Source organism: Streptomyces sp. NPDC050085 (genome assembly GCF_044460595.1).
Taxonomy (GTDB): Bacteria; Actinomycetota; Actinomycetes; order Streptomycetales; family Streptomycetaceae; genus Streptomyces.
Genome location: NZ_JBITJZ010000002.1, coordinates 802,970 through 857,153, shown reverse-complemented (window position 1 = coordinate 857,153; position 54,184 = coordinate 802,970). Strand labels below are relative to the sequence as shown.

Here is a 54,184-nt window from a genome sequence, read left to right as displayed (position 1 = left end):
GGTCGGCCTGGAGAAGATCCGCGAGTTCGCCGAGGCGGTGGGCGACGCGAACCCCGCCTACGCCGACCGCGAGGCCGCCCGGGCGCTCGGCCACCCCGATGTGATCGCCCCGCCGACCTTTGTGTTCGCGATCACGTTCAAGGCCGCCGGTGACGTCGTCCACGACCCGGAGCTCGGGCTCGACTACAGCCGCGTCGTGCACGGCGACCAGAAGTTCGCCTACACGCGCCCCGTGCACGCGGGCGACCGGCTGAGCGTCACCTCGACGATCGAGGCCATCAAGTCCCTTGCGGGCAACGACATCATCGACGTCCGCGGCGAGGTCCACGACGAGGCCGGCGAGCACGTCGTGACCGCCTGGACGAAGCTCGTCTCGCGCGCCGCAGAGGAGGCCTGATCGCCATGGCGACGACCATCAAGTACGACGAGGTCGAGGTCGGCACCGAGCTGCCGCCGCAGACTTTCTCTGTGACGCGCGCCACGCTCGTGCAGTACGCGGGTGCCTCCGGGGACTTCAACCCGATCCACTGGAACGAGAAGTTCGCGGTCGAGGTCGGTCTGCCGGACGTGATCGCGCACGGCATGTTCACCATGGCCGAGGCGATCCGCGTCGTCACCGACTGGACCGGCGACCCGGCCGCCGTCGTCGAGTACGGCGTGCGCTTCACCAAGCCGGTCGTCGTCCCGAACGACGACAAGGGCGCCGAGATCGAGGTCTCCGCCAAGGTCGCGGTCAAGCTCGACGACCACCGCGTCCGGGTCGACCTGGTCGCCATGAGTGCCGGCCAGAAGGTGCTCGGGATGTCGCGCGCTGTCGTTCAGCTGGTCTGACCGCGGCTCGACCGCCGTCTATGTAGCTGTGAGTAAGGGGCGTCCTCCTGGGAGGGCGCCCCTTACCGTGTCTCTGCTCACAGTGGGGGTTGACTTAGGTAGTGATTGGCCACTAACTTACTCGCATGGTCAGGATGAGTGCGGAGGAGCGACGCGAGAGCGTCATTCGTGCGGCGATGATCGAATTCGCCCGCGGCGGCTACCGGGGCACGTCCACCGAGGCGATCGCCAAGCGGGTGGGTGTCTCGCAGCCGTACCTGTTCCGGCTCTTCCCGGGCAAGCAGGCCATCTTCCTCGCGGCGGCCCGGCACTGCTGCGAGCGCACCACCGAGGTGTTCCGGAAGGCGGCCGAGGGGCTGGAGGGCGCCAAGGTCGAAGAGGCCCTCGGCGGCGCCTACTTGTCGCTGATCGCGGACGAGCCCGACATGCTGCTCATGCAGATGCAGATCTACGTGGCGGTGGCCGCCGCGGAAGCGTCCGGGGAAGCGGAGTTCGGCGAAGAGATCCGGCGCCTGTGGATGGAGATGTACGACGCGGTCCTGCTGGCGATGGGGGCGGACGTCGAGCAGACGACCGGCTTCCTCGCCGACGGGATGCTGATCAACGTCCTGGTGTCGTTGGGATTCCCGCCCGGTCACCGGGTGTGGGCCGGCTGCTTCAAGCCGCAGCTGTTCGAGTAGCGACGAGTGGCCGCAAGTGGCACCGAGTGGCCGCAAGTAGCAACGAGTAGCTGCAAGTGGCAACGAGGGCGAGAGCGCAACAACTGCTGAACAGCAGCACGTAGCAAGCAGTAGTAACCGGTAATCGGTAAGCGCCATGCATGTGGCACGGGGGTGCGCACTTTTGTCCCCGCAAAAGTTAGTCATCAATAACTAACCTCAGGGATCTCAAGGGGAAGCAATGTCACAGCCGACAGCAACATCCGGGCGCGGGAGCGCCGTCTGGGCCCTCGTCATCACCAGCATCGCCGGATTCATGGCGGCCCTCGACAACCTCGTCGTCACCACCGCCCTGCCGTCCATCCGCCAGGACCTCGGCGGCGCCCTCGACGACCTCGAGTGGACGGTCAGCGCCTACACGCTCACCTTCGCCGTCCTGCTGATGTTCGGTGCGGCGCTCGGCGACCGCTTCGGGCGCAGGCGCCTCTTCCTGGTCGGCATCACGATCTTCACCGGGGCCTCGGCCGCCGCGGCCATGTCCACCGGGATCGGCGCCCTGATCGCCGCCCGCGCGGTGCAGGGCGTCGGCGGCGCGATCATGATGCCCCTGACGCTCACCCTGCTCAGCGCCGCCGTCCCGGCAGCCAAGCGCGGCATGGCGTTCGGCATCTGGGGTGCTGCCAACGGACTCGCGGTCGCCTCCGGACCCCTCATCGGCGGCACCCTCACCGAGCACGTCTCCTGGCACTGGATCTTCTGGCTGAACGTCCCTGTCGGCCTCCTCCTGCTGCCGCTCGCCCGGCTGCGCCTCAAGGAGTCCCGCGGCACCGGAGCCCCGCTCGACATCACCGGCACCCTGCTCGCCAGCGGCGGCCTCTTCGGGATCGTGTACGGCCTGGTCCGCGCGCCCATCGTCGGCTGGACCGACGCCGTCGTGCTGACCGGACTGTTCGCCGGTACGGCGCTGCTCGCCGGATTCGTTTACCACGGCATCCGCAGCAAGAACCCCATGCTCCCCATGCGCCTCTTCCGCTCCCGCGCCTTCGCCGGGGTCAACGCCGCGAGCCTGCTGATGTTCCTCGGGATGTTCGGCTCGATCTTCCTGCTCAGCCAGTTCCTGCAGGGCGTACTCGGCTACTCGCCCACCGAGGCGGGCCTCAGGATGCTGCCCTGGACCGGCATGCCGATGATCGTCGCGCCGATCGCCGGATATCTGTCCGACCGGATCAGCGGCCGCACGATCGCCGCCACCGGCCTGTTCCTGCAGGCGATCGGGCTCGGCTGGTTCGCCACCGTGATCTCCGCCGACGTCTCGTACGCGGCCCAGCTGCCGGCCCTGATCGTCAGCGGCATCGGCATGGCCCTGTACTTCGCCCCGGCCTCCAACCTGGTCATGTCCAGCGTCAGGCCCGAGGAACAGGGCATCGCCTCCGGCTCCAACAACGCCCTGCGCGAGGTCGGCGGCGCGCTCGGCATCGCCGTCATGTCGTCGATCTTCTCGGCGCAGGGCGGCTACGACAGCGCACAGCACTTCGTGAACGGCATCGAGCCCGCGCTGTGGGTGGGCGCCGCGGTGGTCGCCGTGGGCGGCGCGGCCGCGCTGTTCATCCCGGGGAAGGGCCGCACCGCGACCGTGGTCCGGGACACCGACTCCGAGCCCGCCCCGGTCCTGGAGAGCGTCTGACACCTGCGGATACGCACACGGGCACGGGCGTAGGTGCAGACGCAGCACAGGCACCGGACGCGGACACAGACGCAGACACGAAATCGGACCCGTACCCGTACCCGGACTCGGACACCAAGGGAGCACGTCATGCCGACCCTGCCCTGGACCACCCCGAACATCCCGCCCACGCGCGCGGAGGCCACCGTCTTCGCCTCCCGCTTCGAGACCCGCACCCTGTGGGGCGCCCTGAAGTTCTTCCTCCGTACGCCCACGATCTGGCGCCAGGTGGGCAGGGCCCCCGGCGCGTACGGCGCCACCTTGAAGGCCAAGCCCTTCCGGCGCACCTTCTGGACGCTCTCCGTCTGGGAGTCGCCCCGGGCCCTCAAGGACTTCGCGGCGTCCGCGCCGCACGGGCCGATCGCGGCGAGCCTGCGCGGACAGATGAAGGACGCGGAGTTCCTCACCTGGAAGACGACGACCGACGAGCTGCCCCTCGACTGGAAGGACGTCATGCGGCGCTTCGTATGACGCCCGCCACGGTCACCCCGTCGCCGACACCCGCTACGAGAACGGCCCCGCCCGAGCGGCGGGGCCGTTCTCGTACCCTGGTGCGCGTGCAGGAACTCCACGACGCCCCCCTCGCCCCCCTGACCACCTTCCGGCTCGGCGGCCCCGCCACCCGGCTGCTCACCGCGACGACCGACGCAGAGGTGGTCGACGCGGTGCGCGCGGCCGACGCCGCCGGCACGCCGCTGCTGATCATCGGTGGCGGCAGCAACCTCGTGATCGGCGACAAGGGCTTCGCGGGCACCGCCCTGCGCATCGCCACCAAGGGCTTCGAACTCGACGGTACGAAGCTGGAGTTGGCGGCCGGTGAGGTGTGGACGGGCGCCGTCGGGCGCACCGTGGAGGCCGGTCTCGCGGGCATCGAGTGCCTCGCCGGAATCCCCGGCTCCGCCGGCGCGACGCCGATCCAGAACGTGGGGGCGTACGGCCAGGAGGTCTCCTCCACGATCACCGAGGTGATCGCGTACGACCGCACGGCCGGTGAGACGGTCGCGATCCCGAACGCCGAGTGCGCCTTCTCGTACCGCCACAGCCGCTTCAAGGCCGAACCCGATCGCTACGTAGTGCTGCGCGTGCGCTTCGAGCTCGAGGACGCCGGTGGGCTGAGCGCGCCGATCAAGTACGCCGAGACGGCCCGCGCCCTGGGTGTCGAGGCGGGCGACCGCGTGCCCGCCGCGGCGGCGCGCGAGACCGTCCTGAAGCTGCGCGCGGGCAAGGGCATGGTGCTCGACCCGGAAGACCACGACACGTGGTCGGCGGGGTCGTTCTTCACCAACCCGATCCTCACGGAGGCGGAGTTCTCGGCCTTCCACGCGCGCGTGGCCGAGCGCATGGGCCCCGACGTGCAGGCGCCCGCGTTCCCGGCGGGGGAGGGGCTGACGAAGACCTCCGCGGCCTGGCTCATCGACAAGGCGGGCTTCACCAAGGGGTACGGCACGGGCCCGGCCCGCATCTCCACCAAGCACACCCTCGCCCTCACCAACCGCGGCGAGGCCACGACGGAGGACCTGCTCGCGCTCGCCCGCGAGGTCGTCGCGGGGGTCCGCGAGGCCTTCGGCGTCACCCTGGTCAATGAGCCGGTGACCGTCGGCGTAAGTCTCTGAGCTGCAATTTCTCATTGACCGCAGGGGGTTTCGCCCCTGATAGTGGCGGCGTCGAGACGATCGACGTGCACATCAGGGGTGGGAACCACACATGCAGGAGAACGACGGGCAGTCCGTGCTGCCCGCATACGAGCGTGCCCAAGTGCTGCTGCGCGCCGGGGAGTTGGGGCAGGCGCGCGCCGAGGCGCGGACGGGCCTCGACGAGCACGGGCCGCACGCGGGGCTCTACGCGGTCCTGGGCCGCGCCCACGCGGCGGAGGACGAGGACGACCACGACAGCGCCGCGGAGCGCGCCTACCGGGCCGGGCTCGAGGCCTTCCCGGACGATCTGGACCTGCTCGCCGCGTACGCCGAGTTCGGACTCGCCGGTGACGTGATGGAACAGCCGGGGCGTGTGGCACGCGGCCGTAAGGCGGCGGACCGGCTGAGAGAGCTCGCCCCGGACTCGCCGCAGGCGCGGCAGGCCGGCTCCGGCCCCGGGCCCAAGCCGCCCTCCGAGGCCCGGGTGCAGCGCCATGACGTCCGTACCGCGCTGGCGCCGGGGGTCACCGCGAGCGCTGCCGCCGAAGCAGCCGCCGAGGCCGCTGCGGCGTGGCCGTACGACCGGCGCCTGGCCGTGCGTGCCGCGACGCTGGCCGAGCTGGCCCGGCCAGTGGCGGCACCCGCGCGCGTGGTGGTGCGCAGCCCGTACCTGACGGCTCTGCTCCTGGCCGTGGCGGTCTCCGCGCTGCTGCTCACGGTGACCGCGCTGGAGCTTCCGTCGTGGACCCTGCTCGCCGTCCTCCTGCTGACCGCCCCCGTACGGCACGAACAGATGCTGCTGCGCCGGGCGCGCCGCCGGGCGCAGGCCGGGCTGCCGGTCGAGCACCGCGAGCCCGCGCCGGGCGCACCGGAGATTCCGGGAGTGAGTCCTCGGCAGAAGCTGATGGCGGCGGGCGCGGCACTGATCCTGGTGGCGTCGGCGGGCGGCTCGGCCGCCTGGGGCCATGCGCGGAGCACCGCGTATCCGCACTACGAGGCGTCCGTTCCGCGGTCCTTCCACGGGATGCAGCTGAGTCAGGACGACCCCTTGGGCGACTACTTGGAGTCCTCCATGGAGGAGACCACGCTGCCGCCAGGAGCCCATCCGTTCTCGGGCCTCTACAGGGACGAGGATTCCGGCGACTCGATCACCCTTGTAGGGGCGACGGGTGACCTGCACGCCGAAGATCCCGACGACTTGTTCCTCGCCGCGGAGGACGGCCTGGGCGAGGGGACGGTGGACTTCTGGAGCATCGACCCGGGGCCGCTCGGCGGCCGGGCGGAGTGCACGAGTCTGCGCACCGGCTCGGGCACGCAGGGCATGTGCACCTGGCTCGACAAGGGCAGCGTGGGCACGGTGATCACCCGGATCACCGGTTCCGACGACCGTGCGGCCCTGGCCCGGCTCACCCGCGAACTGCGCCGGGCCACCCTCAGGCCCACCGAGCGGGGCGCGGCCTAGTACGCCACCCCCACCCCCTGCTTCACCGTCCCCGCGTCGTCGATCATGGCCAGCATCGCGTGGGCCACGTCCGCGCGGGCGATGAAGCGGCCCGAGCGCGGGAAGCCGCCCACGACCTGCCGGTACGAGCCGGTCAGCGGCTTGTCCTGGAGGCGGGGCGGGCGTACCGACGTCCAGTCCGTCGCGCTGGCCGCCAACTCGGCCTCCATGGCGGCCAGATCGACGTACACGTCCTTCAGGATGCGGGTGATCATCCCGTACATGGCGCGGTCGAGGAGCGGCGAGTCCGCGGGCTGCGGGCCGACCGGGCCCGCGCTCACCACGAGCAGCCGGCGCGTGCCCTCCGCCTCCATGGCCCGCAGGACGCTGCGCGTCAACCGGGTCGTGATCCCCGCGTCGGCCTTCTTGCGGGCCCCGAGCCCGGACAGCACCGCGTCACGGCCGGCGACCGCGGGGCGCAGCGAGGCGGGGTCCGACAGATCGCCCCGGAACACCTCGAGGCGCTCACCGGTCACGGTGAACGCGGCCGGGTCCCGCACCACCGCGGTGACCTCGTGCCCGGCCGCCAGGGCCTGTTTGACGATCTCCTGTCCGATGCCGCCGGTCGCACCGAAAACCGTGAGCTTCATGGCGTACCTCCAGGTGCGCGCGAAGAGAGTGAGCGAGAGAAGAGAGTGTGCGAGAGAAGCAGTGGGTGAGTATTCACTCACCCCTGTTCACCCTTAGAGTGAGTGAGTACTCACCTCACGTCAAGCTTGGTTGGAGACCCCATGGACCAGAAGTCGGACCTGAAGCCGGCCCGTGTCCGCATCGTCGACGCGGCCCACGACCTGATGCTGAACATCGGTCTCGCCCGCACCACGACCAAGCAGATCGCCAAGGCGGCCGGCTGTTCCGAAGCAGCGCTCTACAAGTACTTCGCCAACAAGGAGGAGCTCTTCGTGACGGTGCTCAACGAGCGCCTCCCGAGACTGGGTTCGCTCCTGGGCCGCCTCCTTACGGAGGCCGTGGGGAACACGGACCGTACGGTCGAGGAGAACCTCACCGACATCGCCCACGAAGCAGCGCTCTTCTACGAGCAGACGTTCCCGATGGCCGCGTCCCTGTATGCGGAGCCCCAGCTCAAGCTCCGCCACGAAGAGGTCATGCGCGAACTGGGCACCGGGCCGCACAAGCCGATCCAGGGACTCGACGCCTACTTGAGCGCCGAGCAGCAGGCGGGCCGCATCAGCGCCGAAGCCGACACGTATGCGGCCGCCTCCCTCCTCCTGGGCGCCTGCGCCCAGCGCGCCTTCGCCTACGAGATGTCCCCGGACCGCAAACCACCGCAGTCGCTGGACGAGTTCGCGGCGGGCATCGCCCGCACCCTGCTCAGGGGGATCGCCTAGAGCGGGCCGGAGCGGCTCAGGCCGCCAGCCACTCCTCGACCCCGCTCAGCAGCTTCTCCTTGACGTCCACGGGCGCCGCGGAGCCCCGTACCGACTGCCGGGCCAGCTCGGCCAGTTCGGCGTCGGAGAAGCCGTGGTGACGGCGGGCGATGTCGTACTGGGCGGCCAGGCGCGAACCGAACAGGAGCGGGTCGTCGGCGCCCAGCGCCATCGGCACCCCGGCCTCGAAGAGCGTGCGCAGCGGCACGTCCTCGGGCTTCTCGTACACGCCGAGCGCGACGTTCGAGGCCGGGCACACCTCGCAGGTCACGCCCTTGTCCGCGAGCCGCTTGAGCAGGCGCGGGTCCTCGGCGGCCCGCACCCCGTGCCCGATCCGCCCGGCGCCCAGGTCGTCGAGGCAGTCCCGCACCGAAGAGGGCCCGGTCAGCTCGCCCCCGTGCGGCGCCGCGAGGAGACCGCCCTCCCGCGCGATGGCGAAGGCCCGGTCGAAGTCCCGCGCCATGCCCCGCCGTTCGTCGTTCGAGAGCCCGAACCCGACGATGCCCCGGTCCGCGTACCGCACCGCGAGCCGCGCCAGCGTACGGGCGTCCAGCGGGTGCTTCATCCGGTTCGCGGCGACGAGCACCCGCATCCCGAGCCCGGTCTCGCGCGAAGCGCTGTCGACGGCGTCGAGGATGATCTCCAGGGCCGGGATCAGCCCGCCCAGCCTCGGCGCGTACGACGTCGGATCGACCTGGATCTCCAGCCACCCGGACCCGTCGGCGATGTCCTCCTCGGCGGCCTCGCGCACCAGGCGCCGAATGTCCTCGGGCTCCCGCAGGCAGGAACGCGCCGCATCGTAGAGCCGCTGGAACCGGAACCACCCGCGCTCGTCCGTGGCCCGCAGCTTCGGCGGCTCCGCGCTGGTCAACGCCTCCGGCAGCCGCACGCCGTACTTGTCGGCGAGCTCGAGCAGGGTCGTGGGCCGCATCGACCCGGTGAAATGCAGATGCAGATGGGCCTTCGGCAACTGACGTACATCACGTGCTACACGCTCCATCCCAAGATCCTGCCGTACGCACCCGCAGTCCCGGTAGCGCCTTTCCACCATCGGGACACCGCCCGAACGAAGAAACGGGCCGCCTCCTTAAGGAGGCGGCCCGTTCACGCAGTGCTCGCGACTCAGTCGCGCGCCTCGGCCAGCAGCTTCTGGATGCGCGAGACACCCTCGACGAGGTCCTCGTCACCCAGCGCGTACGAGAGGCGCAGGTACCCCGGCGTACCGAAGGCCTCGCCCGGAACCACGGCGACCTCGGCCTCCTCCAGGATGAGCGCCGCCAGCTCGACGGAGTCCTGCGGCCGCTTGCCGCGGATCTCCTTGCCGAGCAGCCCCTTCACCGAGGGGTACGCGTAGAAGGCACCCTCGGGCTCCGGGCAGACGACGCCGTCGATCTCGTTCAGCATCCGCACGATCGTCTGACGACGCCGGTCGAAGGCCTCGCGCATCTTCTCCACGGCGGTCAGATCGCCGGACACGGCGGCGAGAGCGGCGGCCTGCGCCACGTTCGAGACGTTCGACGTGGCGTGCGACTGCAGGTTCGTCGCCGCCTTCACGACGTCCTTCGGGCCGATGATCCACCCCACGCGCCAGCCGGTCATCGCGTACGTCTTCGCGACACCGTTGACCACGATGCACTTGTCGCGCAGCTCCGGAAGGATCGCGGGCAGCGACGTGAACGTGGCGTCCCCGTAGACGAGGTGCTCGTAGATCTCGTCCGTCATGACCCACAGACCGTGCTCCACGGCCCAGCGGCCGATCGCCTCGGCGTCGGCCTCGCTGTACACGGCGCCCGTCGGGTTCGACGGCGAGACGAACAGCACGACCTTCGTGCGCTCCGTGCGCGCGGCCTCCAACTGCTCGACGGAGACGCGGTATCCGGTCGTCTCGTCGGCCACGACGTCCACCGGGACACCGCCCGCGAGACGGATCGACTCCGGGTACGTCGTCCAGTACGGCGCCGGGACGATGACCTCGTCGCCCGGGTCGAGGATCGCGGCGAACGCCTCGTAGATGGCCTGCTTGCCGCCGTTGGTCACCAGGACCTGCGAGGCGTCGACCTCGTAACCGGAGTCGCGCAGCGTCTTCGCGGCGATCGCGGACTTCAGCTCGGGCAGACCGCCGGCCGGCGTGTAGCGGTGGAACTTCGGGTTCTTGCAGGCCTCGATGGCCGCCTCGACCACGTAGTCGGGCGTCGGGAAGTCGGGCTCACCGGCACCGAAGCCGATCACCGGACGCCCGGCGGCCTTGAGGGCCTTGGCCTTGGCGTCGACGGCGAGGGTCGCCGACTCGGAGATGGAGCCGATGCGCGCGGAGACCCGGCGCTCGGTGGGGGACGAACCAGCGGACGGAGAAGGAGTTGCAGCGCTCATAACCCCATCGTTCCAGACCGGAAACCCGCCCGGCACACGGGTTTCCAAGACCATCGGATCCACTGTTGATCCCGCTGTTGATCCACTTCCCGTCGCCATTCGTTCGACGGGGCGCCGCAGAGCACGTACACTCACTGCTCGTTGGCCTTCACCGGCCGCTCCCACTCATCGCACTCCGTGCGTCCGGGCGGATGCGGTACGTTGGGGGAAACAAAGGGTCGTAGCTCAATTGGTAGAGCACTGGTCTCCAAAACCAGCGGTTGGGGGTTCAAGTCCCTCCGGCCCTGCTACACACACCTTCGCCAGGATGTGTGCGCATGTACGTACTGCAATGCACCGCCGTGCGGCTCATACCGGGCGCGGCACGGCCACGACCCGGAATCAGGTGAGGACGCGTGACGGACGCCGTGGGCTCCATCGACATGCCTGATGCCCAGGATGAGGCGCCGGAGTCCAAGAAGAAGGCCCGCAAGGGCGGCAAGCGCGGCAAGAAGGGTCCCTTCGGCCGCCTCGCACTCTTCTACCGCCAGATCGTCGCGGAGCTCCGCAAGGTCGTCTGGCCGACTCGCAATCAGCTTTCGACGTACACCACCGTGGTGATCGTGTTCGTCGTCATCATGATCGGTCTGGTGACCGTGATTGACTATGGCTTCAGCCATCTCATCAAGTACGTCTTCGGCTAAACCGCCGAAAGCGGAGGGCGCCCTCACCGGCGCCCCTTTCGCGCGTTCCACCCCTATGTATCCAGGAAGAAGCAGCCACCGTGTCTGACCCGAACCTGAACGACGCCATCGAGTCGGCGGAGTCCGTGGAGGACCAGCTCGACATCGTCGAGGCGGCGGATGCCGAGGACCCGGACCAGGCCGAGGCTGCCGACATCGCCGCCGGTGAGCCCGCCGAGGAAGCCGCTCTCGAGGTCGAGGCCGACGGTGGCAACGACGACGCCGAGGACGCCGAGGACGAGGCCGTCGAGGCCGAGATCGAGGCCGAGGAAGCCGTCCAGGAGCAGGTCGACCCCGTCACGGCCCTGCGCGACGAGCTGCGCGGCCTGCCCGGCGAGTGGTACGTGATCCACACCTACGCGGGCTACGAGAAGCGCGTGAAGGCGAACCTGGAGCAGCGTGCCGTCTCGCTGAACGTCGAGGACTTCATCTACCAGGCCGAGGTCCCCGAGGAAGAGATCGTCCAGATCAAGAACGGCGAGCGCAAGAACGTCCGGCAGAACAAGCTGCCCGGTTACGTTCTCGTCCGCATGGATCTGACGAACGAGTCCTGGGGCGTCGTCCGCAACACTCCTGGCGTCACCGGCTTCGTGGGCAACGCCTACGACCCGTACCCGCTGACCCTGGACGAGATCGTCAAGATGCTCGCCCCGGAGGCCGAGGAGAAGGCCGCTCGCGAGGCCGCCGAGGCCGAGGGCAAGCCGGCTCCGGCCCGCAAGGTCACCGTCGAGGTCCTGGACTTCGAGGTCGGCGACTCGGTCACCGTCACCGACGGCCCGTTCGCGACGCTGCAGGCCACGATCAACGAGATCAACGCCGACTCGAAGAAGGTCAAGGGCCTCGTCGAGATCTTCGGTCGCGAGACCCCGGTCGAGCTCAGCTTCGACCAGATCCAGAAGAACTAGTACGTACTAGCAGCTTCAGGGCACACCGCTTCCGAACAGGTCAGATGGGCTCTCAAAAGCCTGTCTGACCTGCTCGGTTTTTAGCCGCGCATGGATACCCGTTATCGTTGTGCGGTATGCCTCCATCCGGATGATCCGGACGATCATTCACAGTGATGGCGGCTGAACACTCTCACTAAGACCCGGAGAGAGAGCACATGCCTCCCAAGAAGAAGAAGGTCACGGGGCTCATCAAGCTCCAGATCCAGGCCGGCGCCGCCAACCCGGCTCCGCCGGTCGGCCCCGCGCTGGGCCAGCACGGCGTCAACATCATGGAGTTCTGCAAGGCCTACAACGCCGCGACCGAGTCGCAGCGCGGTTGGGTCATCCCGGTGGAGATCACGGTCTACGAAGACCGCTCCTTCACCTTCATCACCAAGACCCCGCCGGCCGCGAAGATGATCCTCAAGGCCGCTGGTGTCGAGAAGGGCTCGGGCGAGCCGCACAAGACCAAGGTCGCCAAGATCACCGAGGCGCAGGTCCGCGAGATCGCCACGACCAAGATGCCCGACCTCAACGCCAACGACCTGGACGCCGCGTCCAAGATCATCGCTGGCACCGCCCGCTCCATGGGCATCACGGTCGAGGGCTGACCACCAACTCGTAGGTACATCCGTGGAAGGGCCTGCTCGGCCCGGACCACGACTCCTCAGAACACACAGGAGAAGCAGTGAGCAAGCGCAGCAAGTCTCTCCGCGCTGCGGACGCCAAGATCGAAGCGGACAAGCTCTACGCCCCGCTCGAGGCCGTCCGTCTCGCCAAGGAGACCTCCACGTCGAAGTTCGACGGCACCGTCGAGGTCGCCTTCCGCCTGGGCGTTGACCCGCGCAAGGCCGACCAGATGGTCCGTGGCACCGTGAACCTTCCGCACGGCACCGGCAAGACCGCCCGGGTCCTGGTCTTCGCGACCGGTGACCGTGCTGCGGCCGCGGAGGCCGCCGGCGCCGACATCGTCGGCTCCGACGAGCTCATCGACGAGATCTCCAAGGGCAACCGCCTGAACGAGTTCGACGCCGTTGTCGCCACCCCGGACCTCATGGGCAAGGTCGGCCGCCTCGGCCGCGTGCTCGGTCCCCGTGGCCTGATGCCGAACCCGAAGACCGGCACCGTGACCCCGGACGTGGCCAAGGCCGTGAACGAGATCAAGGGCGGCAAGATCGAGTTCCGCGTCGACAAGCACTCGAACCTGCACTTCATCATCGGCAAGGCGTCCTTCGACGACACCAAGCTGGTGGAGAACTACGGCGCGGCCCTGGACGAGATCCTTCGTCTGAAGCCGTCGGCCGCCAAGGGCCGCTACATCAAGAAGGCCGCCATCAGCACCACGATGGGCCCCGGCATTCCGGTCGACTCGAACCGCACCCGCAACCTCCTCGTCGAGGAGGACCCGGCCGCGGTCTGAGCTGCATAGCTCGCTGAAGTCGGCGACGGGCCCCGCACCTTCCGAGGTGCGGGGCCCGTTCCTCTTTTCCGCTCCGGCAGGGGCCGGGGCTGCGCTAGCGTCGCGGGGGAGCGACCGGGGGAGCGGATGGCGTACGTACGACGGGTCCTGGGCGTCGCGGCCGCGTGCGGGCTGCTCGCGGCCTGCGGGGGACAGCCGGATGACCACAGGGACCGGGCGGCCGTGGACGCGCTGCGCACGGCTCGGCAGAAGGTCGCCGCGGCGGGTTCGGCCCGCATCGAGGCGACGATGGACACCGGCAAGAAGCTCGCCTCGCGCAGCGCCGGCACCCTCAGCTGGGCCGACGGCATCGAGGGCACGCTCACCGTGCGCGTGACCGGTGGTGAACTGGCCGCGTCCACGCGCGCGTGGGGCGGCGACCCGTCCCAGACGCGCTATCTCCCGGACGCGTACTACACGCGGATGACCGATGCCTTCGCCGCACGCCAGAAGGGCAGGCACTGGATCCGTCATCCGTACGACGAGGACGCCGACCTCACCCCCGCCGCCTCCCTCGAGGAGCTCGCGGCGGCCGGGGACGTCCACCGGGTGGGCGAGGAGACCGTCGGCTCCACCCGCACCACCCACTACCGCGGTACCTCCGGCAAGCAGCGCATCGACGTCTGGATCGACGCACGGCACCTCCTGGTGCGGCGCACGCAGAGCGCCGGCGACTTCACTAGCACCGTTCACTACCGCGACTACGGGGCCCGGGCCGCGGCCGAGCGCCCGCCCGCGCGCGACACCGTCGACTTCGACGCCGTGACGGAGGACCGCTAAATCCCCGGGTCCGTTGTCCGAGGGGTCCGATATCGTGCGGAGTACACGTGTTCCAAGGGGTGGGATTGAGATGACTGTTGTCGTACGACGCACGGTCGGCGCTGCCGCCGTGACCGCACTGCTGTGTACCGGGGCCGTGGCCTGCGGGGGCGGGGACAAGGACAGTGGGGACGGCGGGACCGCCGGGAAGAAGGTCTCCTCGCAGACCCAGTCCCACTCGCAGATCACCGAAGTGCTGACGGCCGCGTACAAGAAGACCGCGCAGGCCAAGTCCGCCAAGGTCGAGATGACGATGAAGATGCCCTCCGCGCTCGACGGCGGCGGCACCATGAAGATGTCCGGCACCATGGGCTGGGACCCGACCGTCATGGATATGACGATGAGCGGCTCCGCCTTCACCGCCGGCGATCCGGACGCGCCCGAGAGCGTCCGCATGGTCTGGCAGAACAACGTGATGTACATGGACATGGGGGCCAAGGCCGCCAAGGACATGGACGGCAAGCGCTGGATGAAGATGGACCTCGGAGCCATCGCGAAGCAGGCCGGCGACGAGAAGGCGGCCCGCCAGATGACCGGCGGCCTGGACAACATGAACCAGGACCCGGCCCAGCAGATCGCGATGCTGCTCGACTCGCCGAACCTGAAGCACGTCGGCTCCGCCACGCTCGGCGGCGTGAAGACCGAGCACTACAAGGGCAAGCTGACCGTCGACGAGATGCTGGCGAAGAACGACTCGCTGAAGGTCCTCAGCAAGTCCGAGCGCAGCGAGCTCCTGAAGAACGTCAAGAAGGCCGGCATCAAGGGCTACGACACCGAGCTGTGGGTCAACGGGGACGACCTGCCGGTGCGTATGGACGTCGTCATGAACAGCTCTCAGGGCGCCGTCGAGATCTCGGAGAAGTTCTCGGACTACGGCGCCGCGGTGAAGGTCCAGACGCCGCCCGCGAGCCAGACCTTCGACCTCATGGAGATGCTGAAGAAGATCGGCGCCGCGGCGGGCTCCGGCACCGGCTCCTCCAGCTCCTCCAGCTCCTCCGTTCCGGGTCTGGACAGCGACGTCTGAGCGGATTTGCTTGACACGCGTTCCTTCACGTAACCTTCCACAGAAGCCAAAGACCGCTGGTCGTTGCCGTGCACTCGCAAGAGAGTGCGGTGGCCGAAGGATCCGCTGAAATTGCGGACGACCCGCGCAGGTGACTGTGGAAGTGCTCCTGGATCCCTCGGGATTCGGTTGAGCTCACGCCCCGTGCGCCTGCGCCGGGGCGTTTCGTTTTCCCAGTCTCCTTCTGAGCGGTCCTCATCACCCGGAAGGAGGCCGACGCTCTATGCCGACGCCCGACAAGGCTGCCGCGGTAGCCGAGCTCACGGACAAGTTCCGCAGCTCGAACGCCGCCGTGCTGACCGAGTACCGGGGTCTCACCGTGGCCCAGCTCAAGCAGCTGCGCCGTTCGCTCGGTGAGAACTCCGAGTACGCCGTGGTGAAGAACACGCTGACCAAGATCGCGGCCAACGAGGCCGGGATCACCACGCTCGACGACCTGTTCAACGGTCCGACGGCGGTTGCCTTCGTCACCGGTGACCCGGTGGAGTCGGCGAAGGGTCTTCGTGACTTCGCCAAGGAGAACCCCAACCTCGTCATCAAGGGCGGTGTCCTTGACGGCAAGGCGCTCTCCGCCGACGAGATCAAGAAGCTTGCGGACCTCGAGTCCCGCGAGGTTCTGCTCAGCAAGCTGGCCGGCGCGTTCAAGGGCAAGCAGTCCCAGACTGCTCAGCTCTTCCAGGCGCTGCCCTCGAAGTTCGTCCGCACCGCGGAGGCGCTTCGTGCCAAGCAGGCCGAGCAGGGCGGTGCCGAGTAATTCGGCTCGCACATTGACCGCCGCCTGACGCGACGGTCGAAGCGGGCCGACAGTACGCCCGCCTACATGGACAACCGGCACCAGCCGATTTAGTGGAAGGATCGCCCATCATGGCGAAGCTCAGCCAGGAAGACCTGCTCGCCCAGTTCGAGGAGATGACCCTCATCGAGCTCTCCGAGTTCGTGAAGGCCTTCGAGGAGAAGTTCGACGTCACCGCCGCCGCGGCCGTCGCCGTTGCCGCCGGTCCGGCCCAGGGTGGCGGCGACGCCGCTGCCGCCGAGGAGCAGGACGAGTTCGACGTCATCCTCACCGGCGCCGGCGAGAAGAAGATCCAGGTCATCAAGGTCGTGCGTGAGCTGACCTCCCTGGGTCTGAAGGAGGCCAAGGACCTCGTCGACGGCACCCCGAAGCCGGTCCTCGAGAAGGTCGCCAAGGACGCTGCCGCGAAGGCCAAGGAGGCCCTCGAGGGCGCCGGCGCCTCCGTCGAGGTCAAGTAAGACCTCTTCGAGTCTGCCGACTCTTCCTCGGTGAAACTGCTCCCCCGGGAGCTGTAACGCTGACGTACCGAAGGGCGATCACCCAACTGGGTGGTCGCCTTTCGGCGTTCCCTGGCTCGCCTGCGGACGGTGCCTTGCGATGTCGGTCGCGACGAGTATGGTGATCTTCGTTGTGCCTGGCGCCACCCCTGTTCGGCCAAGAGGGGGCCTTGACGAACCGCACGCAGCGCGCAATTCTCAGGACGCGTCGTCACAACGATCCGGATCCGAGGCATGGATCGACGGCGAAGAGGGCAGTAAAGATGTGCGCTCAGCGCACAAGGCATGCCGCAGACGGTGAACGGTGAGAACAACGAGGGTCTCAAAAAACCCGCACTGGACATCAGTGGGCCTTCTGGCTACACTGTCCCTTTGCGCTGCCTGTTAGCTGCTCCCTGCCCGTCACCAGGGGCATGCCCTCGCCTGAACACAGTGGACTACATCCGCCCTGACCTGGCCAAAGACCAGATCTGAGCAATCCGTCCACCTGTCCTGGCTGGGGACCGGTACGCGCGTAGTGAGTCCGAGCCCTCGGAAGGACCCCCTCTTGGCCGCCTCGCGCAACGCCTCGACCGCGAATACGAACAACGGCGCAAGCACCGCCCCGCTGCGCATCTCTTTTGCAAAGATCAAGGAGCCCCTCGAGGTTCCGAACCTGCTCGCGCTGCAGACCGAGAGCTTTGACTGGCTGCTCGGCAACACCGCCTGGCAGAGTCGGGTCGAGGCGGCTCTGGAGTCAGGCCAGGACGTCCCCACCAAGTCCGGTCTGGAGGAGATCTTCGAGGAGATCTCCCCGATCGAGGACTTCTCCGGGTCGATGTCGCTGACCTTCCGCGACCACCGTTTCGAGCCCCCGAAGAACTCGATCGACGAGTGCAAGGAGCGCGACTTCACGTACGCGGCCCCGCTCTTCGTCACCGCTGAGTTCACGAACAACGAGACCGGCGAGATCAAGTCCCAGACGGTCTTCATGGGCGACTTCCCGCTCATGACGAACAAGGGCACCTTCGTCATCAACGGCACCGAGCGTGTCGTCGTGTCGCAGCTCGTCCGTTCGCCCGGTGTCTACTTCGACTCCTCCATCGACAAGACGTCCGACAAGGACATCTTCTCGGCCAAGATCATCCCGTCCCGGGGTGCCTGGCTGGAGATGGAGATCGACAAGCGCGACATGGTCGGTGTGCGCATCGACCGCAAGCGCAAGCAGTCCGTCACCGTCCTGCTCAAGGCTCTCGGTTGGACGACCGAGCAGATCCTCGAGGAGTTCGGCGAGTACGAGTCCATGCGCGCCACCCTGGAGAAGGACCACACCCAGGGCCAGGACGACGCGCTGCTCGACATCTACCGCAAGCTGCGCCCGGGCGAGCCGCCCACGCGCGAGGCCGCTCAGACGCTGCTCGAGAACCTCTACTTCAACCCGAAGCGCTACGACCTCGCGAAGGTCGGCCGCTACAAGGTGAACAAGAAGCTCGGCGCGGACGAGCCGCTGGACGCCGGCGTGCTCACCACCGACGACGTCATCGCGACCATCAAGTACCTGGTCAAGCTGCACGCCGGTGAGACCGAGACGGTCGGCGAGAACGGCCGGGAGATCGTCATCGAGGCCGATGACATCGACCACTTCGGCAACCGTCGTATCCGTAACGTCGGCGAGCTGATCCAGAACCAGGTCCGTACGGGTCTCGCCCGTATGGAGCGCGTCGTGCGCGAGCGCATGACGACTCAGGACGTCGAGGCGATCACGCCGCAGACCCTGATCAACATCCGGCCGGTCGTCGCCTCCATCAAGGAGTTCTTCGGCACCAGCCAGCTGTCGCAGTTCATGGACCAGAACAACCCGCTGTCGGGGCTGACGCACAAGCGTCGTCTGAACGCCCTCGGCCCGGGTGGTCTCTCCCGTGAGCGGGCCGGCTTCGAGGTCCGAGACGTGCACCCGTCCCACTACGGACGCATGTGCCCGATCGAGACCCCCGAAGGCCCGAACATCGGTCTGATCGGTTCGCTCGCCTCGTACGGCCGGATCAACCCCTTCGGCTTCATCGAGACGCCGTACCGCAAGGTCGTCGACGGCGTCGTCTCCGACGAGGTCGACTACCTCACGGCCGACGAGGAGGACCGGTTCGTCATCGCGCAGGCCAACGCGCCGCTCAATGACGAGTTCCAGTTCGTCGAGGCCCGTGTGCTGGTCCGCCGCCGTGGTGGCGAGGTCGACTACGTGCCGCCGGCCGACGTGGACTACATGGACGTCTCGCCGCGCCAGATGGTGTCGGTCGCGACCGCCATGATCCCGTTCCTCGAGCACGACGACGCCAACCGTGCCCTCATGGGCGCGAACATGATGCGTCAGGCCGTGCCGCTGATTAAGTCCGAGGCGCCGCTCGTCGGCACCGGCATGGAGTACCGCTGCGCCACCGACGCCGGCGACGTGCTCAAGGCCGAGAAGGACGGTGTGGTCCAGGAGGTCTCCGCGGACTACATCACCATCACCAACGACGACGGCACGTACACCACGTACCGCCTGCACAAGTTCTCCCGGTCGAACCAGGGCACCTCGGTCAACCAGAAGGTTGTCGTGGACGAGGGCGCCCGCGTGATCGAGGGCCAGGTCCTGGCCGACGGTCCCGCGACCGAAGAGGGCGAGATGGCCCTCGGCAAGAACCTGCTCGTGGCGTTCATGCCGTGGGAGGGTCACAACTACGAGGACGCGATCATCCTGTCGCAGCGCCTCGTGCAGGACGACGTCCTCTCCTCGATCCACATCGAGGAGCACGAGGTCGACGCCCGTGACACCAAGCTCGGCCCGGAGGAGATCACTCGGGACATCCCGAACGTGAGCGAAGAGGTCCTCGCGGACCTCGACGAGCGCGGGATCATCCGGATCGGTGCCGAGGTCGTCGCCGGCGACATCCTCGTCGGCAAGGTCACGCCCAAGGGTGAGACCGAGCTGACCCCGGAGGAGCGCCTGCTCCGCGCGATCTTCGGTGAGAAGGCGCGCGAGGTGCGCGACACCTCCCTGAAGGTGCCGCACGGTGAGATCGGCAAGGTCATCGGCGTCCGCGTCTTCGACCGTGAAGAGGGCGACGAGCTGCCGCCGGGCGTGAACCAGCTGGTTCGTGTCTACGTGGCGCAGAAGCGCAAGATCACGGACGGTGACAAGCTCGCCGGCCGCCACGGCAACAAGGGTGTTATCTCGAAGATCCTTCCGATCGAGGACATGCCGTTCCTCGAGGACGGAACTCCGGTCGACATCATCCTGAACCCGCTGGGTGTGCCGTCCCGAATGAACCCGGGACAGGTCCTGGAGATCCACCTCGGCTGGCTCGCCAGCCGCGGCTGGGACGTCTCCGGCCTCGCGGACGACTGGGCGCAGCGCCTGCAGGCCATCGGTGCCGACCAGGTCGCCCCGGGCACCAACGTCGCCACCCCCGTCTTCGACGGTGCGCGTGAGGACGAGCTCGCGGGTCTGCTGCAGCACACCATCCCGAACCGCGACGGCGAGCGCATGGTGCAGCCGACCGGTAAGGCGAGGCTGTTCGACGGCCGCTCCGGTGAGCCGTTCCCGGACCCGATCTCGATCGGGTACATGTACATCCTCAAGCTGCACCACCTGGTCGACGACAAGCTGCACGCCCGCTCGACCGGTCCGTACTCGATGATCACCCAGCAGCCGCTGGGTGGTAAGGCCCAGTTCGGTGGCCAGCGCTTCGGTGAGATGGAGGTGTGGGCGCTGGAGGCATATGGCGCCGCTTACGCCCTCCAGGAGCTGCTGACCATCAAGTCCGACGACGTCACCGGCCGCGTGAAGGTCTACGAGGCCATCGTCAAGGGCGAGAACATCCCCGAGCCCGGCATTCCCGAGTCCTTCAAGGTGCTCATCAAGGAAATGCAGTCCCTGTGCCTCAATGTGGAGGTGCTGTCCTCGGACGGCATGTCCATCGAGATGCGCGACACCGACGAGGACGTCTTCCGCGCGGCGGAGGAGCTCGGCATCGACCTGTCCCGGCGCGAGCCGAGCAGCGTCGAAGAGGTCTGACGGGAGTCAGGCCGGGGGGCTCGTGATGAGCCCCCCGGCCGGCCCCCAGACCCCCGTTTCAGACCACAGACTTACAACCCTGAGAGGGATTGACGCATAGTGCTCGACGTCAACTTCTTCGATGAGCTCCGGATCGGTCTGGCCACCGCTGACGACATCCGTCAGTGGAGCCACGGCGAGGTCAAGAAGCCCGAGACCATCAACTACCGCACCCTCAAGCCCGAAAAGGACGGACTCTTCTGCGAGAAGATCTTCGGTCCGACCCGGGACTGGGAGTGCTACTGCGGTAAGTACAAGCGTGTCCGCTTCAAGGGCATCATCTGCGAGCGCTGCGGCGTGGAGGTCACGCGCGCCAAGGTGCGTCGTGAGCGGATGGGTCACATCGAGCTGGCCGCCCCGGTCACTCACATCTGGTACTTCAAGGGCGTCCCGTCGCGTCTGGGCTACCTGCTCGACCTCGCCCCGAAGGACCTCGAGAAGGTCATCTACTTCGCGGCGTACATGATCACGTTCGTCGACGAGGAGCGTCGTACCCGCGACCTGCCCTCCCTCGAGGCGCACGTCCAGGTCGAGCGTCAGCAGGTCGAGAACCGTCGCGACTCCGACCTGGAGGCCCGCGCCAAGAAGCTCGAGACCGACCTGGCCGAGCTCGAGGCCGAGGGTGCCAAGGCCGACGTGCGCCGCAAGGTGCGCGAGGGTGCCGAGCGCGAGATGAAGCAGCTGCGCGACCGTGCGCAGCGCGAGATCGACCGCCTCGACGAGGTCTGGAACCGCTTCAAGAACCTCAAGGTCCAGGACCTCGAGGGCGACGAGCTCCTCTACCGCGAGCTGCGTGACCGCTTCGGCACGTACTTCGACGGCTCCATGGGTGCGGCTGCCCTGCAGAAGCGCCTGGAGTCCTTCGACCTCGAGGAAGAGGCCGAGCGCCTCCGCGAGATCATCCGTACCGGCAAGGGCCAGAAGAAGACCCGTGCGCTCAAGCGCCTCAAGGTCGTCTCCGCGTTCCTGCAGACCAGCAACAGCCCCAAGGGCATGGTGCTCGACTGCGTGCCGGTCATCCCGCCGGACCTGCGTCCGATGGTGCAGCTGGACGGTGGCCGCTTCGCGACCTCCGACCTGAACGACCTGTACCGCCGTGTGATCAACCGCAACAACCGCCTGAAGCGCCTTCTCGACCTCGGTGCGCCCGAGATCATCGTGAACAACGAGAAGCGCATGCTTCAGGAGGCCGTCGACGCCCTCTTCGACAACGGTCGTCGTGGTCGTCCGGTGACGGGTCCGGGTAACCGCCCGCTGAAGTCCCTCAGCGACATGCTGAAGGGTAAGCAGGGTCGTTTCCGTCAGAACCTGCTCGGTAAGCGTGTGGACTACTCCGCGCGTTCCGTCATCGTCGTCGGTCCGCAGCTGAAGCTGCACCAGTGCGGTCTGCCGAAGGCCATGGCTCTGGAGCTCTTCAAGCCGTTCGTGATGAAGCGCCTGGTCGACCTGAACCACGCGCAGAACATCAAGAGCGCCAAGCGCATGGTGGAGCGCGGCCGCACGGTCGTGTACGACGTCCTCGAAGAGGTCATCGCCGAGCACCCGGTTCTGCTGAACCGTGCTCCCACCCTGCACCGCCTCGGCATCCAGGCCTTCGAGCCGCAGCTGGTCGAGGGCAAGGCCATCCAGATCCACCCGCTCGTCTGCACCGCGTTCAACGCGGACTTCGACGGTGACCAGATGGCCGTGCACCTGCCGCTCTCCGCGGAGGCGCAGGCCGAGGCCCGCATCCTGATGCTGTCCTCGAACAACATCCTCAAGCCCGCCGACGGCCGTCCGGTGACGATGCCGACCCAGGACATGGTCCTCGGTCTGTTCTTCCTCACCACCGACGGTGAGCTCCGTGACACCAAGGGCGAGGGCCGCGCGTTCGGCTCCGTCGCCGAGGCGATCATGGCGTTCGACGCCGGCGAGCTGGCTCTGCAGTCGCAGGTCGACATCCGCTTCCCGGTGGGCACCATCCCGCCGCGTGGCTGGACGCCGCCGGTGGCCGAGGAGGGCGAGCCCGAGTACCAGGCGGGCGACAGCTTCCGTCTGCGTACGACCCTGGGCCGCGCGCTCTTCAACGAGCTGCTGCCCGAGGACTACCCGTTCGTCGACTACTCGGTGGGCAAGAAGCAGCTCTCCGAGATCGTCAACGACCTGGCCGAGCGCTACCCCAAGGTCATCGTGGCGGCGACGCTCGACAACCTGAAGGCGGCCGGCTTCTTCTGGGCGACCCGTTCCGGTGTCACCGTGGCCATCTCCGACGTCGTCGTTCCCGAGGCGAAGAAGGAGATCGTCGCGGGTTACGAGGCGCAGGACGAGAAGGTCCAGAAGCAGTACGAGCGCGGTCTCATCACGAAGGAAGAGCGCACTCAGGAGCTCATCGCGATCTGGACCAAGGCGACCAACGAGGTTGCCGAGGCGATGAACGCGAACTTCCCGAAGACCAACCCCATCTTCATGATGGTTGACTCGGGTGCCCGAGGAAACATGATGCAGATGCGTCAGATCGCCGGTATGCGTGGTCTGGTGTCGAACGCCAAGAACGAGACGATCCCGCGTCCGATCAAGGCCTCCTTCCGTGAGGGCCTGTCGGTGCTGGAGTACTTCATCTCGACGCACGGTGCTCGTAAGGGTCTGGCTGACACCGCCCTGCGTACGGCCGACTCGGGTTACCTGACCCGTCGTCTGGTCGACGTCTCGCAGGACGTCATCATTCGCGAGGAGGACTGCGGCACCGACCGTGGCCTCAAGCTCAAGATCGCCGAGCGCGGTGCCGACGGCACGCTGCGCAAGACGGACGACGTCGAGACCAGCGTCTACGCCCGCATGCTGGCCGAGGACATCGTCGTGGACGGCAAGGTCATCGCGCCGGCCAACGTCGACCTCGGTGACGTGCTCATCGACGCCCTGGTCGCCAACGGCGTGGAGGAGGTCAAGACCCGCTCGGTCCTGACCTGTGAGTCGGCGGTCGGCACCTGTGCCTTCTGCTACGGCCGTTCGCTCGCCACCGGCAAGCTGGTCGACATCGGTGAGGCGGTCGGCATCATCGCCGCCCAGTCCATCGGTGAGCCCGGTACCCAGCTGACGATGCGTACCTTCCACACCGGTGGTGTGGCCGGTGACGACATCACCCAGGGTCTGCCCCGTGTCGTCGAGCTCTTCGAGGCTCGTACGCCGAAGGGTGTCGCCCCGATCTCCGAGGCCGCGGGCCGTGTCCGCATCGAGGAGACCGAGAAGACCAAGAAGCTCGTCGTCACCCCGGACGACGGCAGCGACGAGACGGCGTTCCCGATCTCGAAGCGTGCCCGTCTGCTCGTGGGCGAGGGCGACCACGTCGAGGTCGGCCAGAAGCTGACCGTGGGTGCCACCAACCCGCACGACGTGCTCCGGATCCTCGGCCAGCGCGCGGTCCAGGTCCACCTGGTCGGCGAAGTCCAGAAGGTCTACAACTCGCAGGGCGTGTCGATCCACGACAAGCACATCGAGATCATCATCCGGCAGATGCTGCGCCGCGTGACGATCATCGAGTCCGGCGACGCGGAGCTGCTGCCGGGCGAGCTCGTCGAGCGCTCGAAGTTCGAGACCGAGAACCGTCGTGTGGTCACCGAGGGCGGTCACCCCGCCTCCGGCCGTCCGCAGCTGATGGGTATCACCAAGGCCTCGCTGGCGACGGAGTCCTGGCTGTCGGCCGCCTCCTTCCAGGAGACGACCCGAGTCCTGACGGATGCGGCGATCAACGCCAAGTCCGACAGCCTCATCGGCCTCAAGGAGAACGTCATCATCGGTAAGCTCATCCCGGCCGGTACGGGTCTGTCCCGCTACCGCAACATCCGGGTCGAGCCCACCGAAGAGGCCAAGGCCGCGATGTACTCGGCCGTCGGCTACGACGACATCGACTACTCGCCGTTCGGCACCGGCTCTGGCCAGGCCGTCCCGCTGGAGGACTACGACTACGGTCCGTACAACCAGTAGGCGAGCAGCTGCTTGAACCGCAGGGCGGTCACCCCGACGAATGTCAGGGTGGCCGCCCTGCGGCGCGTTGGCGCATGATGGAGGGGCCTTCGTACTCTTCGTACGTGGGTACGTGTCCGGGTCCGGGGGAGTGGTCTCGTGTCGAATCCGTCGTGGCAGCCGGCGCCTTGGCCGCCGCAACACAGCAACCAGCCCTCGATGCTGGCCGCACACGCCGACCGGGAGCGTGCGGTCGATGTGCTGCGGGCGGGATTCGCCGAGGGGCGGCTGCCGCAGGGGGAGTACGAGAAGCGCGTGGAGCGGGCCTATCAGGCGCGTACCGTCGGTGAGCTGAGCACGCTCGTCGCGGATCTGCCGCAGGGGCCCGTGCCGCAGCAGGCGTATCCGGTGGCGCCCGTGCCGCGGACGTTCCTGCCGGTTCCGCCGCCGCCCACGAACGGGAAGGCGATCGGCGCTCTGACCTGCGGTGTCGCCACGTTCTTCACGATGGGTCTGACCGGGATCCCGGCCGTGGTCCTCGGGCACATGGCCCGTAACGAGATCCGTCGCACGGGGGAGCAGGGCGACGGCATGGCCGTCGGCGGCCTCGTGCTCGGGTGGCTGACGATCGCGGGCTGGGCGTTGTTGCTCACATTTGTGATCGTGGCGGCGAGCACCGGAGGCTGAATCCCGGGCTGACCAGCGCCCGGCGTGTCCTGGCTGCGGGGTATTTGTTTTGACCGCAGCGTATGAGATAGGTACGCTCAGACCTTGTGCCTGGGGTGTGCCTGGGCTCCTGTGCGTGTCATCAGCCGCACGGCGAGTCCGGATCAGTCCTCTCAGTTCTGATCATGGGCCACCGCAATCTGCTGCTTCCCGCCCTTTCGGCGGGGGTCTGCAGTATTCGACACACCCGACCGCGTGGGTCGGCAAAGTTCCAGGTTAGCTTTACTATTCGGCACACAGAAACCGGAGAAGTAGTGCCTACGATCCAGCAGCTGGTCCGTAAGGGCCGGCAGGACAAGGTCGAGAAGAACAAGACGCCCGCACTCGAGGGTTCGCCCCAGCGCCGTGGCGTCTGCACGCGTGTGTTCACGACCACCCCGAAGAAGCCGAACTCGGCCCTGCGGAAGGTCGCGCGTGTGCGTCTGACCTCCGGGATCGAGGTCACGGCCTACATTCCGGGTGAGGGACACAACCTGCAGGAGCACTCCATCGTGCTCGTGCGTGGCGGCCGTGTGAAGGACCTGCCTGGTGTTCGTTACAAGATCATCCGCGGCTCGCTCGACACCCAGGGTGTCAAGAACCGCAAGCAGGCCCGCAGCCGCTACGGCGCCAAGAAGGAGAAGTAAGAATGCCTCGTAAGGGCCCCGCCCCGAAGCGCCCGGTCATCATCGACCCGGTCTACGGTTCTCCTCTGGTGACCTCCCTCATCAACAAGGTGCTGCTGAACGGCAAGCGCTCCACCGCCGAGCGCATCGTGTACGGCGCCATGGAGGGCCTGCGTGAGAAGTCGGGCAACGACCCGGTCATCACGCTGAAGCGCGCGCTCGAGAACATCAAGCCGACCCTCGAGGTCAAGTCCCGCCGTGTCGGTGGCGCGACCTACCAGGTTCCGGTTGAGGTCAAGCCCGGCCGCGCCAACACCCTCGCGCTCCGCTGGCTCGTCGGTTACTCCCGCGCCCGTCGCGAGAAGACGATGACCGAGCGTCTGACGAACGAGCTGCTCGACGCCTCGAACGGCCTCGGTGCTGCCGTCAAGAAGCGCGAGGACACGCACAAGATGGCCGAGTCCAACAAGGCCTTCGCGCACTACCGCTGGTAGTCGCTACCCACATCGAGACCGAGAGAAGACTGAAGCCTTATGGCTACCACTTCACTTGACCTGGCCAAGGTGCGCAACATCGGCATCATGGCTCACATCGACGCGGGCAAGACGACGACGACCGAGCGGATCCTGTTCTACACCGGCGTCTCGTACAAGATCGGTGAGGTCCACGACGGCGCTGCCACGATGGACTGGATGGAGCAGGAGCAGGAGCGTGGCATCACGATCACGTCCGCTGCCACCACCTGTCACTGGCCGCTCGAGAACGACGACTACACGATCAACATCATCGACACCCCCGGGCACGTCGACTTCACCGTTGAGGTGGAGCGCTCCCTGCGTGTGCTCGATGGTGCTGTGACGGTGTTCGACGGCGTCGCCGGCGTTGAGCCGCAGTCCGAGACGGTGTGGCGTCAGGCCGACCGTTACGGCGTGCCGCGCATCTGCTTCGTGAACAAGCTGGACCGCACGGGTGCCGAGTTCCACCGCTGCGTCGACATGATCGTCGACCGCCTCGGTGCGACCCCGCTCGTCATGCAGCTGCCCATCGGTGCAGAGGCCGACTTCCAGGGTGTCGTCGACCTCGTCACGATGAAGGCGTTCGTCTGGTCGGCCGAGGCCGCCAAGGGCGAGGCGTACGACATCGTCGACATCCCCGCCACGCACGTCGAGGCTGCCGAGGAGTACCGCGGCAAGCTGCTCGAGGCCGTCGCGGAGAACGACGAAGAGATGATGGAGCTGTTCCTCGAGGGCCAGGAGCCTTCGGTGGAGCAGCTGTACGCGGCCGTGCGTCGCATCACCATCGCCTCCGGCAAGGGCGGCGACACCACCGTCACCCCCGTGTTCTGTGGCACCGCGTTCAAGAACAAGGGCGTTCAGCCCCTGCTCGACGCCGTCGTGCGCTACCTGCCGACCCCGCTCGACGTCGAGGCCATCGAGGGCCACGACGTCAAGGACCCCGAGGTCGTCGTCAAGCGCAAGCCGTCGGACGAGGAGCCCCTGGCTGCCCTCGCGTTCAAGATCATGAGCGACCCGCACCTCGGCAAGCTCACCTTCGTCCGGGTTTACTCGGGCCGCCTGGAGTCCGGCACCGCCGTGCTGAACTCCGTCAAGGGCAAGAAGGAGCGCATCGGCAAGATCTACCGCATGCACGCGAACAAGCGTGAGGAGATCGAGTCGGTGGGCGCCGGTGACATCGTCGCCGTCATGGGTCTGAAGCAGACCACCACGGGCGAGACGCTCTGTGACGACAAGAACCCGGTCATCCTGGAGTCCATGGACTTCCCGGCGCCGGTCATTCAGGTCGCCATCGAGCCGAAGTCCAAGGGTGACCAGGAGAAGCTGGGTGTCGCCATCCAGCGCCTCTCGGAGGAGGACCCCTCCTTCCAGGTGCACTCGGACGAGGAGACCGGCCAGACCATCATCGGTGGTATGGGCGAGCTTCACCTCGAGGTCCTTGTCGACCGCATGAAGCGCGAGTTCAAGGTCGAGGCCAACGTCGGCAAGCCGCAGGTCGCGTACCGCGAGACGATCCGTCAGGCCGTCGAGCGCGTGGACTACACCCACAAGAAGCAGACCGGTGGTACCGGTCAGTTCGCCAAGGTGCAGATCGCGATCGAGCCGATCACCGAGTCGGACGGCCCGGCGTACGAGTTCGTGAACAAGGTCACCGGTGGCCGCATCCCCCGGGAGTACATCCCGTCGGTGGACGCGGGTGCGCAGGAGGCCATGCAGTTCGGCATCCTGGCCGGCTACGAGATGACGGGCGTCCGCGTCACGCTTCTCGACGGTGCCTACCACGAGGTCGACTCCTCCGAGCTCGCCTTCAAGATCGCCGGTTCGCAGGCCTTCAAGGAGGCCGCGCGCAAGGCCAAGCCCGTGCTGCTCGAGCCGATGATGGCCGTTGAGGTCACCACGCCCGAGGACTACATGGGTGAGGTCATCGGCGACATCAACTCCCGCCGTGGCCAGATCCAGGCCATGGAGGAGCGCAGCGGCGCTCGCGTCGTGAAGGGCCTCGTGCCCCTCTCGGAGATGTTCGGCTACGTCGGAGACCTCCGCAGCAAGACCTCGGGTCGCGCAAGCTACTCGATGCAGTTCGACTCCTACGCCGAGGTTCCCCGGAACGTCGCCGAGGAGATCATCGCGAAGGCCAAGGGCGAGTAACCCACCCGGTTTCACGCTTTAGGCTTGACACCATCCGCCGGGGTTTCGACCCCGCCCCAGGGAGAGCGACCCCGGCGGCTGGCATCCCAGCAAAGATCACCTGGCGCCGATGAGTAAGGCGTACCAGAACCACTCCACAGGAGGACCCAGTGGCGAAGGCGAAGTTCGAGCGGACTAAGCCGCACGTCAACATCGGCACCATCGGTCACATTGACCACGGTAAGACGACCCTCACGGCCGCCATTACCAAGGTGCTGCACGACGCGTACCCCGACCTGAACGAGGCCTCGGCCTTCGACCAGATCGACAAGGCTCCTGAGGAGCGCCAGCGCGGTATCACGATCTCCATCGCGCACGTCGAGTACCAGACGGAGACGCGTCACTACGCCCACGTCGACTGCCCCGGTCACGCGGACTACATCAAGAACATGATCACGGGTGCCGCGCAGATGGACGGCGCCATCCTCGTGGTCGCCGCCACCGACGGCCCGATGCCGCAGACCAAGGAGCACGTGCTCCTGGCCCGCCAGGTCGGCGTTCCGTACATCGTCGTCGCCCTGAACAAGGCCGACATGGTGGACGACGAGGAGATCCTGGAGCTCGTCGAGCTCGAGGTCCGTGAGCTCCTCTCCGAGTACGAGTTCCCGGGCGACGACGTTCCGGTCGTCAAGGTCTCGGCGCTCAAGGCGCTCGAGGGCGACAAGGAGTGGGGTGAGTCCGTCCTCAACCTGATGAAGGCTGTCGACGAGTCCATCCCGGAGCCCGAGCGTGACGTCGACAAGCCGTTCCTGATGCCGATCGAGGACGTCTTCACGATCACCGGTCGTGGCACCGTCGTCACCGGTCGTATCGAGCGCGGCATCCTCAAGGTCAACGAGACCGTCGACATCATCGGCATCAAGACCGAGAAGACCACCACCACGGTCACCGGTATCGAGATGTTCCGCAAGCTCCTCGACGAGGGCCAGGCCGGTGAGAACGTCGGTCTGCTCCTCCGTGGCATCAAGCGCGAGGACGTCGAGCGCGGCCAGGTCATCATCAAGCCGGGTTCGGTCACGCCGCACACCGAGTTCGAGGCGCAGGCGTACATCCTGTCGAAGGACGAGGGTGGCCGTCACACCCCGTTCTTCAACAACTACCGCCCGCAGTTCTACTTCCGCACCACCGACGTGACCGGCGTCGTGACCCTCCCCGAGGGCACCGAGATGGTCATGCCGGGCGACAACACTGAGATGACCGTTGAGCTCATCCAGCCCGTCGCGATGGAAGAGGGCCTGAAGTTCGCCATCCGTGAGGGTGGCCGCACCGTCGGCGCCGGCCAGGTCATCAAGATCAACAAGTAAGCTCCGCTTGCTTGTTGAGCCCCTCGGGGCTTGATGTCTGGTAGCTCCTGCGAGCTCCGAAAGGGCCCGTACGACTTCGGTCGTACGGGCCCTTTTGCATGCCCTCTCACGCCCGCGCCCGCGTCGGCCGCCACAGCCACGGCCGGGCCGCCGGGGACAGGCCCGCGACGGTCGGACCCCGCCGGTCCGCGGCCAGGGCCGGGCCGCCCACGGCCGGCGGGGCCGGGACCGGCAGCGAGCGGCCGGCCTCGAGGAGCCGGAGGCGGCCCGTGGTGTCGCGGCCGAGCAGGTAGGGCCCGGCGGCGGTCACCGGGCCGTAGCCGGGGAAGTCCGGGTCCGGGTTGCCCGGGGACAGCAGGCGGTCGGAGGCCGGCGGGCGGTAGTAGAGGCGGCTGCCCGCCGCGGCTATGGCGTCCGCGGCGACGGGCAGGCCGGTCAGTGGCGCGGGCCCTTCGGGGGTCCAGTGGTGGACGGTGTCGCGCCCGGGGGCGTAGACGTGCACCTGCCCGTCGTCGCCGATGACCGCGGTGAGGCCGTCCTGGACGGGGCCGCCGCCGAGGTCGCGCCAGGGGGACCAGGCTCCGGCGCTGTCACGGACGCGGGTGCTGAGGCCCTGGGAGGCGTTGCGTACGAAGAGGTGGACGCGGCCGTCGGGAGCGGTGAGCGCCACCGGGACGCCGGTGCGGCGGCCGCGGTCGGGGTCGTCGTCCGGCGTGCCGAGGCTCGTCCAGGGGCCGTACGCGCGGGGGCCGCGCTGCTCCAGGGCCACGATCTCGCGGACGGCCTCGGTGCCTTCGCCGCCGAGCGCGGCGAGCCGCAGGCCGAGGATCAGCCGGCGCCCGTCGGGCAGTGCGGCGTGGCCGAGGACCGGGGCGAGCGGGCCGCCGCCGAGGTCGACGGGGGCGGTGAAGTGCCCGTCGCGCACCTCGTAGCGGACCGCCCGCAGGCCGAGCACGCCGTACGCGGTGAGGCGTCCGTCGGGGGTGGGTGCGAGGGCCAGGCGCGGGCCCGGGTGGCGGTGGTGGGTGGCGCGGACCCAGCCCTTGCGGTTGGTCAGGGGGCGGTCGCCGCCCACGTTGTAGTCGCCGCAGCCCGCCGGGTTGCCGCACGGCCAGTCGGGGGCGGCGCCGTACGGGACCAGGTGCGCGGCCTTCTGGGCCAGGACCCGCGGGGGGAGGTTCTTGGGCCAGTGCCGGTTGTAGTAGCCGCGGAAGGCGGTGGCGGCGAAGGCCGGGGGGCCGCCCGGTTCCTCCTGGGCCCAGCGGATCAGGGCGGCCCAGCTGAAGCAGGCCACGGCCGTGTGGTCGGCGTGGTCCGAGTAGCCGGGCTGCTCGCTGTCGCGCAGCCGGGCGGCCCGGTCGCTGTGCTGGATGTCGGGGTCCGGGTCGAGGGTGTGCACGAGGGTCGGGCGGTAGCGCCGCAAGAGCTCCACCAGGACCGTGACCAGGGACGTGTGGTCGTACCTCTGGACCGTGCGCAGCGGCGAGCCGGCCGGGACGAAGGTGTCAAGGCGGGCACCGCGATCGCGCCACAGCGCCGGTACGCCCATGTGGCCGTCGGGGGTGTGCATCGCGAGGTCGAGATGGACCAACTCGACGCTGTGGCCCCGGTGTTGGAGACGGTCGACCTCGGCCTCGAAGCCGCTGGGCAGGCGGATCACGTCCGTGGTCCAGCGGCTGAAGACGGGCAGGCCGAGCTGGGCCGCGTACGACTGGCGCAGGCCCTGGTGGCGGGCGGCGGAGTAGGCCGCACGGTCGGCGGCGGGAGCGGGGCCGCGTCCACCCGGCACCCTGTTCCTGCCGTCGGCCTCGCCGGCGGTGACGTACACGCAGACGAGCGGGGTGCCCGCGGCGAGCACCTGCTGCGTGTCCGGGTTCATGAAGTACAGGTCGTCGTCGGGGTGGGCGAGGACCTGGAGCAGCAGGGCGCGCTCGGCCTGGGCGGCGGGGCGGCCGGTCGCGGGGGAGGGGGCGGTGGTGCGCGGCGGGTCGGCGGGGGTGAGGCGGGAGCAGGCGCCGAGCGGTCCCGCGGCGGCGAGCGCGGCGCCGGTGGCCAGCAGCCGGCGGCGGGAGACGCCGCGCTCGGCGGGCTGCTCGGGCCGGGTTATCGCAGGTCGCTGCCGCACGGTCGCCCACACTCCGTCCGCTGACGAGGCCTTCGGCCAGGTACTTCACCTGGCTGGAGCGTCACCGCGGGGACCGGATTCCATGCGCGTACGTGTTCGGTTCACCCGGACGGGGAGCCGTCAGGCGGTGTCGAAGTCCCAGCGGGCGCCGAGCAGTTCGAGCCGGTCGCGGTACTCCGCGGCGTCGGTCCACTCCGGCGGCCAGTGCGCGGTGCCGCGCCGGGCGCCCGCGAAGGCGCCGGCCAGGGCGGCGGTCGCGGCGGAGGCGCCGGAGGTGTGGGCGGCGCGGCGCAGCGCGTGGCGGGGGTGCCCGTCGACGGACAGGTACGCGTACAGAGCCCCGGCGAGGACCTCGTCGGCGGTCCAGGAGGCGCCGCCGGCGCGGCCGGGCTCCAGGTTCGGGTCCTCGTCGCGCAGGGCCCGGGCCACGTGGTCCAGGGCCTCGAGGCACTCGTCCCAGCCCTGGGAGATGTAACCCGCGGGACTCTCGGCGCCCGCCCGCGCGGCCAGCTCGCCGAGCCAGTCCGTGCGGTACGTCCGGCGGGACGCGGCCGCGTGGGCACGCAGCGCCTCGAGGAGTCCGGCGGGCTCGTGGCGGTGGGAGAGGAGGTGCACCGCGTGCGCGGCCAGGTCGCTCGCGGCGAGGGCCGTGGGGTGCCCGTGGGTCAGCGCGGCCTGCAACTGGGCTGCTCCCGACCGCTGTTCGGCGCTCAGGTACGGGGTGAGACCGACGACCGCCGCGCGTACGACGGCGGCGCAGCCCTTCGACTGCAGGGCGGAGGCGGACTGCCAGGGCACCGGTTCGGCGAGGGCGGTACAGGCGTCGACCGTGGTGCGACCGGGGGAGCGGTCGTTGTCGGGCGAGCGCAGCCAGCGCACGAGGTGGGTGCGCAGGGCGGCGGTCACGGCCGCGGGCGTCAGCCAGGGCGGTGCGGGCAGCGCGCCCCGCGTGGTGAGGCTGTGCCGCGCCTCGGCCTCCGTCAGGGGCGCCTTCACCGCGACCTCCGCGAGCGCCTCACCGACAGCGAGCGCCAGCTGCGTCTGGTCCGATACGCGGACCAACTCGCCCTCGTACAGCGGGAGTTCCATCTTCTCCCAGCTGCCGTAGGCCGCTGTGATCCGGTCCATGGGCAGGCTCGACAGGGGGCGGCCCATGGCGTCGCCGACGGCGAGTCCGAGTAGGGCGCCGCGCGCCGCGCGCCACACGCGCGGGGCGGGCGGCTGGTCGGCGAGGTCGTACAGGGCGTCGAGGCTCGGGGCGGTGGCGAGCGGGCCGGCGATCACACGGCCGGTCGGAGGCTTGGCGGCGAGCTCCCGCAGGGCCGCGGTCGGGGCGAGCCCCCGGGCCCTGGCGTCCTGGAGGCGGAGGAAGCAGGAGCTGTCGTTGACCGCCTTGGTCCCGGCGTCGCGCCGCGGGATCCGGTCGGCGGCCCCGTGCGCGCCCTCCCCGTCGGCCGCCCACACGTACTGCGTGACGGTGCCCTGCCCGTCGGCCACGGCGAGGTACTGCACGGGCAGCCCGGTGGTGGTCGCGTACCGCTCGGGGCCGCTGACGGGGTGGAACGGCAGGTCTTCCTCGAAGCGCGGGTTGATGTACTTGCGCTCGACGAACCGGGGGGCGGGGAGCTCAGGCATGCGCCCCATCATCACAACCGGACGAGCCGTGCACGCCGGGTGCACCCCGGGTTTGACCTCCGTCACACACCGGGTACTCTCTTCGGCTCGATTGGCCTGAGACATGCCCCGTATGGCAGACTGTCGGGGTTGCTCGGTTGAGTGCCGATGCTGCGCGCCTCCCGCCGGGAGGACCGGAAGCGAGTCCCACAGTACTCGTCGCCCCATCTGCCGTTCGCGGCAGCGCTGGAGCGGACGTACGGGAATCTTCCGGGAAGCTCAGCAAGGGGCGAGACCAGGCGCCTGGTGGGTTTCTTCCCCCAGCCTTGCGGCTTCGGGCCGCAGCTCCTGTAGCAGGGAATCCGTAGGGATATTTCTGACAGCGAGACTGCGACACGCCCGACCGCGTGGGTCGGAGGAAGTGTGAAACAGGGCCCCCAGGAGCCAGAGCGTTACGAGAGACAGGACTACTAAGTAGCCATGGCGGGACAGAAGATCCGCATCCGGCTCAAGGCCTACGACCACGAGGTCATCGACTCTTCGGCGAAGAAGATCGTCGAGACGGTGACTCGCACTGGTGCGTCGGTCGCGGGCCCGGTGCCGCTGCCTACCGAGAAGAACGTGTACTGCGTCATCAAGTCGCCGCACAAGTACAAGGACTCTCGCGAGCACTTCGAGATGCGCACGCACAAGCGCCTGATCGACATTCTCGACCCGACCCCCAAGACCGTTGACTCTCTGATGCGACTCGACCTCCCGGCCGGTGTCGACATCGAGATCAAGCTCTAAGGGTTGGTGATCTGAGAATGGCTAAGCAGATCAAGGGCATCCTGGGCGAGAAGCTCGGCATGACGCAGGTGTGGGACGAGAACAACCGTGTTGTTCCGGTCACCGTCGTCAAGGCCGGCCCGAACGTCGTGACCCAGGTCCGCACGAACGACGTCGACGGCTACGAGTCCGTCCAGATCGCGTTCGGCGAGATCGACCCGCGCAAGGTGAACAAGCCCCTCAAGGGCCACTTCGCCAAGGCCGACGTGACCCCGCGCCGCCACCTGGTGGAGCTCCGTACCTCCGGCGCCAGCGAGTACACGCTGGGCCAGGAGATCACTGCCGAGGTCTTCGAGTCGGGCGTCAAGGTCGACGTCACGGCGAAGAGCAAGGGCAAGGGCTTCGCCGGTGTCATGAAGCGCCACAACTTCAAGGGTGGCAAGGCGTCGCACGGTGCCCACCGTGTGCACCGTATGCCCGGTTCCATCGGTGGCTGTGCCACTCCCGGCCGTGTCTTCAAGGGCATGCGCATGGCGGGTCGCATGGGCAACGAGCGGGTCACCACCCAGAACCTGACCGTTCACGCCGTTGACGCGGAGAAGGGCCTGCTCCTCATCAAGGGCGCGGTTCCTGGTCCGAACGGCGGCCTCGTCCTGGTCCGCACCGCGGCCAAGGGGGCCTGAGGACTATGAGCACCATTGACATTCTGTCGCCCTCCGGCGACAAGACCGGGACCGTTGAGCTCCCGGCCGAGATCTTCGACGTTGAGAAGATCAGCGTTCCGCTGCTCCACCAGGTTGTCGTCGCGCAGCTGGCCGCGGCCCGTCAGGGCACGCACAAGGTCAAGCGTCGTGGCGAGGTCCGTGGTGGCGGTAAGAAGCCTTACCGCCAGAAGGGCACCGGCCGCGCGCGCCAGGGTTCGACCCGCGCTCCGCAGTTCGCGGGCGGTGGCGTCGTTCACGGCCCCACGCCGCGTGACTACTCGCAGCGGACCCCGAAGAAGATGAAGGCCGCGGCCCTGCGCCACGCCCTCACCGACCGGGCCCGCAACGCTCGCATCCACGTCGTCACCGGCGTGGTCGAGGGTGGCGTCTCCACCAAGGCCGCCAAGTCGCTGCTCGGCAAGATCTCGGAGCGCAAGAACGTGCTCCTGGTGATCGACCGTGCCGACGAGGCCTCGCTGCTCTCCGCTCGCAACCTGCCCCAGGTCCACATCCTGGAGCCGGGCCAGCTGAACACGTACGACGTTCTCGTCTCGGACGACGTGGTCTTCACCCAGGCCGCTTTCGAGTCCTTCGTGTCTGGCGCGCCGGCTGTATCGGCTGCTGACACCGAAGGGAGCGAAGCCTGATGGCTACGCGTCACCCGAGCATCGCCTCGAAGGCCGCCAAGGCCGCCAAGGCCGCGCGCGTCGCCAAGGCGAAGCGCCACGCCACCGAGGGCAAGAACACCGTCGAGACCCCGCTGAGCAAGAGCTTCACGGACCCCCGTGACGTTCTCGTCAAGCCGGTCGTCTCGGAGAAGAGCTACGCGCTTCTCGACGAGGGCAAGTACACCTTCGTCGTGGCGCCGGGCGCCAACAAGACCCAGATCAAGCAGGCCGTCGAGGCGGTCTTCTCGGTCAAGGTCACGGGCGTCAACACGCTCAACCGCCAGGGCAAGCGCAAGCGCACCCGCACCGGTTTCGGCAAGCGTGCCGACTCCAAGCGCGCGATTGTGACCCTCGCTGAGGGCGACCGTATCGACATCTTCGGCCAGGCCTCCTAACGGAGCGCCCTGGTCCGAATATCGGACGAGGACTGAGAAATGGGAATCCGCAAGTACAAGCCGACTACGCCGGGCCGTCGTGGCTCCAGCGTCGCCGACTTCGTCGAGGTCACGCGGTCCACGCCGGAGAAGTCGCTGGTCCGCCCGCTGCACAGCAAGGGCGGCCGTAACAACGCCGGTCGTGTGACCGTTCGCCACCAGGGTGGTGGCCACAAGCGCGCCTACCGCGTGATCGACTTCCGTCGTCACGACAAGGACGGCGTGCCGGCGAAGGTCGCGCACATCGAGTACGACCCGAACCGCACTGCGCGCATCGCGCTCCTGCACTACGCGGACGGCGAGAAGCGCTACATCCTCGCCCCGCGCAACCTGCAGCAGGGTGACCGGGTTGAGAACGGCCCCGCGGCCGACATCAAGCCGGGCAACAACCTTGCTCTGCGCAACATCCCGGTCGGTACCACGATCCACGCGATCGAGCTCCGTCCGGGCGGCGGCGCCAAGTTCGCCCGCTCCGCCGGTGCCTCCGTGCAGCTGCTCGCGAAGGAGGGCTCGATGGCCCACCTTCGTATGCCGTCCGGAGAGATCCGCCTGGTCGACGTGCGCTGCCGCGCCACGATCGGCGAGGTCGGCAACGCCGAGCAGTCGAACATCAACTGGGGCAAGGCCGGCCGCAAGCGCTGGCTGGGCGTTCGTCCGACCGTTCGCGGTGTGGCGATGAACCCGGTCGACCACCCGCACGGTGGTGGTGAAGGCAAGACTTCCGGTGGTCGTCACCCGGTCTCGCCGTGGGGTCAGAAGGAGGGTCGTACTCGTTCGCCGAAGAAGGCTTCGAACAAGTACATCGTCCGCCGCCGCAAGTCGAACAAGAAGCGCTAGGAGCGGGTTTAGATGCCGCGCAGTCTCAAGAAGGGACCCTTCGTTGACGGCCACCTCGTAAAGAAGGTGGACGCTCAGAACGAAGCCGGTACCAAGAACGTCATCAAGACCTGGTCCCGCCGCTCGATGATCATCCCCAGCATGCTGGGCCACACGATCGCGGTGCACAACGGCAAGACCCACATCCCGGTGTTCGTCACCGAGTCGATGGTCGGCCACAAGCTCGGCGAGTTCTCGCCGACGCGCACCTTCCGGGGTCACGTCAAGGACGACCGGAAGTCGAAGCGCCGCTAAGGCGGGGTGGAATCGACTATGACTAACACCGAAGGGACAACCATGGAAGCCAGGGCCCAGGCGCGGTACATCCGCGTCACGCCCATGAAGGCCCGCCGCGTGGTGGACCTCATCCGTGGCATGGATGCCACGGAGGCTCAGGCGGTCCTGCGTTTCGCCCCGCAGGCCGCGAGCGTGCCCGTTGGCAAGGTGCTGGACAGCGCCATCGCCAACGCTGCGCACAACTACGACCACACCGACGCCTCGTCGCTGTTCATCAGTGAGGCGTTCGTCGATGAGGGCCCGACCCTGAAGCGGTTCCGTCCGCGTGCCCAGGGCCGTGCCTACCGGATCCGTAAGCGGACCAGCCACATCACCGTGGTCGTCAGCAGCAAGGAAGGAACCCGGTAATGGGCCAGAAGGTAAACCCGCACGGGTTCCGGCTCGGTGTCACGACCGACTTCAAGTCGCGTTGGTACGCCGACAAGCTGTACAAGGACTACGTCAAGGAAGACGTCGCCATCCGTCGGATGATGACGTCCGGCATGGAGCGCGCCGGCATCTCGAAGGTGGAGATCGAGCGCACCCGTGACCGCGTGCGTGTGGACATCCACACCGCTCGTCCCGGCATCGTCATCGGCCGTCGTGGCGCCGAGGCCGACCGCATCCGCGGTGACCTCGAGAAGCTCACGGGCAAGCAGGTCCAGCTGAACATCCTCGAGGTCAAGAACCCCGAGGTCGACGCTCAGCTCGTGGCCCAGGCCGTCGCGGAGCAGCTGTCCTCCCGCGTCTCCTTCCGTCGCGCCATGCGTAAGAGCATGCAGTCGGCGATGAAGGCGGGCGCCAAGGGCATCAAGATCCAGTGTGGCGGTCGTCTCGGCGGTGCCGAGATGTCCCGTTCGGAGTTCTACCGCGAGGGCCGCGTGCCCCTGCACACGCTCCGCGCCAACGTGGACTACGGCTTCTTCGAGGCCAAGACGACCTTCGGCCGCATCGGCGTGAAGGTCTGGATCTACAAGGGCGACGTCAAGAACATCGCCGAGGTTCGCGCCGAGAACGCCGCTGCCCGCGCCGGCAACCGCCCGGCCCGTGGCGGCAACGACCGCCCGGCCGGCCGTGGTGGCCGCGGTGGCGAGCGTGGCGGTCGCGGTCGCAAGCCGCAGCAGCAGTCCGCGCCGGTTGCCGAGGCCCCCAAGGCCGACGCTCCCGCCGCTGCCGCTCCGGCTGCTGAGAGCACCGGAACGGAGGCCTGACCGAAATGCTGATCCCCCGTAGGGTCAAGCACCGCAAGCAGCACCACCCGAAGCGCAGCGGTATGTCCAAGGGTGGCACGCAGGTTGCGTTCGGCGAGTACGGCATCCAGGCGCTCACGCCGGCGTACGTGACGAACCGTCAGATCGAGGCCGCTCGTATCGCCATGACGCGTCACATCAAGCGTGGCGGCAAGGTCTGGATCAACATCTACCCGGACCGCCCCCTCACCAAGAAGCCTGCCGAGACCCGCATGGGTTCCGGTAAGGGTTCCCCGGAGTGGTGGGTCGCCAACGTCAAGCCCGGACGCGTGATGTTCGAGCTGTCGTACCCCAACGAGAAGATCGCGCGTGAGGCGCTGACTCGTGCAGCGCACAAGCTGCCGATGAAGTGCAAGATCGTTAAGCGCGAGGCAGGTGAAGCGTGATGTCGGCCGGAACCAAGGCGTCTGAGCTGCGCGAGCTGGGCAACGAGGAGCTTGTCAACAAGCTTCGCGAGGCCAAGGAAGAGCTGTTCAACCTCCGCTTCCAGGCGGCGACCGGTCAGCTCGAGAACCACGGTCGGCTCAAGGCCGTCCGCAAGGACATCGCGCGGATCTACACCCTCATGCGTGAGCGCGAGCTGGGCATCGAGACGGTGGAGAGCGCCTGATGAGCGAGAAGACTGTGACTGAAGAGACTGCTGCCGCCCGCGGCTTCCGCAAGACCCGTGAGGGCCTTGTGGTCAGCGACAAGATGGACAAGACCGTCGTCGTCGCTGTCGAGGACCGCGTCAAGCACGCGCTGTACGGCAAGGTCATCCGCCGTACGAACAAGCTCAAGGCGCACGACGAGCAGAACGCTGCCGGCGTCGGCGACCGTGTCCTCCTCATGGAGACGCGTCCGCTGTCGGCGACGAAGCGCTGGCGCGTCGTCGAGATCCTCGAGAAGGCCAAGTAGTCCCGCGGGGGCCTCGTGCCCCCGCGCTGCTCAGCTTTCGACAGGCCAAGTAATTCCTGCGGGCAAAACACCGCAGGACAGTTCCGCCAGGCTCGGCCGGGGTCCTCGCAAGAGGCCCCGGCCGGGAACCGGCAGACGATCAGGAGATAGACGTGATCCAGCAGGAGTCGCGACTTCGCGTCGCCGACAACACTGGTGCCAAGGAGATCCTTTGCATCCGTGTTCTCGGTGGCTCGGGTCGCCGCTACGCGGGCATCGGTGACGTCATCGTCGCCACCGTCAAGGACGCGATCCCCGGTGGCAACGTGAAGAAGGGTGACGTCGTCAAGGCGGTCATCGTTCGCACCGTCAAGGAGCGCCGCCGTCCGGACGGCTCGTACATCCGCTTCGACGAGAACGCCGCCGTCATTCTGAAGAACGACGGCGACCCTCGCGGCACCCGTATCTTCGGCCCGGTGGGCCGTGAGCTGCGCGAGAAGAAGTTCATGAAGATCATCTCGCTCGCGCCGGAGGTGCTGTAAGCATGAAGATCAAGAAGGGCGACCTGGTCCAGGTCATCACCGGTAAGGACAAGGGCAAGCAGGGCAAGGTCATTGCCGCTTACCCGCGCGACGAGCGCGTCCTGGTCGAGGGTGTCAACCGGGTCAAGAAGCACACCAAGGCCGGCCCCACGGCCTCCGGCTCGCAGGCCGGTGGCATCGTCACGACCGAGGCGCCGATCCACGTCTCCAACGTCCAGCTGGTCGTTGAGAAGGACGGCAACAAGGTCGTCACGCGCGTCGGCTACCGCTTCGACGACGAGGGCAACAAGATCCGCGTTGCCAAGCGGACGGGTGAGGACATCTGATGACGACCACCACCAACCCGCGTCTGAAGCAGAAGTACCGCGACGAGATCAAGGGCAAGCTGCAGGAAGAGTTCTCGTACGAGAACGTCATGCAGATCCCCGGCCTGGTCAAGATCGTGGTCAACATGGGTGTGGGTGACGCTGCGCGTGACTCGAAGCTCATGGACGGTGCTGTCCGCGACCTGACCACCATCACCGGTCAGAAGCCGGCCATCACCAAGGCCCGCAAGTCCATCGCGCAGTTCAAGCTGCGCGAGGGTCAGCCGATCGGTGCCCACGTCACGCTCCGTGGCGACCGCATGTGGGAGTTCCTGGACCGCACCCTGTCGCTCGCGCTCCCGCGCATCCGCGACTTCCGTGGTCTGTCTCCCAAGCAGTTCGACGGCCGTGGCAACTACACCTTCGGTCTCACCGAGCAGGTCATGTTCCACGAGATCGACCAGGACAAGATCGACCGCGTCCGGGGTATGGACATCACCGTGGTCACCACGGCGACCAACGACGCTGAGGGCCGCGCGCTCCTTCGTCACCTCGGCTTCCCGTTCAAGGAGGCGTAAGCGAGATGGCGAAGAAGGCTCTTATTGCCAAGGCTGCTCGTAAGCCCAAGTTCGGTGTGCGTGCCTACACCCGCTGCCAGCGCTGTGGCCGCCCGCACTCCGTGTACCGCAAGTTCGGCCTGTGCCGCGTGTGCCTTCGTGAGATGGCTCACCGTGGCGAGCTGCCGGGCGTGACCAAGAGCTCCTGGTAGTCCCCTAGTTGGGATTGCTTGGATCTCTCGGTAAGTAAAGGGTCGGCAGAGGCCCCCCTCCGGATGGCTTAGGCTAGGAGGGTTGGGCGTCTGCCGCCCTACCGACTTACTACGCCGTAGGTCCCCGCGCCGCACCCGTCCCGCCCCTGTGTGGGGAGAGGGATGGCGCATACAGGAAACCCCGGCGAGAGAGGCCGAAGGCCAATTCATGACCATGACTGATCCGATCGCAGACATGCTTACGCGTCTGCGGAACGCGAACTCGGCGTACCACGACACCGTGGCTATGCCGCACAGCAAGATCAAGTCGCACATCGCCGAGATCCTCCAGCAGGAGGGTTTCATCACCGGCTGGAAGGTCGAGGACGCCGAGGTCGGCAAGAACCTCGTCCTGGAGCTGAAGTTCGGCCCGAACCGTGAGCGTTCGATCGCCGGCATCAAGCGGATCTCCAAGCCGGGTCTGCGCGTTTACGCGAAGTCCACCAACCTGCCGAAGGTCCTCGGTGGCCTGGGCGTGGCGATCATCTCCACGTCGCACGGTCTCCTGACCGGCCAGCAGGCAGGCAAGAAGGGCGTGGGTGGGGAAGTCCTCGCCTACGTCTGGTAGCGGAAGGGAACGGAGGAAACAGCTATGTCGCGTATTGGCAAGCTCCCCATCACGGTTCCCGCCGGCGTGGACGTCACCATCGATGGCCGCACGGTCACGGTGAAGGGTTCCAAGGGCACCCTGAGCCACACCATCGTCGCGCCGATCGACATCGCCAAGGGTGAGGACGGCGTTCTCAACGTCACCCGCCCCAACGACGAGCGTCAGAACAAGGCCCTGCACGGCCTGTCCCGCACGCTGGTGGCGAACATGATCACCGGCGTGACCACGGGTTACGTGAAGAAGCTCGAGATCAGCGGTGTCGGTTACCGCGTCCTGGCGAAGGGCTCCAACCTGGAGTTCTCGCTCGGCTACAGCCACCCGATCCTGGTCGAGGCGCCCGAGGGCATCTCGTTCAAGGTCGAATCGGCGACCAAGTTCTCGGTCGAGGGCATCGACAAGCAGAAGGTCGGCGAGGTTGCGGCCAACATCCGCAAGCTGCGCAAGCCCGACCCGTACAAGGCCAAGGGCGTCAAGTACGAAGGCGAAGTCATCCGCCGCAAGGTCGGAAAGGCGGGTAAGTAAGCCATGGCATACGGTCAGAAGATTGCTAAGGGCGACGCTTACAAGCGTGCTGCCATCAAGCGGCGTCACATCCGTATCCGTAAGCACATCTCGGGTACGGCTGAGCGTCCGCGCCTGGTCGTGACGCGCTCGAACCGCAACATCGTGGCCCAGGTCATCGACGACGTTAAGGGTCACACCCTCGCGTCGGCGTCGACCCTGGACGCTTCGATCCGTGGCGGCGAGGGCGACAAGTCCACGCAGGCCAAGTCGGTCGGTGCCCTGGTCGCTGAGCGTGCCAAGGCCGCCGGTGTCGAGGCTGTCGTGTTCGACCGTGGTGGTAACCAGTACGCCGGGCGCATCGCCGCCCTGGCGGACGCCGCCCGCGAAGCCGGACTCAAGTTCTGAGTCCTGGTTCCGTAGCTAGCGGAAACAGAGAGAGGTAATTCCAATGGCTGGACCCCAGCGCCGCGGTGGCGGTGCCGGTGGCGGCGAGCGGCGGGACCGGAAGGGTCGCGACGGTGGCAACGCCGCCGCCGAGAAGACCGCGTACGTTGAGCGCGTTGTCGCGATCAACCGCGTCGCCAAGGTTGTGAAGGGTGGTCGTCGCTTCAGCTTCACCGCGCTGGTCGTGGTGGGCGACGGTGACGGCACCGTGGGTGTCGGTTACGGCAAGGCCAAGGAGGTGCCGGCCGCCATCGCCAAGGGTGTTGAGGAGGCCAAGAAGCACTTCTTCAAGGTCCCCCGTATCCAGGGCACCATCCCGCACCCGATCCAGGGTGAGAAGGCTGCCGGCGTCGTGCTGCTCAAGCCCGCGTCCCCGGGTACCGGTGTTATCGCCGGTGGTCCGGTGCGCGCCGTGCTCGAGTGCGCCGGCGTTCACGACATCCTGTCGAAGTCGCTCGGCTCCGACAACGCGATCAACATCGTGCACGCGACCGTGGCGGCCCTCAAGGGCCTGCAGCGTCCCGAGGAGATCGCGGCTCGCCGTGGTCTGCCCCTCGAGGACGTCGCCCCCGCGGCTCTGCTTCGTGCGCGTGCCGGGGCTGGTGCGTAATGGCGCAGCTCAAGATCACGCAGGTCAAGTCGTACATCGGCAGCAAGCAGAACCACCGTGACACCCTGCGTTCCCTTGGTCTCAAGGGCATCAACACGCAGGTCGTCAAGGAGGACCGCCCCGAGTTCCGCGGCATGGTGCACACCGTCCGCCACCTCGTGACGGTTGAGGAGGTCTGATCATGGCGGAGAACAACCCGCTGAAGATCCACAACCTCCGTCCGGCCCCCGGCGCCAAGACCGCCAAGACCCGTGTCGGTCGTGGTGAGGCGTCGAAGGGTAAGACGGCCGGTCGTGGTACCAAGGGCACGAAGGCCCGTTACCAGGTTCCGGAGCGCTTCGAGGGTGGCCAGATGCCCCTCCACATGCGTCTCCCGAAGCTGAAGGGCTTCAAGAACCCCTTCAAGGTCGAGTTCCAGGTCGTGAACCTGGACAAGCTCGCCTCGCTGTACCCCGAGGGTGGCGAAGTCACCGTCGAGGGTCTGGTGGAAAAGGGTGCTGTCCGTAAGAACAGCCTCGTCAAGGTCCTCGGCCAGGGCGAGATCTCCGTGGCGCTGCAGGTGACGGTCGACGCCGTCTCCGGCTCCGCCAAGGAGAAGATCACCGCCGCCGGCGGTACGGTCACCGAGCTCGTCTGAGTCCTTCAGACCACTCAGTGACATGAGCGATCCCGACCGGGGATACCCCACAAAAGGGGTATCCCCGGTTGGTCGTTCCTAGGGGGGCAGGTACGCCGGTAAGGTGGCGTCCGCTGCTGATTTCAGGGATGTCTGTGCCCCCGGCACCAATTCCCGTTCTTGGCCGTTACGTATTCGTCGAATCCTCAAGACCGTCACCTCTGACGCACGCGCGCGGGGGTCGCAGGAGGCACCGTGCTCACCGCGTTCGCCCGGGCGTTCAAGACGCCCGACCTGCGCAAGAAGCTGCTCTTCACGCTCGGCATCGTCGTGGTCTACCGGCTCGGGGCACACATCCCGATCCCCGGCATCGACTACACGAACGTCCAGACGTGCATGGACGTGGCCAACTCCAGCACCGGCTTGTTCGGTCTGGTCAACATGTTCAGCGGTGGCGCGCTGCTCCAGATCACGGTCTTCGCGCTCGGCATCATGCCGTACATCACCGCGAGCATCATTCTGCAGCTGCTCACCGTGGTGATCCCGCGCCTCGAGGCCCTCAAGAAGGAGGGTCAGGCCGGTACCGCGAAGATCACGCAGTACACGCGTTACCTGACCGTGGCGCTCGCCATCCTTCAGGGCACGGGCCTGGTCGCCACCGCCCGTACCGGCGCCCTGTTCCAGGGGTGCCCCGTCGCAAGCCAGATCGTTCCGGACCAGTCCATCTTCATCACCATCACGATGGTGATCACGATGACCGCCGGCACCTGCGTGATGATGTGGCTCGGTGAGCTGATCACCGACCGCGGCATCGGCAACGGCATGTCGATCCTGATGTTCATCTCGATCGCCGCCACCTTCCCGTCCGCCCTGTGGGCCATCAAGAAGCAGGGTTCGCTGGCCGACGGCTGGATCGAGTTCGGCACCGTCATCCTCGTCGGCCTGGTCATGGTCGGCCTGGTGGTCTTCGTCGAGCAGGCCCAGCGCCGTATCCCCGTGCAGTACGCGAAGCGCATGATCGGGCGCCGTTCCTACGGCGGTACGTCTACGTACATCCCGCTCAAGGTGAACCAGGCGGGTGTGATCCCTGTCATCTTCGCGTCGTCGCTGCTCTACATCCCTGCACTGGTCGCCCAGTTCGCCGGTGGCAACTCGTCGTGGAAGCTGTGGATCGACGACCACCTGACCAAGGGAAATCACCCGATTTACATCGTCACGTACTTCCTCCTGATCGTTTTCTTCGCGTTCTTCTACGTGGCGATCTCGTTCAACCCCGAGGAAGTCGCGGACAACATGAAGAAGTATGGTGGCTTCATCCCGGGCATCCGGGCTGGCCGACCGACCGCTGAGTACCTTTCGTACGTGCTCAATCGGATCACCTGGCCGGGTTCGCTGTACTTGGGTCTGATCGCTCTCGTACCGACGATGGCGTTGGTTGGTTTCGGGGCAAACCAGAACTTCCCGTTCGGCGGCACCAGCATCCTGATCATCGTGGGTGTTGGTCTGGAGACGGTGAAGCAGATCGAGAGCCAGCTCCAGCAGCGCAATTACGAAGGGTTCCTCCGCTGATGCGAATCGTCCTCGTCGGGCCGCCTGGTGCCGGCAAGGGAACGCAGGCCGCGTTCCTTGCCCAGAACCTGTCGATCCCGCACATCTCCACGGGCGACCTCTTCCGTGCCAACATCAGCCAGGGCACGGACCTCGGCAAGCAGGCCAAGTCGTTCATGGACGCGGGTCAGCTGGTACCGGACGAGGTCACCATTGGGATGGCCAAGGACCGCATGGAGCAGCCGGACGCCGTGAACGGCTTCCTGCTCGACGGCTTCCCTCGCAACGTCTCGCAGGCCGAGGCGCTCGACGTCGCCCTTAAGACGGACGACGTGAAGCTGGACGCGGTTCTGGACCTGGAGGTCCCCGAGGACGAGGTGGTCAAGCGCATCGCCGGCCGCCGCATCTGCCGTAACGAATCGGCGCATGTCTTCCACGTCGCGTACAAGCAGCCCCAGACCGAGGGTGTCTGTGACACCTGTGGCGGCGAGCTGTACCAGCGCGACGACGACAAGGAAGAGACCGTGCGCAAGCGGCTCGAGGTCTACCACACGCAGACCGAGCCGATCATCGACTACTACCGGGAGCAGGGGCTCGTGAAGACGATCTCCGCGCTCGGCAAGGTGGAAGAGGTCACGGCGCGGGCCATGGAGGCCCTGGGACGCTAGTCCCTCGCTGTCGCTGTACGTACCTGAGGCCGCGGTCCCCGACATGGGGGCCGCGGCCTTAGTGTTGATGGATACGTACGTAACCCTCGTACCGGATGACGGAGAGCGCAGGCCCCCATGGTGCAGATCAAGACCCCCGACCAGATTCGCAAGATGCGGGAGGCGGGGCTTGTCGTCGCGGCGATCCACGCCGCGACCCGTGAGGCGGCCGTGCCGGGCGCGACCACCAGGGATCTGGACGAGGTCGCCCGCAAGGTGATCGCCGAGCACGGCGCGAAGTCGAACTTCCTCGGGTACGGCGGCTTCCCCGCGACCATCTGCACCTCGAAGAACGAGGTCGTGGTCCACGGCATCCCGAGCGACAAGGTCGTCCTGGAGGACGGCGACATCATCTCCATCGACGCGGGCGCGATCATCGACGGCTGGCACGGCGACGCCGCGTACACCTGCTTCGTGGGCTCCGGGCACTCGGCCGAGCTCGTCGAGCTGTCGCGGGTGACCGAGGAGTCGATGTGGGCCGGCATCGCCGCGATGAAGGCGGGCAACCGGCTCGTCGACGTCTCGCGCGCGATCGAGACGTACATCCGCCGCCAGCCCAAGCCGGGCGGCGGCAAGTACGGCATCGTCGAGGACTACGGCGGCCACGGCATCGGCACCGAGATGCACATGGACCCGCACCTCCTGAACTACGTGGAGCGCCGCCGCGGCAAGGGCCCCAAGCTGGTCCCGGGCTTCTGCCTCGCGATCGAGCCGATGGTCTCCCTGGGAACTCCGAGGACGGAGGTCCTGGAGGACGACTGGACGGTCATCACGACCGACGGCACGTGGTCCTCGCACTGGGAGCACTCGGTGGCGCTGACGGAGGAGGGGCCGCTCGTGCTGACGTCTCCCGACGGGGGCAGGGCGAAGCTGGCGGAGATGGGTGTGACGGCGGCGCCGGATCCATTGGCGTAACCCGGGTATTTCCGTGCTTAGTGATCTCTGTGATAGGGCAGAATCCCTGGATTCGTCTTTCCGGGGGTACTGACGTAGACTGACTCGTCGGCTCTCGTGTATCGGCATGTCTTCATGTCAAGCGAGAGTCGATCAAGGTAGTCGATTCGAAGGGCGAAGCGTGGCCAAGAAGCAAGGTGCCATCGAGATCGAAGGCACTGTCGTCGAGTCTCTTCCGAACGCCATGTTCAAGGTGGAGCTCCAGAACGGCCACCAGGTCCTGGCACACATCAGCGGCAAGATGCGTATGCACTACATCCGCATCCTCCCTGACGACCGGGTCGTGGTGGAGCTGTCTCCGTACGACCTGACGCGTGGCCGGATCGTCTACCGGTACAAGTAGATCTTGCCCAGTCCCGCCATCTGCGCGGGCCGCCGGCAACTGACCCGGAGAACCTCACCCATGAAGGTCAAGCCGAGCGTCAAGAAGATCTGCGACAAGTGCAGGGTGATCCGCCGTCACGGTCGGGTCATGGTGATCTGCGACAACCCGCGCCACAAGCAGCGCCAGGGCTGACGCAGACCCGTTAACTGCAGTTCGTTCGCAGAGTTCGCGCGACGCAGCACATCGAGTACATACGCAGGACCCGCCGGCGACGGATCTTTCCGTCGTGGCGACACCCTCGGTCGGAGGCCGAGGACCCAGTTCGTACCAACCCTTGAAGGGGACGGCGGCTGGGAGTGGTTCTGCTACAGACCTCCGAGTATCAACAGGAGCCTTGAATGGCACGCCTTGAAGGTGTTGACCTCCCGCGCGACAAGCGCGTTGAGGTTGCCCTCACGTACGTGTTCGGTATCGGTCGCACCCGCGCCCAGCAGACGCTGGACGCCACCGGTGTGGACCGCAACATCCGCGTTCGCGACCTGAGCGAGGAAGACCTCGTCAAGATCCGCGAGTACGTGGACCAGAACTTCCAGACCGAGGGTGACCTCCGTCGCGAGATCCAGGCCGACATCCGCCGCAAGGTCGAGATCGGCTGCTACCAGGGTCTGCGCCACCGTCGTGGTCTGCCGGTCCGCGGTCAGCGCACCAGCACGAACGCCCGCACCCGCAAGGGCCCGCGTCGCGCCATCGCCGGTAAGAAGAAGCCGGGCAAGAAGTAGTCCTCAGCGGACGCTCACCAGCGGTCTTCGCTGTAGGACCGACCACCTCCCGTAGGAGAACGACATGCCCCCCAAGGGTCGTCAGGGCGCTGCCAAGAAGGTGCGCCGCAAGGAAAAGAAGAACGTTGCCCACGGGCACGCTCACATCAAGAGCACGTTCAACAACACGATCGTGTCCATCACGGACCCGACCGGCAACGTGATCTCGTGGGCCTCCGCCGGCCACGTCGGCTTCAAGGGCTCGCGCAAGTCCACGCCGTTCGCCGCGCAGATGGCCGCCGAGTCGGCTGCCCGTCGCGCGCAGGAGCACGGCATGCGCAAGGTCGACGTCTTCGTCAAGGGTCCGGGTTCCGGTCGTGAGACCGCCATCCGTTCGCTGCAGGCGACCGGCCTCGAGGTCGGCTCGATCCAGGACGTGACGCCCACGCCGCACAACGGCTGCCGTCCGCCCAAGCGTCGCCGCGTCTGACGCACGTCGCTTGACTTGAGGTTTCCGGGCGGTACGGCTCTTCGGGGCCGTATCGCCCGTACCCTTGTAACAACTCAGGGCATCAAATAGTGGGTGCCCCTGACTGAAGGAATCGCAGAATGCTGATTGCTCAGCGTCCCTCGTTGACCGAAGAGGTCGTCGACGAGTTCCGCTCCCGGTTCGTGATCGAGCCGCTGGAGCCGGGCTTCGGTTACACCCTCGGCAACTCCCTTCGCCGGACCCTTCTCTCCTCGATTCCGGGTGCGGCGGTCACGTCCATCCGCATCGACGGTGTCCTGCACGAGTTCACCACCGTGCCGGGCGTCAAGGAAGACGTCACCGACCTGATCCTCAACATCAAGCAGCTGGTCGTTTCCAGCGAGCACGATGAGCCGGTCGTGATGTACCTGCGCAAGCAGGGCCCGGGTCTGGTCACCGCCGCCGACATCGCGCCCCCGGCCGGTGTCGAGGTGCACAACCCCGACCTCGTCCTCGCCACGCTCAACGGCAAGGGCAAGCTGGAGATGGAGCTGACCGTCGAGCGCGGTCGCGGCTACGTCTCGGCCGTGCAGAACAAGCAGGTGGGCCAGGAGATCGGTCGTATTCCGGTCGACTCCATCTACTCGCCGGTTCTCAAGGTCACGTACAAGGTCGAGGCCACGCGTGTCGAGCAGCGCACCGACTTCGACAAGCTGATCGTCGACGTCGAGACCAAGCAGGCCATGCGGCCGCGTGACGCCATGGCGTCCGCCGGCAAGACGCTGGTCGAGCTGTTCGGTCTCGCCCGCGAGCTGAACATCGACGCCGAGGGCATCGACATGGGTCCGTCCCCGACGGACGCCGCGCTCGCCGCCGATCTGGCGCTGCCGATCGAGGAGCTCGAGCTCACCGTTCGGTCGTACAACTGCCTCAAGCGCGAGGGCATCCACTCCGTGGGTGAGCTCGTCGCCCGCTCCGAGGCGGACCTGCTCGACATCCGCAACTTCGGTGCGAAGTCGATCGACGAGGTCAAGGCGAAGCTGGCCGGTATGGGCCTCGCGCTGAAGGACTCGCCTCCCGGCTTCGACCCGACCGCTGCCGCCGACGCCTTCGGCGCCGACGACGACGCGGACGCCGGTTTCGTGGAGACCGAGCAGTACTGAGCAGTACTGATGTGACTGCCCGCAGACAATCCGTCTGCGGGGCCCTGACCCCGGTACCTGATACGGCCGGGGCAGACACCTAGGAGAAACACCATGCCGAAGCCTGCTAAGGGTGCCCGTCTGGGCGGCAGCGCCGCGCACGAGAAGCAGCTCCTCGCGAACCTCGCGAAGTCGCTCTTCGAGCACGGCAAGATCACGACGACCGAGGCCAAGGCCCGTCGTCTGCGCCCGTACGCGGAGCGTCTGGTCACCAAGGCGAAGAAGGGCGACCTTCACAACCGCCGTCAGGTGCTCACGGTCATCACGGACAAGAGCGTCGTGCACACGCTCTTCACCGAGATCGCCCCGCGCTACGAGAACCGTCCGGGTGGTTACACCCGTATCACCAAGATCGGTAACCGTCGTGGCGACAACGCGCCCATGGCTGTCATCGAGCTGGTCGAGGCCCTGACGGTCGCGCAGCAGGCCACTGGTGAGGCCGAGGCCGCCACCAAGCGTGCCGCCAAGGACGCCGAGGCCGCCGCTCCGGCCGCCGAGGTCGTCGAGGACGCCAAGCCGGCCGAGGCCGCCGAGGAGTCCAAGGACGCCTGAGGTTCGCCTCGCACGTTCTGATCGTGGATGGGCCCGCCCCGGGTTTTCGGGGCGGGCCCGTTCGCGTCAGGTGGGGATCACGCCGTTGCAGCGGCTGAGCCAGGTCCGGTAGGGCTTGGTGTCCGCCGGGTCGCCGGTGTGGTGGGCGATCTCGTAGGACTTGCGGACGTCGCTCGTCATGGCCCGGCCGGTCTTCGGGCCGACCACGCCGTCGGCGGTCAGGTGCCGCGAGCGCTGGTAGCGCTTGACCGCGGCCTTGGTCGCCGGGCCGAAGGCGCTGTCCACCGTGATCCTCGGGCTCTGGTACCAATTGGCCGCCACCTGAACGCACTTGACGCCGTATCCGGTCGCGCCCGGCCCGATGTCGGAGATGCCCATCATCGGTCGTACGTCGCCGAGGGACTGGGCAGCGGCCTCGTTGGTGGGCTGTGGTGCGGAGCTGCCGCAGGCCGTGAGGCCCGCGGTGAGCAGTGCGGCGGTCAGGGCGGCGGCGCCGCGCGTGGTCCACTTGTTCATCGTTCCCCCAGATCGGTCGGTGGTTCGGTCGGTCGAGCGATCGCGATGTCGGGGAGAGAGACGGCCGTCCGCGGCGCGGGAGTTGCGGGCGGGACGTCACAGGGCGTCAGTGCCTTGGTGACGAGAGTGCGACAGGAGGCATATTCCGGTGACGGACGAGGTGGCGGCCGGGTTCGTGCGCGTACGACTTGATCTGTCGTACGACGGGCGCGACTTCTCCGGCTGGGCGAAGCAGGCCGGTGGGCGGCGGACCGTGCAGGGGGAGATCGAGGACGCGCTGCGGACCGTGACGCGGTCCTCGCAGGCGTACGAGCTGACGGTGGCCGGGCGGACCGATTCCGGGGTGCACGCGCGCGGGCAGGTGGCGCATGTCGATCTGCCGGAGAGCGTGTGGGCCGAGCACGGGGAGAAGCTGCTCAAGCGGCTCGCCGGGCGGCTGTCGAAGGACGTGCGGGTGTGGTCGGCGAAGGAAGCGCCGAGCGGGTTCAACGCGCGGTTCTCGGCGATCTGGCGGCGGTACGCGTACCGCGTGACCGATCACCCCGGCGGCGTCGATCCGCTGTTGCGGGGTCATGTGCTGTGGCACGACTGGCCGTTGGACGTCGACGCGATGAACGCGGCCGCCCGGCAGCTGCTCGGCGAGCACGACTTCGCCGCCTACTGCAAGCGGCGTGAAGGGGCCACCACCATCCGGACCCTGCAGGAGCTGAGTCTCGTGCGCGGGGACGACGGGATCATCACCGCGACCGTGCGGGCCGACGCCTTCTGCCACAACATGGTGCGCTCGCTGATCGGTGCGCTGCTGTTCGTGGGCGACGGGCACCGGGACAGCGACTGGCCGGGCAAGGTGCTCGCCGCCGGGGTGCGCGACTCCGCCGTGCACGTGGTGCGCCCGCACGGGCTGACGCTGGAGGAAGTCGGTTACCCCGCCGACGAGTTGCTGGCCGCGCGCAACAAGGAGGCGCGGAACAAGCGGACGCTGCCGGGGGCGGGCTGCTGCTGACGCGGGGCTGCTGCTGAGCCCGCCCGGGTTCAGCCCGCGGTCGCCGCCGCCGAGGCCTGCGTCTCGCCGCGCCGCTTGATCTGCTGGAACGTGAACTCCTGCAGGTCGTCGCCGAGGGCGTACAGGACGGTGTCCTTCTTGGTGGCGTCCGAGCCGTTCGTCCGGCCGCCGTTGGTGAAGTACGCGTAGCGGCCCACGGCGTTCGCGGTCTGGCGGCAGACCGTCGTACGGCAGAAGTCGGGCACGCCGGAGCCGGACAGGGAGACGACCGCGCCGTCGAAGTCGTACTGTTCCTTGGCCTTGGTGGCGGCCGCCTTGGTGTCGAAGACGGCGACGCCGATCGTGACCGCGGAGCCGCTCTTGTAGTAGGTGGCGCGGATGACCTGCGTGCAGCCGTTCTTCTTGAGGACGGAGGACAGGCCCTTCGTGCCCACGGAGGCGCAGTTCGTGGTGCGGGCCGTCGCGCCCTTCTTGTACGTGCGCCCGGAGATCGTCAGCGTCTTGCCGGGGAACAGGGTGTCCGCGCTGAGCGGTGCCTTGTCCTTGGCGGCGCTGTCGATGAAGTCGTTCGGATCGAGCGGCGGCGGCGGGGTCGTCGCCTCGAACGACGGGCCCGGCGTCCGGCCTTCGGTGGGGATGTCCGCGGTGCTCGGCAGCTGGTCGGCCGGCTTGTTCCCGGCCTCGTCGTTGCTGTTCGCGGAGACCACGCCCCAGGCCACGACCGAGCCGACCGCCAGCGTCGCGACGACGGCACCGCCGATCAGCAGCCAGCGCTTCTTGCGCGCGCGTGCCTCGGAGGCCTCGGCGAGCGCTGCCCAGTCGGGGGCGCCCCCGTTGTCACCGGGGCCCCACTGGGGTCCCCCCTGCCCGAAACTCATGGGCCGCATCTTAGACGGGTGACGGGACGGGTCGAACGGGGTCCGGGATACGCCGGATACGGGTGGGAACCATCTACCGTGAACCGGGTGAAAGCTGCCGAATCGCCCATCATTGCCTGGTTGTTGCGGCCCGCGTCCCGCGCCGCGTGGGGCGCGCTGGGCGTCGTGCTCGCCGTGATCCCGGCCCATGCCGCCCTGAAGGCGCCCGGCGGGGGCATGGACAACGGGATCGTCGTGCGGGCCGCGAAGGCGTGGCTGGCCGGCGGATCCCCGTACGCCGACCGGCACTTCCTCTACTTCCCGAGCGCCGTGCTCGCCGCCGTGCCGCAGGCGCTCGTGCCAACTGCCGTGCTGCGCCTGGCCGTTCCGTGTCTGGTGACCGGTGGGCTCGTCGCCGGGTGGGCGGGGGCGCTGCGGGTGCACGGGGTGCCGTGGCGCAGCCGGTTCGCCGCCTACGGGCTGCTCGCGCTCGCCGTCGGCTTCGCGCCCTTCGCGCATCTGGTCGCCCTCGGGAACTGGACGGTGACGGCCGTCGCCGCGCTGCCCTGGGCCCTGCTGCTCGCGGTGCGCGGCCGCTGGGTCGGGGCGGGCGTCCTGCTGGGCCTCGCGCTCGCGCTGAAGCCGCTGCTCGCGCCCGTCGCCCTGCTCTTCGTCCTTGCCCGCCGGTGGGGAGGCCTCGCGGCGCTCGTCCTCGTGCCCGTCGTGGCCTCCGCGGCGGCGGCCCTCGTGATGCCGGACCCGGCGGGCTTCGTCACGCGCACGCTGCCCTTCCTGCTGCGGGGTGACGACAGCTTCGTACGGCTCTACGAGGCATCGCCCGGCGCGGTCCTCGCGCGGCTCGGCGTTCCGGCGGGGCCGGCGACGCTGCTCGCCGCGGCGGGGGCGGCGGCCGGGGTCTGGTGCGCGTGGCGGCGGTGGCGGCGGGGCGATCGCGGGGCGGGGGCCGTGTCCGAGACCACGGTGATGCTGATGCTCTCCGCCTTCCTCGTCTCCCGGCCCTCCTACGACCACTACCTCCTGGTCGTCGTGCCGCTGCTGCTCGCCGGGGCGCTGCGCGACGGTGCCGCCGGGCGTGCGCCGTGGCTGTGGTGCGCCCTGCTTCCGCAGCTGCCGGGACTTGCCTGGCCGTACCTGGACACCGGCGTACGCAGGGCCTTCCTGGACTGCGTGACCCTGTGTGTGCTGGCCGTCACGGTCGCGCGGAGCTGTGCGCGACGGCGGTCGGTTACCGTGGAAGGGACTGGGCAGACCCTGGTCCCGGAGTCGAGGGCGGACAGCGTTTTGACCCGTCCGGGGCCGCGCGGGTATTCTGCCTAGTCGTTATGCGTATCGGTTTGGTCGTTCTCAGACGAGAAGCCCATACGTAGGTTCCCTGGAGCAGTTACCAGTGGACGGCATACGGGCGCTGAACCCGGCACTGTCGTCCCCAGCTGCACGATCGCTTCAGTGATGCCATGTTTCAGCACCCATCTACTGAAGAAGAAGGCTGCGAAGTGCGTACGTACAGCC

63 protein-coding genes and 1 tRNA gene (2 of these 64 cut by a window edge) are annotated in these 54,184 nt (G+C 67.8%); 57 read left to right on the top strand and 7 right to left on the bottom strand.

Features of this window, described 5'->3' with window-relative positions; genetic code table 11:
* The 7 genes from ACIBUY_RS12315 to ACIBUY_RS12285 form a co-directional block, all read left to right on the top strand.
* Positions 1–397 carry the 3' portion of a MaoC family dehydratase N-terminal domain-containing protein gene (locus tag ACIBUY_RS12315; protein WP_365577981.1) on the top strand. The gene continues 56 nt to the left of window position 1, outside the view, so the window shows 397 of its 453 coding nt (coding positions 57–453); its start codon lies off the left edge, out of view; its stop codon occupies positions 395–397.
* Positions 398–402: 5 nt separating this feature from the next.
* A complete protein-coding gene (locus ACIBUY_RS12310) occupies positions 403–831 on the top strand; it encodes a MaoC family dehydratase (protein ID WP_365577983.1) in 429 nt (142 codons plus the stop codon).
* 125 nt (positions 832–956) lie between these two features.
* Positions 957–1,511 carry a TetR/AcrR family transcriptional regulator gene (locus ACIBUY_RS12305; RefSeq protein WP_365577985.1) on the top strand — a complete coding sequence of 185 codons (555 nt, stop codon included), beginning with the start codon at positions 957–959 and terminating at the stop codon, positions 1,509–1,511.
* A 220-nt stretch (positions 1,512–1,731) separates the two neighbouring features.
* Positions 1,732–3,174, top strand: coding sequence for a DHA2 family efflux MFS transporter permease subunit (locus ACIBUY_RS12300; protein WP_399152507.1), 1,443 nt, complete (start codon positions 1,732–1,734; stop codon positions 3,172–3,174).
* Between the two features lie 129 nt (positions 3,175–3,303).
* Entirely contained in the window at positions 3,304–3,684 is a 381-nt protein-coding gene (locus ACIBUY_RS12295) for a DUF3291 domain-containing protein (protein WP_399152506.1), read from the top strand.
* Between the two features lie 86 nt (positions 3,685–3,770).
* Positions 3,771–4,826: a UDP-N-acetylmuramate dehydrogenase gene (locus ACIBUY_RS12290; protein ID WP_399152505.1), complete on the top strand. Its 1,056-nt coding sequence runs from the start codon at positions 3,771–3,773 to the stop codon at positions 4,824–4,826.
* A 91-nt stretch (positions 4,827–4,917) separates the two neighbouring features.
* The gene (locus tag ACIBUY_RS12285; protein ID WP_399152504.1) at positions 4,918–6,309 is read left to right on the top strand and encodes a tetratricopeptide repeat protein; all 1,392 of its coding nucleotides are present in this window, start codon (positions 4,918–4,920) and stop codon (positions 6,307–6,309) included.
* Here the strand turns inward: ACIBUY_RS12285 and ACIBUY_RS12280 are convergent.
* On the bottom strand, positions 6,306–6,938 hold the full coding sequence (locus tag ACIBUY_RS12280) for an NAD(P)-dependent oxidoreductase (protein WP_399152503.1): 633 nt from the start codon (positions 6,936–6,938) through the stop codon (positions 6,306–6,308). The genes ACIBUY_RS12285 and ACIBUY_RS12280 overlap by 4 nt on opposite strands.
* Before the next feature lie 141 nt (positions 6,939–7,079).
* Between ACIBUY_RS12280 and ACIBUY_RS12275 the strand changes: the two genes are divergently transcribed.
* Positions 7,080–7,697: a helix-turn-helix domain-containing protein gene (locus ACIBUY_RS12275; protein ID WP_365577997.1), complete on the top strand. Its 618-nt coding sequence runs from the start codon at positions 7,080–7,082 to the stop codon at positions 7,695–7,697.
* A 16-nt stretch (positions 7,698–7,713) separates the two neighbouring features.
* Here ACIBUY_RS12275 and ACIBUY_RS12270 read toward each other — a convergent pair whose 3' ends face one another.
* Positions 7,714–8,736 (bottom strand): adenosine deaminase, encoded by a 1,023-nt coding sequence (locus tag ACIBUY_RS12270; protein WP_399152502.1) that lies wholly within the window; start codon positions 8,734–8,736, stop codon positions 7,714–7,716.
* Positions 8,737–8,858: 122 nt separating this feature from the next.
* The gene (locus tag ACIBUY_RS12265) at positions 8,859–10,106 is read right to left on the bottom strand and encodes a pyridoxal phosphate-dependent aminotransferase (RefSeq protein ID WP_365578001.1); all 1,248 of its coding nucleotides are present in this window, start codon (positions 10,104–10,106) and stop codon (positions 8,859–8,861) included.
* 214 nt (positions 10,107–10,320) lie between these two features.
* Here ACIBUY_RS12265 and ACIBUY_RS12260 point away from each other — a divergent pair.
* From ACIBUY_RS12260 to tuf, 16 genes are all read left to right on the top strand, one after another.
* Positions 10,321–10,393, top strand: a tRNA-Trp gene (locus tag ACIBUY_RS12260).
* A gap of 108 nt (positions 10,394–10,501) precedes the next feature.
* Positions 10,502–10,789, top strand: a complete 288-nt coding sequence (gene secE, locus ACIBUY_RS12255; RefSeq protein ID WP_365578003.1) for a preprotein translocase subunit SecE — start codon at positions 10,502–10,504, stop codon at positions 10,787–10,789.
* Between the two features lie 80 nt (positions 10,790–10,869).
* Positions 10,870–11,733, top strand: coding sequence for a transcription termination/antitermination protein NusG (nusG, locus tag ACIBUY_RS12250; RefSeq protein WP_399152501.1), 864 nt, complete (start codon positions 10,870–10,872; stop codon positions 11,731–11,733).
* 197 nt (positions 11,734–11,930) lie between these two features.
* Complete coding sequence (gene rplK / locus ACIBUY_RS12245; RefSeq protein ID WP_016645192.1) at positions 11,931–12,365, top strand: 50S ribosomal protein L11; 435 nt, start codon at positions 11,931–11,933, stop codon at positions 12,363–12,365.
* Positions 12,366–12,442: 77 nt separating this feature from the next.
* On the top strand, positions 12,443–13,174 hold the full coding sequence (gene rplA / locus ACIBUY_RS12240) for a 50S ribosomal protein L1 (RefSeq protein WP_255976253.1): 732 nt from the start codon (positions 12,443–12,445) through the stop codon (positions 13,172–13,174).
* A 126-nt stretch (positions 13,175–13,300) separates the two neighbouring features.
* The gene (locus ACIBUY_RS12235; protein ID WP_365578008.1) at positions 13,301–13,993 is read left to right on the top strand and encodes a hypothetical protein; all 693 of its coding nucleotides are present in this window, start codon (positions 13,301–13,303) and stop codon (positions 13,991–13,993) included.
* A 70-nt stretch (positions 13,994–14,063) separates the two neighbouring features.
* A complete protein-coding gene (locus tag ACIBUY_RS12230) occupies positions 14,064–15,056 on the top strand; it encodes a hypothetical protein (protein ID WP_365578010.1) in 993 nt (330 codons plus the stop codon).
* 262 nt (positions 15,057–15,318) lie between these two features.
* Positions 15,319–15,849 carry a 50S ribosomal protein L10 gene (gene rplJ, locus ACIBUY_RS12225; protein ID WP_365578012.1) on the top strand — a complete coding sequence of 177 codons (531 nt, stop codon included), beginning with the start codon at positions 15,319–15,321 and terminating at the stop codon, positions 15,847–15,849.
* 110 nt (positions 15,850–15,959) lie between these two features.
* On the top strand, positions 15,960–16,346 hold the full coding sequence (rplL, locus tag ACIBUY_RS12220; RefSeq protein WP_365578014.1) for a 50S ribosomal protein L7/L12: 387 nt from the start codon (positions 15,960–15,962) through the stop codon (positions 16,344–16,346).
* A 586-nt stretch (positions 16,347–16,932) separates the two neighbouring features.
* Positions 16,933–20,418: a DNA-directed RNA polymerase subunit beta gene (rpoB, locus tag ACIBUY_RS12215; protein WP_365578016.1), complete on the top strand. Its 3,486-nt coding sequence runs from the start codon at positions 16,933–16,935 to the stop codon at positions 20,416–20,418.
* 99 nt (positions 20,419–20,517) lie between these two features.
* Positions 20,518–24,417 (top strand): DNA-directed RNA polymerase subunit beta', encoded by a 3,900-nt coding sequence (locus tag ACIBUY_RS12210; protein WP_365578018.1) that lies wholly within the window; start codon positions 20,518–20,520, stop codon positions 24,415–24,417.
* Between the two features lie 198 nt (positions 24,418–24,615).
* The gene (locus ACIBUY_RS12205) at positions 24,616–25,083 is read left to right on the top strand and encodes a DUF4190 domain-containing protein (protein ID WP_365578020.1); all 468 of its coding nucleotides are present in this window, start codon (positions 24,616–24,618) and stop codon (positions 25,081–25,083) included.
* Between the two features lie 293 nt (positions 25,084–25,376).
* Positions 25,377–25,748, top strand: coding sequence for a 30S ribosomal protein S12 (gene rpsL, locus ACIBUY_RS12200; protein WP_003948652.1), 372 nt, complete (start codon positions 25,377–25,379; stop codon positions 25,746–25,748).
* Positions 25,749–25,750: 2 nt separating this feature from the next.
* Positions 25,751–26,221 (top strand): 30S ribosomal protein S7, encoded by a 471-nt coding sequence (rpsG, locus tag ACIBUY_RS12195; RefSeq protein WP_365578022.1) that lies wholly within the window; start codon positions 25,751–25,753, stop codon positions 26,219–26,221.
* Between the two features lie 39 nt (positions 26,222–26,260).
* Complete coding sequence (gene fusA, locus ACIBUY_RS12190) at positions 26,261–28,390, top strand: elongation factor G (protein ID WP_365578024.1); 2,130 nt, start codon at positions 26,261–26,263, stop codon at positions 28,388–28,390.
* A 149-nt stretch (positions 28,391–28,539) separates the two neighbouring features.
* Positions 28,540–29,733, top strand: a complete 1,194-nt coding sequence (gene tuf, locus ACIBUY_RS12185) for an elongation factor Tu (protein ID WP_365578026.1) — start codon at positions 28,540–28,542, stop codon at positions 29,731–29,733.
* A 106-nt stretch (positions 29,734–29,839) separates the two neighbouring features.
* On the opposite strand, the gene ACIBUY_RS12180 is transcribed toward tuf, so the two are convergent.
* Together ACIBUY_RS12180 and ACIBUY_RS12175 are read right to left on the bottom strand one after the other, a co-directional pair.
* Positions 29,840–31,858 (bottom strand): PIG-L family deacetylase, encoded by a 2,019-nt coding sequence (locus ACIBUY_RS12180; protein WP_365578028.1) that lies wholly within the window; start codon positions 31,856–31,858, stop codon positions 29,840–29,842.
* A 120-nt stretch (positions 31,859–31,978) separates the two neighbouring features.
* Positions 31,979–33,493: an ADP-ribosylglycohydrolase family protein gene (locus ACIBUY_RS12175; protein WP_399152500.1), complete on the bottom strand. Its 1,515-nt coding sequence runs from the start codon at positions 33,491–33,493 to the stop codon at positions 31,979–31,981.
* A gap of 459 nt (positions 33,494–33,952) precedes the next feature.
* On the opposite strand from ACIBUY_RS12175, the gene rpsJ reads away from it, so the two are divergent.
* The 30 genes from rpsJ to rplQ all read left to right on the top strand — a co-directional run bounded on the left by rpsJ (position 33,953) and on the right by rplQ (position 50,278).
* A complete protein-coding gene (gene rpsJ, locus ACIBUY_RS12170) occupies positions 33,953–34,261 on the top strand; it encodes a 30S ribosomal protein S10 (protein WP_003948644.1) in 309 nt (102 codons plus the stop codon).
* A 17-nt stretch (positions 34,262–34,278) separates the two neighbouring features.
* Complete coding sequence (gene rplC, locus ACIBUY_RS12165) at positions 34,279–34,923, top strand: 50S ribosomal protein L3 (RefSeq protein ID WP_365570255.1); 645 nt, start codon at positions 34,279–34,281, stop codon at positions 34,921–34,923.
* Positions 34,924–34,928: 5 nt separating this feature from the next.
* The gene (gene rplD / locus ACIBUY_RS12160) at positions 34,929–35,591 is read left to right on the top strand and encodes a 50S ribosomal protein L4 (protein ID WP_365570252.1); all 663 of its coding nucleotides are present in this window, start codon (positions 34,929–34,931) and stop codon (positions 35,589–35,591) included.
* On the top strand, positions 35,591–36,007 hold the full coding sequence (gene rplW / locus ACIBUY_RS12155) for a 50S ribosomal protein L23 (RefSeq protein ID WP_018528352.1): 417 nt from the start codon (positions 35,591–35,593) through the stop codon (positions 36,005–36,007). Before rplD ends, rplW begins: the two co-directional genes overlap by 1 nt.
* A 39-nt stretch (positions 36,008–36,046) precedes the next feature.
* Positions 36,047–36,883, top strand: a complete 837-nt coding sequence (gene rplB, locus ACIBUY_RS12150; RefSeq protein WP_365570249.1) for a 50S ribosomal protein L2 — start codon at positions 36,047–36,049, stop codon at positions 36,881–36,883.
* Between the two features lie 12 nt (positions 36,884–36,895).
* A complete protein-coding gene (gene rpsS / locus ACIBUY_RS12145; protein ID WP_030788278.1) occupies positions 36,896–37,177 on the top strand; it encodes a 30S ribosomal protein S19 in 282 nt (93 codons plus the stop codon).
* 42 nt (positions 37,178–37,219) lie between these two features.
* Positions 37,220–37,567, top strand: a complete 348-nt coding sequence (rplV, locus tag ACIBUY_RS12140) for a 50S ribosomal protein L22 (protein ID WP_030359020.1) — start codon at positions 37,220–37,222, stop codon at positions 37,565–37,567.
* Positions 37,567–38,409 carry a 30S ribosomal protein S3 gene (gene rpsC, locus ACIBUY_RS12135; protein ID WP_365570244.1) on the top strand — a complete coding sequence of 281 codons (843 nt, stop codon included), beginning with the start codon at positions 37,567–37,569 and terminating at the stop codon, positions 38,407–38,409. The genes rplV and rpsC overlap by 1 nt, the downstream gene beginning before the upstream one ends.
* 5 nt (positions 38,410–38,414) lie before the next feature.
* A complete protein-coding gene (gene rplP / locus ACIBUY_RS12130; protein ID WP_059424836.1) occupies positions 38,415–38,834 on the top strand; it encodes a 50S ribosomal protein L16 in 420 nt (139 codons plus the stop codon).
* Positions 38,834–39,058 (top strand): 50S ribosomal protein L29, encoded by a 225-nt coding sequence (rpmC, locus tag ACIBUY_RS12125; RefSeq protein WP_006347226.1) that lies wholly within the window; start codon positions 38,834–38,836, stop codon positions 39,056–39,058. The genes rplP and rpmC overlap by 1 nt, the downstream gene beginning before the upstream one ends.
* On the top strand, positions 39,058–39,345 hold the full coding sequence (gene rpsQ / locus ACIBUY_RS12120; RefSeq protein ID WP_365570240.1) for a 30S ribosomal protein S17: 288 nt from the start codon (positions 39,058–39,060) through the stop codon (positions 39,343–39,345). The genes rpmC and rpsQ overlap by 1 nt, the downstream gene beginning before the upstream one ends.
* A gap of 152 nt (positions 39,346–39,497) precedes the next feature.
* Positions 39,498–39,866 (top strand): 50S ribosomal protein L14, encoded by a 369-nt coding sequence (rplN, locus tag ACIBUY_RS12115; RefSeq protein WP_003998823.1) that lies wholly within the window; start codon positions 39,498–39,500, stop codon positions 39,864–39,866.
* Positions 39,867–39,868: 2 nt separating this feature from the next.
* Positions 39,869–40,192 carry a 50S ribosomal protein L24 gene (gene rplX / locus ACIBUY_RS12110; RefSeq protein ID WP_018543913.1) on the top strand — a complete coding sequence of 108 codons (324 nt, stop codon included), beginning with the start codon at positions 39,869–39,871 and terminating at the stop codon, positions 40,190–40,192.
* Entirely contained in the window at positions 40,192–40,749 is a 558-nt protein-coding gene (gene rplE, locus ACIBUY_RS12105) for a 50S ribosomal protein L5 (protein WP_161304257.1), read from the top strand. Before rplX ends, rplE begins: the two co-directional genes overlap by 1 nt.
* Before the next feature lie 5 nt (positions 40,750–40,754).
* Positions 40,755–40,940, top strand: a complete 186-nt coding sequence (locus ACIBUY_RS12100) for a type Z 30S ribosomal protein S14 (RefSeq protein WP_003956452.1) — start codon at positions 40,755–40,757, stop codon at positions 40,938–40,940.
* Between the two features lie 208 nt (positions 40,941–41,148).
* Positions 41,149–41,547, top strand: coding sequence for a 30S ribosomal protein S8 (gene rpsH / locus ACIBUY_RS12095; protein ID WP_018528360.1), 399 nt, complete (start codon positions 41,149–41,151; stop codon positions 41,545–41,547).
* 24 nt (positions 41,548–41,571) lie between these two features.
* Positions 41,572–42,111, top strand: a complete 540-nt coding sequence (rplF, locus tag ACIBUY_RS12090; RefSeq protein ID WP_018528361.1) for a 50S ribosomal protein L6 — start codon at positions 41,572–41,574, stop codon at positions 42,109–42,111.
* A gap of 3 nt (positions 42,112–42,114) precedes the next feature.
* A complete protein-coding gene (rplR, locus tag ACIBUY_RS12085; protein WP_365570235.1) occupies positions 42,115–42,498 on the top strand; it encodes a 50S ribosomal protein L18 in 384 nt (127 codons plus the stop codon).
* Between the two features lie 43 nt (positions 42,499–42,541).
* On the top strand, positions 42,542–43,147 hold the full coding sequence (gene rpsE, locus ACIBUY_RS12080; RefSeq protein ID WP_055564834.1) for a 30S ribosomal protein S5: 606 nt from the start codon (positions 42,542–42,544) through the stop codon (positions 43,145–43,147).
* Positions 43,147–43,326 carry a 50S ribosomal protein L30 gene (gene rpmD, locus ACIBUY_RS12075; protein ID WP_052580766.1) on the top strand — a complete coding sequence of 60 codons (180 nt, stop codon included), beginning with the start codon at positions 43,147–43,149 and terminating at the stop codon, positions 43,324–43,326. Before rpsE ends, rpmD begins: the two co-directional genes overlap by 1 nt.
* Positions 43,327–43,328: 2 nt before the next feature.
* Positions 43,329–43,784 carry a 50S ribosomal protein L15 gene (gene rplO / locus ACIBUY_RS12070; RefSeq protein WP_365501481.1) on the top strand — a complete coding sequence of 152 codons (456 nt, stop codon included), beginning with the start codon at positions 43,329–43,331 and terminating at the stop codon, positions 43,782–43,784.
* Positions 43,785–44,018: 234 nt separating this feature from the next.
* Positions 44,019–45,332 carry a preprotein translocase subunit SecY gene (secY, locus tag ACIBUY_RS12065; RefSeq protein WP_365570231.1) on the top strand — a complete coding sequence of 438 codons (1,314 nt, stop codon included), beginning with the start codon at positions 44,019–44,021 and terminating at the stop codon, positions 45,330–45,332.
* Entirely contained in the window at positions 45,332–45,979 is a 648-nt protein-coding gene (locus tag ACIBUY_RS12060) for an adenylate kinase (protein ID WP_365570228.1), read from the top strand. Before secY ends, ACIBUY_RS12060 begins: the two co-directional genes overlap by 1 nt.
* A gap of 117 nt (positions 45,980–46,096) precedes the next feature.
* Entirely contained in the window at positions 46,097–46,933 is an 837-nt protein-coding gene (gene map / locus ACIBUY_RS12055; RefSeq protein ID WP_365570225.1) for a type I methionyl aminopeptidase, read from the top strand.
* Between the two features lie 160 nt (positions 46,934–47,093).
* Positions 47,094–47,315 carry a translation initiation factor IF-1 gene (infA, locus tag ACIBUY_RS12050; RefSeq protein ID WP_003948620.1) on the top strand — a complete coding sequence of 74 codons (222 nt, stop codon included), beginning with the start codon at positions 47,094–47,096 and terminating at the stop codon, positions 47,313–47,315.
* Between the two features lie 60 nt (positions 47,316–47,375).
* Positions 47,376–47,489 carry a 50S ribosomal protein L36 gene (gene rpmJ / locus ACIBUY_RS12045; protein WP_003974245.1) on the top strand — a complete coding sequence of 38 codons (114 nt, stop codon included), beginning with the start codon at positions 47,376–47,378 and terminating at the stop codon, positions 47,487–47,489.
* Positions 47,490–47,695: 206 nt separating this feature from the next.
* Complete coding sequence (rpsM, locus tag ACIBUY_RS12040; protein ID WP_365570222.1) at positions 47,696–48,076, top strand: 30S ribosomal protein S13; 381 nt, start codon at positions 47,696–47,698, stop codon at positions 48,074–48,076.
* A gap of 64 nt (positions 48,077–48,140) precedes the next feature.
* Positions 48,141–48,545, top strand: a complete 405-nt coding sequence (gene rpsK / locus ACIBUY_RS12035) for a 30S ribosomal protein S11 (protein WP_003948617.1) — start codon at positions 48,141–48,143, stop codon at positions 48,543–48,545.
* A 119-nt stretch (positions 48,546–48,664) separates the two neighbouring features.
* The gene (locus tag ACIBUY_RS12030) at positions 48,665–49,687 is read left to right on the top strand and encodes a DNA-directed RNA polymerase subunit alpha (RefSeq protein WP_003966937.1); all 1,023 of its coding nucleotides are present in this window, start codon (positions 48,665–48,667) and stop codon (positions 49,685–49,687) included.
* 93 nt (positions 49,688–49,780) lie between these two features.
* A complete protein-coding gene (rplQ, locus tag ACIBUY_RS12025) occupies positions 49,781–50,278 on the top strand; it encodes a 50S ribosomal protein L17 (protein WP_365570219.1) in 498 nt (165 codons plus the stop codon).
* A 66-nt stretch (positions 50,279–50,344) separates the two neighbouring features.
* Here rplQ and ACIBUY_RS12020 read toward each other — a convergent pair whose 3' ends face one another.
* The gene (locus ACIBUY_RS12020) at positions 50,345–50,794 is read right to left on the bottom strand and encodes a peptidoglycan-binding domain-containing protein (protein ID WP_365570216.1); all 450 of its coding nucleotides are present in this window, start codon (positions 50,792–50,794) and stop codon (positions 50,345–50,347) included.
* A gap of 148 nt (positions 50,795–50,942) precedes the next feature.
* Here ACIBUY_RS12020 and truA point away from each other — a divergent pair, with 148 nt between their 5' ends.
* Complete coding sequence (gene truA, locus ACIBUY_RS12015; protein WP_399152499.1) at positions 50,943–51,797, top strand: tRNA pseudouridine(38-40) synthase TruA; 855 nt, start codon at positions 50,943–50,945, stop codon at positions 51,795–51,797.
* 29 nt (positions 51,798–51,826) lie between these two features.
* On the opposite strand, the gene ACIBUY_RS12010 is transcribed toward truA, so the two are convergent.
* The gene (locus tag ACIBUY_RS12010) at positions 51,827–52,675 is read right to left on the bottom strand and encodes a hypothetical protein (protein WP_365570210.1); all 849 of its coding nucleotides are present in this window, start codon (positions 52,673–52,675) and stop codon (positions 51,827–51,829) included.
* A gap of 87 nt (positions 52,676–52,762) precedes the next feature.
* On the opposite strand from ACIBUY_RS12010, the gene ACIBUY_RS12005 reads away from it, so the two are divergent.
* Both ACIBUY_RS12005 and rplM read left to right on the top strand, forming a co-directional pair.
* On the top strand, positions 52,763–53,992 hold the full coding sequence (locus ACIBUY_RS12005) for a glycosyltransferase 87 family protein (protein ID WP_399152498.1): 1,230 nt from the start codon (positions 52,763–52,765) through the stop codon (positions 53,990–53,992).
* Between the two features lie 176 nt (positions 53,993–54,168).
* Positions 54,169–54,184: the 5' end (the start) of a 50S ribosomal protein L13 gene (gene rplM / locus ACIBUY_RS12000; RefSeq protein ID WP_026245381.1), read on the top strand. It continues 428 nt past the right edge of the window; only the first 16 of its 444 coding nucleotides appear in the window; it begins with the start codon at positions 54,169–54,171; its stop codon lies off the right edge, out of view.

Bases quoted from the DNA above. Each gene is read 5' to 3' on its own strand.
- rplK (WP_016645192.1), top strand. From the start codon at position 11,931: ATGCCTCCCAAGAAGAAGAAGGTCACGGGGCTCATCAAGCTCCAGATC.
- rpsE (WP_055564834.1), top strand. From the start codon at position 42,542: ATGGCTGGACCCCAGCGCCGCGGTGGCGGTGCCGGTGGCGGCGAGCGG.
- rplX (WP_018543913.1), top strand. From the start codon at position 39,869: ATGAAGATCAAGAAGGGCGACCTGGTCCAGGTCATCACCGGTAAGGAC.
- ACIBUY_RS12010 (WP_365570210.1), bottom strand. From the start codon at position 52,675: ATGAGTTTCGGGCAGGGGGGACCCCAGTGGGGCCCCGGTGACAACGGG.
- rplB (WP_365570249.1), top strand. From the start codon at position 36,047: ATGGGAATCCGCAAGTACAAGCCGACTACGCCGGGCCGTCGTGGCTCC.
- rpsQ (WP_365570240.1), top strand. From the start codon at position 39,058: ATGAGCGAGAAGACTGTGACTGAAGAGACTGCTGCCGCCCGCGGCTTC.
- rpsM (WP_365570222.1), top strand. From the start codon at position 47,696: ATGGCACGCCTTGAAGGTGTTGACCTCCCGCGCGACAAGCGCGTTGAG.
- rplE (WP_161304257.1), top strand. From the start codon at position 40,192: ATGACGACCACCACCAACCCGCGTCTGAAGCAGAAGTACCGCGACGAG.
- ACIBUY_RS12305 (WP_365577985.1), top strand. From the start codon at position 957: ATGGTCAGGATGAGTGCGGAGGAGCGACGCGAGAGCGTCATTCGTGCG.
- rplC (WP_365570255.1), top strand. From the start codon at position 34,279: ATGGCTAAGCAGATCAAGGGCATCCTGGGCGAGAAGCTCGGCATGACG.
- rplO (WP_365501481.1), top strand. From the start codon at position 43,329: ATGGCGGAGAACAACCCGCTGAAGATCCACAACCTCCGTCCGGCCCCC.
- rplQ (WP_365570219.1), top strand. From the start codon at position 49,781: ATGCCGAAGCCTGCTAAGGGTGCCCGTCTGGGCGGCAGCGCCGCGCAC.
- rpmJ (WP_003974245.1), top strand. From the start codon at position 47,376: ATGAAGGTCAAGCCGAGCGTCAAGAAGATCTGCGACAAGTGCAGGGTG.
- rpsS (WP_030788278.1), top strand. From the start codon at position 36,896: ATGCCGCGCAGTCTCAAGAAGGGACCCTTCGTTGACGGCCACCTCGTA.
- rpsH (WP_018528360.1), top strand. From the start codon at position 41,149: ATGACCATGACTGATCCGATCGCAGACATGCTTACGCGTCTGCGGAAC.
- map (WP_365570225.1), top strand. From the start codon at position 46,097: ATGGTGCAGATCAAGACCCCCGACCAGATTCGCAAGATGCGGGAGGCG.
- rplW (WP_018528352.1), top strand. From the start codon at position 35,591: ATGGCTACGCGTCACCCGAGCATCGCCTCGAAGGCCGCCAAGGCCGCC.
- rpsG (WP_365578022.1), top strand. From the start codon at position 25,751: ATGCCTCGTAAGGGCCCCGCCCCGAAGCGCCCGGTCATCATCGACCCG.
- rplL (WP_365578014.1), top strand. From the start codon at position 15,960: ATGGCGAAGCTCAGCCAGGAAGACCTGCTCGCCCAGTTCGAGGAGATG.
- rplV (WP_030359020.1), top strand. From the start codon at position 37,220: ATGGAAGCCAGGGCCCAGGCGCGGTACATCCGCGTCACGCCCATGAAG.
- ACIBUY_RS12230 (WP_365578010.1), top strand. From the start codon at position 14,064: ATGACTGTTGTCGTACGACGCACGGTCGGCGCTGCCGCCGTGACCGCA.
- rpsC (WP_365570244.1), top strand. From the start codon at position 37,567: ATGGGCCAGAAGGTAAACCCGCACGGGTTCCGGCTCGGTGTCACGACC.
- fusA (WP_365578024.1), top strand. From the start codon at position 26,261: ATGGCTACCACTTCACTTGACCTGGCCAAGGTGCGCAACATCGGCATC.
- ACIBUY_RS12060 (WP_365570228.1), top strand. From the start codon at position 45,332: ATGCGAATCGTCCTCGTCGGGCCGCCTGGTGCCGGCAAGGGAACGCAG.
- rpmC (WP_006347226.1), top strand. From the start codon at position 38,834: ATGTCGGCCGGAACCAAGGCGTCTGAGCTGCGCGAGCTGGGCAACGAG.
- ACIBUY_RS12205 (WP_365578020.1), top strand. From the start codon at position 24,616: ATGCTGGCCGCACACGCCGACCGGGAGCGTGCGGTCGATGTGCTGCGG.
- ACIBUY_RS12295 (WP_399152506.1), top strand. From the start codon at position 3,304: ATGCCGACCCTGCCCTGGACCACCCCGAACATCCCGCCCACGCGCGCG.
- rplR (WP_365570235.1), top strand. From the start codon at position 42,115: ATGGCATACGGTCAGAAGATTGCTAAGGGCGACGCTTACAAGCGTGCT.
- rpsK (WP_003948617.1), top strand. From the start codon at position 48,141: ATGCCCCCCAAGGGTCGTCAGGGCGCTGCCAAGAAGGTGCGCCGCAAG.
- rpsJ (WP_003948644.1), top strand. From the start codon at position 33,953: ATGGCGGGACAGAAGATCCGCATCCGGCTCAAGGCCTACGACCACGAG.
- ACIBUY_RS12310 (WP_365577983.1), top strand. From the start codon at position 403: ATGGCGACGACCATCAAGTACGACGAGGTCGAGGTCGGCACCGAGCTG.
- ACIBUY_RS12030 (WP_003966937.1), top strand. From the start codon at position 48,665: ATGCTGATTGCTCAGCGTCCCTCGTTGACCGAAGAGGTCGTCGACGAG.
- ACIBUY_RS12285 (WP_399152504.1), top strand. From the start codon at position 4,918: ATGCAGGAGAACGACGGGCAGTCCGTGCTGCCCGCATACGAGCGTGCC.
- ACIBUY_RS12235 (WP_365578008.1), top strand. From the start codon at position 13,301: ATGGCGTACGTACGACGGGTCCTGGGCGTCGCGGCCGCGTGCGGGCTG.
- rplF (WP_018528361.1), top strand. From the start codon at position 41,572: ATGTCGCGTATTGGCAAGCTCCCCATCACGGTTCCCGCCGGCGTGGAC.
- rplD (WP_365570252.1), top strand. From the start codon at position 34,929: ATGAGCACCATTGACATTCTGTCGCCCTCCGGCGACAAGACCGGGACC.
- ACIBUY_RS12265 (WP_365578001.1), bottom strand. From the start codon at position 10,106: ATGAGCGCTGCAACTCCTTCTCCGTCCGCTGGTTCGTCCCCCACCGAG.
- ACIBUY_RS12270 (WP_399152502.1), bottom strand. From the start codon at position 8,736: ATGGAGCGTGTAGCACGTGATGTACGTCAGTTGCCGAAGGCCCATCTG.
- rplP (WP_059424836.1), top strand. From the start codon at position 38,415: ATGCTGATCCCCCGTAGGGTCAAGCACCGCAAGCAGCACCACCCGAAG.
- ACIBUY_RS12100 (WP_003956452.1), top strand. From the start codon at position 40,755: ATGGCGAAGAAGGCTCTTATTGCCAAGGCTGCTCGTAAGCCCAAGTTC.
- ACIBUY_RS12275 (WP_365577997.1), top strand. From the start codon at position 7,080: ATGGACCAGAAGTCGGACCTGAAGCCGGCCCGTGTCCGCATCGTCGAC.
- ACIBUY_RS12175 (WP_399152500.1), bottom strand. From the start codon at position 33,493: ATGCCTGAGCTCCCCGCCCCCCGGTTCGTCGAGCGCAAGTACATCAAC.
- rpmD (WP_052580766.1), top strand. From the start codon at position 43,147: ATGGCGCAGCTCAAGATCACGCAGGTCAAGTCGTACATCGGCAGCAAG.
- ACIBUY_RS12020 (WP_365570216.1), bottom strand. From the start codon at position 50,794: ATGAACAAGTGGACCACGCGCGGCGCCGCCGCCCTGACCGCCGCACTG.
- ACIBUY_RS12300 (WP_399152507.1), top strand. From the start codon at position 1,732: ATGTCACAGCCGACAGCAACATCCGGGCGCGGGAGCGCCGTCTGGGCC.
- rplJ (WP_365578012.1), top strand. From the start codon at position 15,319: ATGCCGACGCCCGACAAGGCTGCCGCGGTAGCCGAGCTCACGGACAAG.
- ACIBUY_RS12280 (WP_399152503.1), bottom strand. From the start codon at position 6,938: ATGAAGCTCACGGTTTTCGGTGCGACCGGCGGCATCGGACAGGAGATC.